56 protein-coding genes, 1 tRNA gene and 1 pseudogene (1 of these 58 only partly in view) are annotated in these 55707 nt (G+C 68.9%); 36 read left to right on the forward strand and 22 right to left on the reverse strand.

The annotated features are described in order from the left end of the window. Positions 1-466, reverse strand: a pseudogene (locus B9C99_RS20890) (glucose-6-phosphate isomerase); the annotation flags it as partial. Between the two features lie 148 nt (positions 467-614). On the opposite strand from B9C99_RS20890, the gene B9C99_RS20895 reads away from it, so the two are divergent. After that, positions 615-2066 (forward strand): NAD-dependent succinate-semialdehyde dehydrogenase, encoded by a 1452-nt coding sequence (locus B9C99_RS20895; protein ID WP_026061403.1) that lies wholly within the window; start codon positions 615-617, stop codon positions 2064-2066. A gap of 56 nt (positions 2067-2122) precedes the next feature. Here B9C99_RS20895 and B9C99_RS20900 read toward each other — a convergent pair whose 3' ends face one another. Further along, on the reverse strand, positions 2123-2458 hold the full coding sequence (locus B9C99_RS20900; protein ID WP_016693405.1) for a chorismate mutase: 336 nt from the start codon (positions 2456-2458) through the stop codon (positions 2123-2125). A 234-nt stretch (positions 2459-2692) separates the two neighbouring features. Between B9C99_RS20900 and pcrA the strand changes: the two genes are divergently transcribed. Continuing rightward, complete coding sequence (pcrA, locus tag B9C99_RS20905) at positions 2693-5071, forward strand: DNA helicase PcrA (RefSeq protein WP_088899213.1); 2379 nt, start codon at positions 2693-2695, stop codon at positions 5069-5071. 111 nt (positions 5072-5182) lie between these two features. Here the strand turns inward: pcrA and B9C99_RS20910 are convergent, their stop codons facing one another. Next, a complete protein-coding gene (locus B9C99_RS20910; protein ID WP_088899245.1) occupies positions 5183-6166 on the reverse strand; it encodes a M23 family metallopeptidase in 984 nt (327 codons plus the stop codon). A 448-nt stretch (positions 6167-6614) separates the two neighbouring features. Between B9C99_RS20910 and sucC the strand changes: the two genes are divergently transcribed. Then, positions 6615-7784 (forward strand): ADP-forming succinate--CoA ligase subunit beta, encoded by a 1170-nt coding sequence (sucC, locus tag B9C99_RS20915; protein WP_016693408.1) that lies wholly within the window; start codon positions 6615-6617, stop codon positions 7782-7784. Positions 7785-7800: 16 nt separating this feature from the next. Next, positions 7801-8703 (forward strand): succinate--CoA ligase subunit alpha, encoded by a 903-nt coding sequence (sucD, locus tag B9C99_RS20920; RefSeq protein WP_006553762.1) that lies wholly within the window; start codon positions 7801-7803, stop codon positions 8701-8703. Positions 8704-8786: 83 nt separating this feature from the next. Here the strand turns inward: sucD and B9C99_RS20925 are convergent, their stop codons facing one another. Continuing rightward, positions 8787-9410 (reverse strand): YigZ family protein, encoded by a 624-nt coding sequence (locus B9C99_RS20925; protein ID WP_088899214.1) that lies wholly within the window; start codon positions 9408-9410, stop codon positions 8787-8789. An 83-nt stretch (positions 9411-9493) separates the two neighbouring features. Here B9C99_RS20925 and B9C99_RS26295 point away from each other — a divergent pair, with 83 nt between their 5' ends. From B9C99_RS26295 to purH, 4 genes are read left to right on the forward strand one after another with little or no spacing between them, the layout of a single operon-like run. Then, entirely contained in the window at positions 9494-10585 is a 1092-nt protein-coding gene (locus tag B9C99_RS26295; protein WP_088899215.1) for a DUF5336 domain-containing protein, read from the forward strand. A gap of 49 nt (positions 10586-10634) precedes the next feature. Continuing rightward, positions 10635-12269, forward strand: a complete 1635-nt coding sequence (locus B9C99_RS20935) for a DUF6350 family protein (RefSeq protein ID WP_088899216.1) — start codon at positions 10635-10637, stop codon at positions 12267-12269. Between the two features lie 55 nt (positions 12270-12324). Beyond that, positions 12325-12972 (forward strand): phosphoribosylglycinamide formyltransferase, encoded by a 648-nt coding sequence (gene purN, locus B9C99_RS20940; RefSeq protein WP_225623810.1) that lies wholly within the window; start codon positions 12325-12327, stop codon positions 12970-12972. Further along, positions 12959-14521: a bifunctional phosphoribosylaminoimidazolecarboxamide formyltransferase/IMP cyclohydrolase gene (gene purH / locus B9C99_RS20945; RefSeq protein ID WP_088899217.1), complete on the forward strand. Its 1563-nt coding sequence runs from the start codon at positions 12959-12961 to the stop codon at positions 14519-14521. The genes purN and purH overlap by 14 nt, the downstream gene beginning before the upstream one ends. Positions 14522-14562: 41 nt before the next feature. Here purH and B9C99_RS20950 read toward each other — a convergent pair whose 3' ends face one another. From B9C99_RS20950 to B9C99_RS20960, 3 genes are all read right to left on the reverse strand, one after another. Further along, entirely contained in the window at positions 14563-14805 is a 243-nt protein-coding gene (locus B9C99_RS20950) for a hypothetical protein (RefSeq protein ID WP_016693414.1), read from the reverse strand. 308 nt (positions 14806-15113) lie between these two features. Continuing rightward, complete coding sequence (locus B9C99_RS20955; RefSeq protein WP_088899218.1) at positions 15114-16079, reverse strand: alpha/beta hydrolase; 966 nt, start codon at positions 16077-16079, stop codon at positions 15114-15116. A gap of 12 nt (positions 16080-16091) precedes the next feature. After that, positions 16092-16721: a DUF4126 domain-containing protein gene (locus tag B9C99_RS20960; protein WP_016693416.1), complete on the reverse strand. Its 630-nt coding sequence runs from the start codon at positions 16719-16721 to the stop codon at positions 16092-16094. 72 nt (positions 16722-16793) lie between these two features. Here B9C99_RS20960 and B9C99_RS20965 point away from each other — a divergent pair, with 72 nt between their 5' ends. Together B9C99_RS20965 and B9C99_RS20970 are read left to right on the forward strand one after the other, a co-directional pair. After that, a complete protein-coding gene (locus B9C99_RS20965) occupies positions 16794-18182 on the forward strand; it encodes an ATP-binding protein (protein ID WP_088899247.1) in 1389 nt (462 codons plus the stop codon). Next, entirely contained in the window at positions 18179-20116 is a 1938-nt protein-coding gene (locus tag B9C99_RS20970; RefSeq protein ID WP_016694304.1) for a VWA domain-containing protein, read from the forward strand. The genes B9C99_RS20965 and B9C99_RS20970 overlap by 4 nt, the downstream gene beginning before the upstream one ends. Positions 20117-20122: 6 nt before the next feature. Here the strand turns inward: B9C99_RS20970 and B9C99_RS20975 are convergent, their stop codons facing one another. The 7 genes from B9C99_RS20975 to rpmB form a co-directional block, all read right to left on the reverse strand. Beyond that, the gene (locus B9C99_RS20975) at positions 20123-21295 is read right to left on the reverse strand and encodes an MFS transporter (RefSeq protein WP_088899219.1); all 1173 of its coding nucleotides are present in this window, start codon (positions 21293-21295) and stop codon (positions 20123-20125) included. 3 nt (positions 21296-21298) lie between these two features. Then, positions 21299-21721 (reverse strand): hypothetical protein, encoded by a 423-nt coding sequence (locus tag B9C99_RS20980; protein ID WP_026061587.1) that lies wholly within the window; start codon positions 21719-21721, stop codon positions 21299-21301. 32 nt (positions 21722-21753) lie between these two features. After that, positions 21754-22680, reverse strand: a complete 927-nt coding sequence (locus B9C99_RS20985) for an AEC family transporter (protein WP_026061586.1) — start codon at positions 22678-22680, stop codon at positions 21754-21756. Between the two features lie 172 nt (positions 22681-22852). Next, positions 22853-23110 (reverse strand): 30S ribosomal protein S18, encoded by a 258-nt coding sequence (rpsR, locus tag B9C99_RS20990; protein WP_006553776.1) that lies wholly within the window; start codon positions 23108-23110, stop codon positions 22853-22855. Between the two features lie 10 nt (positions 23111-23120). Next, a complete protein-coding gene (gene rpsN / locus B9C99_RS20995) occupies positions 23121-23426 on the reverse strand; it encodes a 30S ribosomal protein S14 (protein ID WP_016694300.1) in 306 nt (101 codons plus the stop codon). Positions 23427-23428: 2 nt separating this feature from the next. Further along, positions 23429-23596, reverse strand: coding sequence for a 50S ribosomal protein L33 (gene rpmG / locus B9C99_RS21000; protein WP_016694299.1), 168 nt, complete (start codon positions 23594-23596; stop codon positions 23429-23431). Then, positions 23596-23832: a 50S ribosomal protein L28 gene (rpmB, locus tag B9C99_RS21005; protein WP_016694298.1), complete on the reverse strand. Its 237-nt coding sequence runs from the start codon at positions 23830-23832 to the stop codon at positions 23596-23598. Before rpmB ends, rpmG begins: the two co-directional genes overlap by 1 nt. Positions 23833-23933: 101 nt before the next feature. Between rpmB and B9C99_RS21010 the strand changes: the two genes are divergently transcribed. The 10 genes from B9C99_RS21010 (at position 23934) to B9C99_RS21055 (ending at position 32078) form a co-directional block, all read left to right on the forward strand. Further along, positions 23934-25151, forward strand: a complete 1218-nt coding sequence (locus B9C99_RS21010) for a GTP-binding protein (protein ID WP_088899220.1) — start codon at positions 23934-23936, stop codon at positions 25149-25151. Further along, a complete protein-coding gene (locus B9C99_RS21015; RefSeq protein WP_088899221.1) occupies positions 25148-25399 on the forward strand; it encodes a type B 50S ribosomal protein L31 in 252 nt (83 codons plus the stop codon). The genes B9C99_RS21010 and B9C99_RS21015 overlap by 4 nt, the downstream gene beginning before the upstream one ends. 33 nt (positions 25400-25432) lie before the next feature. Then, on the forward strand, positions 25433-25606 hold the full coding sequence (rpmF, locus tag B9C99_RS21020) for a 50S ribosomal protein L32 (RefSeq protein ID WP_088899222.1): 174 nt from the start codon (positions 25433-25435) through the stop codon (positions 25604-25606). A gap of 69 nt (positions 25607-25675) precedes the next feature. Continuing rightward, a complete protein-coding gene (locus tag B9C99_RS21025) occupies positions 25676-26365 on the forward strand; it encodes a response regulator transcription factor (RefSeq protein ID WP_088899223.1) in 690 nt (229 codons plus the stop codon). A gap of 8 nt (positions 26366-26373) precedes the next feature. Beyond that, positions 26374-27777 carry a HAMP domain-containing sensor histidine kinase gene (locus B9C99_RS21030; RefSeq protein ID WP_172415043.1) on the forward strand — a complete coding sequence of 468 codons (1404 nt, stop codon included), beginning with the start codon at positions 26374-26376 and terminating at the stop codon, positions 27775-27777. A 167-nt stretch (positions 27778-27944) separates the two neighbouring features. Continuing rightward, positions 27945-29189, forward strand: a complete 1245-nt coding sequence (locus B9C99_RS21035; RefSeq protein ID WP_229567371.1) for a trypsin-like peptidase domain-containing protein — start codon at positions 27945-27947, stop codon at positions 29187-29189. Positions 29190-29263: 74 nt separating this feature from the next. After that, complete coding sequence (locus B9C99_RS21040) at positions 29264-29761, forward strand: molybdenum cofactor biosynthesis protein B (protein ID WP_006553786.1); 498 nt, start codon at positions 29264-29266, stop codon at positions 29759-29761. 4 nt (positions 29762-29765) lie between these two features. Next, a complete protein-coding gene (locus B9C99_RS21045) occupies positions 29766-30002 on the forward strand; it encodes a hypothetical protein (protein ID WP_088899226.1) in 237 nt (78 codons plus the stop codon). A 574-nt stretch (positions 30003-30576) separates the two neighbouring features. Further along, the gene (locus tag B9C99_RS21050) at positions 30577-31392 is read left to right on the forward strand and encodes an MspA family porin (RefSeq protein ID WP_088899227.1); all 816 of its coding nucleotides are present in this window, start codon (positions 30577-30579) and stop codon (positions 31390-31392) included. A 53-nt stretch (positions 31393-31445) separates the two neighbouring features. After that, entirely contained in the window at positions 31446-32078 is a 633-nt protein-coding gene (locus B9C99_RS21055; RefSeq protein WP_088899228.1) for an MspA family porin, read from the forward strand. Between the two features lie 88 nt (positions 32079-32166). Here B9C99_RS21055 and mscL (B9C99_RS21060) read toward each other — a convergent pair whose 3' ends face one another. The 4 genes from mscL (B9C99_RS21060) to B9C99_RS21075 form a co-directional block, all read right to left on the reverse strand. Continuing rightward, positions 32167-32601: a large-conductance mechanosensitive channel protein MscL gene (gene mscL / locus B9C99_RS21060; protein ID WP_088899229.1), complete on the reverse strand. Its 435-nt coding sequence runs from the start codon at positions 32599-32601 to the stop codon at positions 32167-32169. A 145-nt stretch (positions 32602-32746) separates the two neighbouring features. After that, positions 32747-33472: an SAF domain-containing protein gene (locus B9C99_RS21065; RefSeq protein WP_088899230.1), complete on the reverse strand. Its 726-nt coding sequence runs from the start codon at positions 33470-33472 to the stop codon at positions 32747-32749. A gap of 105 nt (positions 33473-33577) precedes the next feature. After that, positions 33578-33865 (reverse strand): FmdB family zinc ribbon protein, encoded by a 288-nt coding sequence (locus B9C99_RS21070; RefSeq protein WP_016692918.1) that lies wholly within the window; start codon positions 33863-33865, stop codon positions 33578-33580. 84 nt (positions 33866-33949) lie between these two features. Next, the gene (locus B9C99_RS21075; protein ID WP_026061278.1) at positions 33950-34552 is read right to left on the reverse strand and encodes a 5-formyltetrahydrofolate cyclo-ligase; all 603 of its coding nucleotides are present in this window, start codon (positions 34550-34552) and stop codon (positions 33950-33952) included. A gap of 61 nt (positions 34553-34613) precedes the next feature. Between B9C99_RS21075 and B9C99_RS21080 the strand changes: the two genes are divergently transcribed. From B9C99_RS21080 to B9C99_RS21105, 7 genes are all read left to right on the forward strand, one after another. After that, positions 34614-35525, forward strand: coding sequence for a UTP--glucose-1-phosphate uridylyltransferase (locus tag B9C99_RS21080; RefSeq protein ID WP_016692916.1), 912 nt, complete (start codon positions 34614-34616; stop codon positions 35523-35525). A 31-nt stretch (positions 35526-35556) separates the two neighbouring features. Continuing rightward, entirely contained in the window at positions 35557-36810 is a 1254-nt protein-coding gene (gene glp, locus B9C99_RS21085) for a gephyrin-like molybdotransferase Glp (RefSeq protein WP_026061277.1), read from the forward strand. After that, positions 36810-37445: a GNAT family protein gene (locus B9C99_RS21090; protein ID WP_059381672.1), complete on the forward strand. Its 636-nt coding sequence runs from the start codon at positions 36810-36812 to the stop codon at positions 37443-37445. The genes glp and B9C99_RS21090 overlap by 1 nt, the downstream gene beginning before the upstream one ends. Before the next feature lie 256 nt (positions 37446-37701). Continuing rightward, entirely contained in the window at positions 37702-38520 is an 819-nt protein-coding gene (gene glpR / locus B9C99_RS21095; RefSeq protein ID WP_016692913.1) for a gephyrin-like molybdotransferase receptor GlpR, read from the forward strand. Positions 38521-38683: 163 nt separating this feature from the next. Continuing rightward, positions 38684-38756 (forward strand) — tRNA-Ala (locus B9C99_RS21100). A 101-nt stretch (positions 38757-38857) separates the two neighbouring features. Then, positions 38858-39001, forward strand: a complete 144-nt coding sequence (locus B9C99_RS25960) for a hypothetical protein (RefSeq protein WP_157788873.1) — start codon at positions 38858-38860, stop codon at positions 38999-39001. Positions 39002-39176: 175 nt separating this feature from the next. Beyond that, complete coding sequence (locus B9C99_RS21105; protein ID WP_088899231.1) at positions 39177-40025, forward strand: SDR family oxidoreductase; 849 nt, start codon at positions 39177-39179, stop codon at positions 40023-40025. 46 nt (positions 40026-40071) lie between these two features. Here B9C99_RS21105 and B9C99_RS21110 read toward each other — a convergent pair whose 3' ends face one another. Next, positions 40072-40539, reverse strand: a complete 468-nt coding sequence (locus B9C99_RS21110; RefSeq protein WP_016692911.1) for an FABP family protein — start codon at positions 40537-40539, stop codon at positions 40072-40074. Between the two features lie 100 nt (positions 40540-40639). On the opposite strand from B9C99_RS21110, the gene arcA reads away from it, so the two are divergent. Beyond that, on the forward strand, positions 40640-41851 hold the full coding sequence (arcA, locus tag B9C99_RS21115) for an arginine deiminase (RefSeq protein WP_088899232.1): 1212 nt from the start codon (positions 40640-40642) through the stop codon (positions 41849-41851). Positions 41852-41857: 6 nt separating this feature from the next. On the opposite strand, the gene arsC is transcribed toward arcA, so the two are convergent. Next, positions 41858-42205: an arsenate reductase (glutaredoxin) gene (gene arsC, locus B9C99_RS21120; protein ID WP_085468971.1), complete on the reverse strand. Its 348-nt coding sequence runs from the start codon at positions 42203-42205 to the stop codon at positions 41858-41860. Positions 42206-42355: 150 nt separating this feature from the next. Here arsC and mscL (B9C99_RS21125) point away from each other — a divergent pair, with 150 nt between their 5' ends. The 5 genes from mscL (B9C99_RS21125) (at position 42356) to B9C99_RS21145 (ending at position 46237) form a co-directional block, all read left to right on the forward strand. Beyond that, complete coding sequence (gene mscL, locus B9C99_RS21125) at positions 42356-42805, forward strand: large conductance mechanosensitive channel protein MscL (protein WP_016692908.1); 450 nt, start codon at positions 42356-42358, stop codon at positions 42803-42805. A 12-nt stretch (positions 42806-42817) separates the two neighbouring features. Next, a complete protein-coding gene (locus B9C99_RS21130; RefSeq protein WP_088899233.1) occupies positions 42818-43180 on the forward strand; it encodes a GntR family transcriptional regulator in 363 nt (120 codons plus the stop codon). 114 nt (positions 43181-43294) lie between these two features. Next, positions 43295-44905: a BCCT family transporter gene (locus tag B9C99_RS21135; RefSeq protein ID WP_088899234.1), complete on the forward strand. Its 1611-nt coding sequence runs from the start codon at positions 43295-43297 to the stop codon at positions 44903-44905. Continuing rightward, a complete protein-coding gene (locus B9C99_RS21140) occupies positions 44902-45348 on the forward strand; it encodes a hypothetical protein (protein WP_088899235.1) in 447 nt (148 codons plus the stop codon). Before B9C99_RS21135 ends, B9C99_RS21140 begins: the two co-directional genes overlap by 4 nt. An 88-nt stretch (positions 45349-45436) precedes the next feature. Beyond that, positions 45437-46237, forward strand: coding sequence for a hypothetical protein (locus tag B9C99_RS21145; protein ID WP_088899248.1), 801 nt, complete (start codon positions 45437-45439; stop codon positions 46235-46237). A 13-nt stretch (positions 46238-46250) separates the two neighbouring features. Here B9C99_RS21145 and B9C99_RS21150 read toward each other — a convergent pair whose 3' ends face one another. Continuing rightward, positions 46251-47738, reverse strand: coding sequence for a phospholipid carrier-dependent glycosyltransferase (locus B9C99_RS21150; RefSeq protein WP_253250155.1), 1488 nt, complete (start codon positions 47736-47738; stop codon positions 46251-46253). A gap of 113 nt (positions 47739-47851) precedes the next feature. Between B9C99_RS21150 and rsmI the strand changes: the two genes are divergently transcribed. The 3 genes from rsmI (at position 47852) to B9C99_RS21165 (ending at position 54594) form a co-directional block, all read left to right on the forward strand. Beyond that, positions 47852-48739, forward strand: a complete 888-nt coding sequence (gene rsmI, locus B9C99_RS21155) for a 16S rRNA (cytidine(1402)-2'-O)-methyltransferase (protein ID WP_088899237.1) — start codon at positions 47852-47854, stop codon at positions 48737-48739. A gap of 189 nt (positions 48740-48928) precedes the next feature. Beyond that, positions 48929-50332 carry a sodium:alanine symporter family protein gene (locus tag B9C99_RS21160; protein ID WP_088899238.1) on the forward strand — a complete coding sequence of 468 codons (1404 nt, stop codon included), beginning with the start codon at positions 48929-48931 and terminating at the stop codon, positions 50330-50332. Positions 50333-50619: 287 nt separating this feature from the next. Further along, positions 50620-54594: a hypothetical protein gene (locus tag B9C99_RS21165; protein WP_088899239.1), complete on the forward strand. Its 3975-nt coding sequence runs from the start codon at positions 50620-50622 to the stop codon at positions 54592-54594. On the opposite strand, the gene B9C99_RS21170 is transcribed toward B9C99_RS21165, so the two are convergent. Then, positions 54558-55707, reverse strand: the 3' portion of a protein-coding gene (locus tag B9C99_RS21170; protein WP_088899240.1) for an aminodeoxychorismate synthase component I. Its footprint extends 158 nt past the window's final position; only the last 1150 of its 1308 coding nucleotides appear in the window; the start codon falls outside the window, past its right edge; its stop codon occupies positions 54558-54560. The genes B9C99_RS21165 and B9C99_RS21170 overlap by 37 nt on opposite strands.

Genomic DNA, 55707 nt, shown 5'->3' on the forward strand with positions numbered 1-55707 from the left:
CGGAGCCGCCGATGCCGATGTTGACCACCGTGGCGATCTTCTGCCCGGTGGCGCCGCGCCAAGCCCCGGTGCGGAGGCGGTCGGTGAACTCGCCCATCCGGTCGAGCACGGCGTGGACGTCGGCGACGACATCGACCCCGTCGACGATCAGTGTCGCGTCCCGGGGCAGGCGCAGGGCGGTGTGCAGCACCGCGCGGTCCTCGGTGACGTTGATGTGCGCACCCGAGAACATCGCCTCCCGAGCGGTGGCGATCCCGGCGGTGTCGGCGAGCTCGAGCAGAGCCTGCAGGACGGGGGTGTCGAGGCGCTGCTTGCTGAAATCGATCACCAGATCCCCGGCACGGACCGTCAACGCCGAGACCCTGTCGGGTTCGGTGGTGAACAACTTCCGCAGCGACACCGATTCGAGCCGGTCGCGATGGTCTTCCAGAGCTTTCCACGGTGCCGTTGCGGTTACGTCGCTCATGTCGTCGACAGTAGTGCGCCCCGACACGGTGCGCCCGGTATGCGACCGTGCCCCCGATGTGACCGTGCCCGGTGTGACTGTGCCCGGTGTGACGAAGGGATCCCTCGGTTTCCCACAGCGAGCGACCGCGGCGCGCATGATGGGGCATATGGATGCTGCAGAACTGATTCGGTCCGTCCCCACCGACCTGTTCCTCGGCGGTGAATGGGTGGCGGCCGAGAACGGAGCCACCTTCGGAGTCCACGATCCCGCGACCGGCGACGAACTCACCCGAGTCGCCGATGCCGCGCCCGGCGATGCCCTACGGGCCCTCGATGCGGCCGTCGCGGCCGGTCCGGAATGGGCAGCGACCCCGCCGCGCGAACGCGCCGAACTGCTGCGAGCGGTCTGGCAGAAGATCACCGAGCGCGCCGACGACTTCGCGCTGCTCATGACACTCGAGATGGGCAAGGCACTACCGGAGAGCCGATCGGAGGTGACCTACGGCGCCGAATTCCTGCGATGGTTCTCCGAGGAGGCGGTCCGCATCGCCGGTCGCTACACGCCCGCCCCGGCCGGCACCGGACGCGTTCTCGTGACGAAACAACCCGTCGGTCCCTGCCTGGCCATCACGCCGTGGAACTTCCCGCTCGCGATGGGAACCCGCAAGATCGGTCCCGCCCTCGCGGCCGGGTGCACGATCATCGTCAAGCCCGCGTCCGAGACACCCCTCACGATCCAGCTGCTCGCGCAGCTCTTCGACGAGGCAGGGCTGCCCAAGGGTGTCCTGTCGGTGCTGCCGTCCTCGCATGCCGGTGAGGTCACCGGTCCGCTCCTCGAGGATCCCCGGCTGCGCAAGCTCACCTTCACCGGCTCCACCGAGGTCGGGCGCATGCTCGCCGAGAAGGCCGGTCGTTCGCTGCTGCGCACCTCGCTCGAACTCGGCGGCAACGCGCCGTTCGTCGTCTTCGAGGACGCCGATCTCGACGCGGCGGTCGAGGGTGCGGTGGCAGCCAAGCTGCGCAACGGGGGAGAGGCCTGCACGGCCGCGAACCGCTTCCACGTCCACAACTCGGTGCGCGACGCCTTCGTCGCCAAGCTCACCGAGCGCATGGCCTCGTACAAGCTCGGACCGGGAACGGACCCCGACGCGACGCTGGGCCCCCTGGTCAACGAGAACCAGAAGAAGACCGTGATCGAACTCGTGCAGGACGCGGTGTCGGCGGGTGCCTCGGTGCGCCTGGGTGGTGAACCCGCCGACGGTCCGGGATGGTTCTACCCGGCCACCGTCCTCGACGACGTGCCCAAGCAGGCCCGCATCCTGCAGGAAGAGGTGTTCGGGCCGGTCGCGGCCGTCACCGGCTTCGACACCGAGGAGGAAGCGCTCGCGGCGGCGAACGACACCCGCTACGGGCTCGCCGCCTACATCTTCACGCGCGACCTCGACCGGGCCCTGCGCGTGTCGCACGCGCTCGAAACGGGCATCGTCGGTGTGAACCGCGGTGTCGTCTCGGATGTCGCGGCCCCGTTCGGCGGAATCAAGGATTCCGGGCTGGGACGCGAAGGCGGTACCGAGGGCATCGAGGAATTCCTCGAGACCAAGTACATCGCCCTGCAGTAGGGAACTCAGCGATGGGCCGGACGGCCCCGCCGTCAGTGACTCGTACGGCCCCGCCGTCAGTGACCCAGGCGGCCACGCCCGAGGCGGAGCAGCAGCATCGCCAGGGTGTGGCCTTCCTGGCCCAGCTCGCTGAACCGCTCGAGGACCTTCATCTCGCGGCTGTGCACGAGACGGGTGCCGCCGGACGCCATCCGGGTACGCCCGATCATGCGGGAGACCTCGGTGCGCCGCTTGACCGCGGCCAGGATCTCGGCGTCGAGACGATCGATCTCCTTGCGGAGCTCCTCGATCTCGGCCTCGGTGGGCACTCCGGTGTCGTCGGCCTCGGCCGGTGTTCCGGCGTTCGCCTGGCCCGGCTCGCCGGAAAGGGAAGAATCGATGTGCGTGCTCATGTCGTCTCCTCGCATCTGCTCTGATGGATCGCCCGTATGGGAGCGGCTGTTACCGGTATCGGGTCGGGCCGGCAGTCGGGAATCGACAGCGACAACCGGAACTCGATCCGAGCCTGCAAAGGACAGAAGACATGGCCTCCAGTTTGCCACTCACCCTGTAGGCCCTGCCACTCGGCTTGATCGACTTCGTGGTCCGGATCCGTTGTCCGAGCGGTCCGGTAGTTTGGTGAAACGATGAACACTCCCGTCGCGCTCGCACACTCCCGTCCCGGATCCGATGCTCTTCTCGAAGGGCTCAATCCGCAGCAGCGGGAAGCGGTCACGCACGAAGGGGCCCCGCTGCTGATCGTCGCGGGCGCGGGCTCCGGCAAGACTGCGGTGCTCACGCGCCGCATCGCCTATCTACTGGCCGAGCGCGGCGTCGCCCCTGGTCAAGTGCTCGCCATCACGTTCACCAACAAGGCCGCGGCCGAGATGCGCGAGCGGGTGGCGGCCCTGGTGGGGCCGCGCGCGAATGCGATGTGGGTCTCGACCTTCCACTCGAGCTGCGTCCGGATCCTGCGCGCGCAGGCGGGTCTGCTCCAGGGCATGAATTCGAATTTCACGATCTACGACGCCGACGATTCCCGTCGTCTGCTCACGATGATCGCGAAGGATCTCGAACTCGACAGCAAGAAGTACTCCGCCCGGCTGCTGTCCACGCAGATCTCGAACCTGAAGAACGAACTGATCGGGCCCGAGGAAGCCGCCCACGAGGCGGAGACCGATTCGGCGGCCACCGAACTCACCCGCGTCGTCGCCCGGGTCTACGCGCACTACCAGCAGCGCCTGCGCACGGCGAACGCCTTCGACTTCGACGACCTCATCGGCGAGACGGTGGCGCTGCTGCAGGCGCATCCGCAGGTCGCCGAGTACTACCGGCGCCGGTTCCGTCACGTGCTGGTCGACGAGTACCAGGACACCAACCACGCGCAGTACGTGCTGGTGCGCACCCTCGTGGGCGATCCGGAGGAGGAATCCGCCGTTCCCCCGAGCGAACTGTGCGTGGTGGGCGACGCCGACCAGTCGATCTACGCCTTCCGCGGCGCCACGATCCGCAACATCGAGGAGTTCGAGCGCGACTATCCGCAGGCGCGCACGATCCTGCTCGAGCAGAACTACCGCTCCACCCAGAACATCCTGTCGGCGGCCAATTCCGTCATCTCCAAGAACACGGGTCGCCGCGAGAAGCGGTTGTGGACCGATTCGGGCGAGGGCGAACTCATCACCGGCTACGTCGCCGACAACGAGCACGACGAGGCGCGGTTCGTCGCCGCCGAGATCGACCGGCTCGTCGACGGCGGCGACACCACCTACTCCGACATCGCGGTGTTCTACCGCACCAACAACGCCTCCCGCGCGTTCGAGGACGTCTTCATCCGGCACGGTGTGCCCTACAAGGTCGTCGGCGGTGTGCGGTTCTACGAGCGCAAGGAGGTGCGCGACGTCGTCGCGTACCTGAAGGTGCTCGACAACCCCGACGACACGGTGAGCCTGCGCCGCATCCTCAATACCCCACGCCGCGGTATCGGCGATCGCGCCGAGGCGTGCGTGGCGGTGCACGCCGAGCGGCTCGGTGTGAGCTTCGGGCAGGCCCTCACCGACGCCGCAGCCGGCAAGGTCGCGTTGCTGAACACGCGGGCGCAGAAGGCGATCGCCGGTTTCGTCGAGATGATGGACGGCCTGCGGGCGATGCTCGTCGCGAGTGACGCCGACGGCAACGACATGGTCGACATCGGCGACGTCGTCGAGGCGATCCTCGAACGTACCGGGTACAGTGCCGAGTTGTCGGCGAGCGACGATCCGCAGGACGGCGCCCGTCTCGACAATCTCCACGAACTCGTCAGCGTGGCAAGGGAATTCAGTGCCGACGTCCGAAATGCGGCCGGGATCGTCGACGACGAGCGCGAAGAGGGGGATCCCGAACCGGGCTCGCTCGCGGCGTTCCTCGAGAAGGTCTCGCTCGTCGCCGACGCCGACCAGATCCCGGAGAACGAGGCCGGCGTGGTCACGCTGATGACGCTGCACACCGCGAAGGGCCTCGAGTTCCCGGTCGTCTTCGTCACCGGTTGGGAGGACGGCCAGTTCCCGCACATGCGCGCCCTGGGCGATCCGGCCGAACTGTCCGAGGAGCGGCGACTCGCGTATGTCGGCATCACGCGCGCGCGGCGGCGTCTCTACCTCACACGTGCCGTGCTGCGGTCGTCCTGGGGTCAGCCGCTCACCAATCCGGAATCTCGCTTCCTGCAAGAGATTCCGCAGCATCTCATCGACTGGCGGCGCCTCGAGCCCACACCCGCGCGTGGTCAGGCGATCGGCTCGGGCACCGGTTCGCGCTTCGGTGCGGGCGAGCGGCGCGGTTCGTCGGGCACACCGAGTTTCGGTGCGGCGCGCGGACGCAACAACCAGTTGGTGCTCGACGTCGGCGACCGCGTCAGCCACGACAAGTACGGTCTGGGAACGGTTCTCGAAACCCGGGGTTCGGGCCCCACGGCCACCGTCGTGATCGACTTCGGCAGTGCCGGCAAGGTGCGGTTGATGCTCGTCGGCGGTGTGCCGATGATCAAGCTGTGATGCCCTGAAAGCCTGTGGCAGGCGCGGATTCGCACGCAGGAGCGGGTCCGCGCCGAAACGGGCAAGAGGGTGGAACGGGACGCAGTGCCGAACGTACGGCGGCGAGGTCGGTCAGTCGCGCTGGACGCCGAGGGCGATACCGCGGGTGGCGAGCCACGGAACGGGGTCGATCTTGTCGACGCCGTTGAGGTGCACCTCGAAGTGCAGGTGCGGGCCGGTGGAGAAGCCGCGGTTGCCCATGGTGGCGATCTGGTCGCCGGCCATGACGTGCTGACCCACGGTCACCAGCGACTGGTCGATGTGCCCGTACACGGTGACGGTGCCGTCGGCGTGGAGGAGGCGGACCCACATGCCGAAGCCGGAGGCCGGACCGGAATCGATGACCTCACCGTCGGCGACCGCCAGGATCGGGGTGCCGATGGGGCCTGCGATGTCGACGCCGGCGTGAAGGGTGCCCCAGCGGGCGCCGAAGTTCGAGGTGAACGACCCCACGGCGGGGAGGACGAACAGCGGGCGACGGGCCGCGGCCTCGCGCGCAGCGCGTTCCTCGCTGAACCGCTGGCCCTTGGCCAGGAGATTCGAGAACTGCGACAGGTCGTTCGGGTCGGCGATGTTGAGCACCTGCGGGGCCTGCGACGGCTCGGCGTCGGCGCTCGGCGCGAACTGCGCGGCCTGGGGCACTGCAGTGGCGGTGATGATCGAGGAATCGGCTTCGCCGGCGGCGAGAGCGACCTCGGAGTGCTCGGTGTTCTGTCCCGGACCACCGTTGGCTGCGGCCTGGCCCGCGGCGACCACGGCGCCTGCGGCAACCGCGAAGACCGCGGCGCGGCCCTTGAGGGCGGTGGGGGGAGTGGGAAGTCGATGGGCTCCACCGCGGGACGCGGGAGCGGTGACGTCGGTGCTCTCGTCGGGACGATCCTGCGCGAAGCGGTCGTCGCGGACGGCGTGGCCGAAGGAGTCGGAGTAGTAGGTGGGCTCGGGACCGGGGCCGGTGTTGCGGAAGTCCATCGTGGCGGCTTCCCAGGCGTTCCAGTCTTCGGGTGCCGATTCGGGACGGCGGGTTCGGCTCTCGGCACTCGGGTTACCAGAGCGCATCGCCATCCTCCGTTCGTGACCTCATCGTTACTTCGACCAGGCGACGGTAACGAAGCGATCGCGGGGGTGGCAAGCCGTAGTTCGTCCGGCGGACGTTATGTGAGTGGCATCACAGTGCAAACCGGGGCAAATTGGGACATGCCCCAGCGGTCGGCGTCCCAAACACTGTTTTCCGACATGTCACGAGTCCGTTGCGTCGCGGCAGCGTGGGATCCGGTGTCGGAGGGCGAGTGGTTACCTGTCATTCTGAACCGAGTGCTCCGCTCGAACGTGGCGTCCGCCACGTTCCGGGAGGGGAACTGCGAAGTCGTTCCCGGACCTACGCGCGCGTGACCTGTGCCACATGGGACTGCCGCGCGTGATCCGCGGCCCGGCCGAGAAACTAGAGTCCGAAACGACCCGCTCGATACCCCGGAGCGGGCGTGAACGCAGACGAGACGGTGAGCAGATGGATCTCTTCGAATATCAGGCGAAGGAACTCTTCGCCAAGCATGACGTGCCGACGTCGGCCGGCCGTGTTACCGACACTGTCGCCGGTGCCCGCGAGATCGCGGAGGAAATCGGCAAGCCGGTCATGGTCAAGGCCCAGGTCAAGGTCGGCGGCCGCGGCAAGGCCGGTGGCGTGAAGTACGCCGCCACCGCAGACGACGCGCAGACCCACGCCGAGAACATCCTCGGCCTCGACATCAAGGGTCACATCGTCAAGAAGCTCCTGGTCGCCGAGGCCAGCGACATCGCGGAGGAGTACTACATCTCCTTCCTGCTCGACCGCACCAACCGCACCTACCTGGCCATGTGCTCGGTCGAGGGCGGCATGGAGATCGAAGAGGTTGCCGCCACCAAGCCGGAGCGCCTCGCCAAGGTCCCCGTCGACGCCGTCAAGGGCGTCGACCTCGCGTTCGCGCGCGAGATCGCCGAGAAGGGCCACCTGCCCGCCGAGGTCCTCGACGCCGCAGCCGTGACCATCCAGAAGCTGTGGGAGGTCTTCGTCAAGGAAGACGCTCTCCTCGTGGAGGTCAACCCCCTCGTCCGTACCCCGGACGACCAGATCCTCGCCCTCGACGGCAAGGTCACCCTGGATGCCAACGCCGACTTCCGTCAGCCCGGCCACGCCGAGTTCGAGGACAAGGACGCCACGGATCCCCTCGAGCTCAAGGCCAAGGAGAACGACCTCAACTACGTCAAGCTCGACGGCGAGGTCGGCATCATCGGTAACGGCGCCGGCCTGGTCATGTCGACCCTCGACGTCGTCGCCTACGCAGGCGAGAAGCACGGCGGCGTCAAGCCCGCCAACTTCCTCGACATCGGTGGCGGCGCCTCGGCAGCCGTCATGGCCGCCGGTCTCGACGTCATCCTGAACGACGCTCAGGTCAAGAGCGTGTTCGTCAACGTCTTCGGTGGCATCACCGCGTGCGACGCGGTCGCGAACGGCATCGTCAAGGCCCTCGAGATCCTCGGCGACGAGGCCAACAAGCCGCTGGTCGTCCGCCTCGACGGCAACAACGTCGACGAGGGTCGCCGCATCCTCGCCGAGGCCGACCACCCGCTGGTCACGGTCGTCGCCACCATGGACGAGGCTGCCGACAAGGCGGCCGAACTCGCCTTCGCAGCGAAGTAAAGGGACACACAGAACAATGGCAATCTTCCTTACCAAGGATTCCAAGGTCATCGTCCAGGGCATCACCGGCGGCGAGGGCACCAAGCACACCGCGCTCATGCTCAAGGCCGGCACCCAGGTCGTCGGCGGCGTGAACGCCCGCAAGGCCGGCACGACGGTCTCGCACACCGACAAGGACGGCAACCCCGTCGAGCTCCCCGTCTTCGGCTCCGTCGCCGAGGCCATGAAGGAGACCGGCGCCGACGTCTCGATCGCGTTCGTTCCCCCGGCCTTCTCGAAGGACGCCATCGTCGAGGCCATCGACGCGGAGATCCCGCTGCTCGTGGTCATCACCGAGGGCATCCCCGTGCAGGACTCCGCCTACGCCTGGGCCTACAACGTCCAGAAGGGCAACAAGACCCGCATCATCGGCCCCAACTGCCCCGGCATCATCACCCCGGGTGAGGCGCTCGTCGGCATCACCCCGGCGAACATCGCCGGCAAGGGCCCGGTCGGCCTCGTCTCCAAGTCGGGCACCCTGACCTACCAGATGATGTTCGAGTTGCGCGAGTACGGCTTCTCGACCGCCATCGGCATCGGCGGCGACCCGGTCATCGGCACCACCCACATCGACGCCATCGAGGCGTTCGAGAAGGACCCGGAGACCAAGGTCATCGTCATGATCGGCGAGATCGGCGGCGACGCCGAGGAGCGTGCGGCCGACTACATCAAGGCCAACGTGACCAAGCCGGTCGTCGGCTACGTCGCGGGCTTCACCGCTCCCGAGGGCAAGACCATGGGCCACGCCGGCGCCATCGTCTCGGGCTCCTCGGGCACCGCTCAGGCCAAGAAGGACGCTCTCGAGGCGGCCGGCGTGAAGGTCGGCAAGACGCCGTCCGAGACCGCTGCGCTCGCTCGCGAGATCCTGCAGTCGCTCTGACAGCAGCGTCGCCTTCCGTGCGCGCCTTCCGGTGGCTCCGGCCATCGGGAGGCGCGCACGCGCTTTTTCCGGCGTGAATCCGGTCAGATGTCGATCCAGTCGACTCCCGCGGGTTCGAGTTCGCCCGCCCCGGACGTCAACGACGCCACCCAGCCCTCCAGTTCGCTCCGCTCACGCCCCGCGACGGTGAGGACGACCCGGTCCGCATAGGCCACGTCGAGCACCGCGACCCCGCGCCCGCGCAGTTCCGCCTCCACGCGACCCGCCTCGCCGTGATCGATCGCGAGGGTGAACTTCTCCTGCTGCCTGCGCTCGACGAGAGGCGCCTCGTCCAAGGCCGTCGCGACCGCACCCGAGTACGCGCGCACCAGCCCGCCCGCGCCGAGCTTGATCCCTCCGAACCACCGGGTCACCACCACCGCGACGTTCACGAGCTCCCGGTGGTGCAGGACCTGCAGCATCGGGATACCGGCCGTGCCGCCCGGCTCCCCGTCGTCGCTCGACCGCTCGGCGCGTGCCGACGGGGCGTCACCCACCACGAATGCCCAGCAATGGTGTCGGGCATCGGGATACAGTCGGCGTTGTTCGTCGACGAAGGCGAGCGCGGCGTCGGCCGTGTCGACACGACGAACCGCCGCGAGGAAACGCGAGTGCTTCACCTCCGTCTCGACCACGACGTCGGGGCCCGGGGCGAGAGTGTGCGGCATGGACCCCATTCTCTCGGGTAGTCCCTAGGCTGTTGACTGCAGGACGAGTGACCGACACACACCGATCGACGGCAGGAGAATCGATGACATTCCCCGCAGGCGCATCCGCCCAGAGCAAGGTGGTGCCGTTGCTGCTGCCACTCGCGGTGGCCGTGCTCGGTGCCGTGAACTTCCTGCTCGGCCTCACACCCTTCGTGAACATCACCTTCGGCTCCCAGGTGGCGCTCACGTCCTTCGATTTCGGCTTCGCCGTCGTGCCGCTGGCCTTCCTGCTCTTCGGCGGTGTGAGCGCGGCACTGTCGCTGCTCCCCGGCCAGGATCTGCGTGCCGTGGCCGTCGCGGCGTCGGGCGTCGGTTTCGTGACGTCCCTGTTCCAGCTGTTCCATCTGCCCGAGGACACCGGGATCGCGTGGGGCGGCGTGACGATCCTCGTCCTCGGTTTCCTGCAGTTCGCGCTGGCGCTCGTCGCGTTGCTGTTCGGCCTCGGCATCCTCGTGTCCGGCCGGTCGGGTGAGCGGAGCTCCTTCGGTTCGCCGCAGGGCGCCGGGCAGTACCAGGGATTCGGGACCGGACCGGGAACCGGTCAGCCCCAGGGCTCCGGGGCGCCGCAGGGTTATGGTTCGCCGCAGGGTTACGGCCCGCAGGGATACGGCCAGCCCTACGGCGCGCAGCAGGGAGTCACCGGCGGGCAGTCCCAGTTCGGTGCGCCCCATCCCGGCCACCAGGCGTATCCCGGACAGCAGACGTCGGGTGAGTACTCCGGCGCGCAGCAGTACTCGGGGTCGCAGCAGTACGGCGGGTCCCAGCAGTATCCGGGCGCCCAGCAGTACGGCGGGCAGCAGTACAGCGGAGCCCAGCAGTTCCCCGGTTCACAGCAGTTCCCGGGCGCCCAGCAGTACGGCGGGGGAGCACAGTATCCCGGTGCGCAGCAGTACGGCGGACAGCAGTACACCGGTGCGCAGCCGACCCAGCAGTATCCGGTTCAGGAACCGCACGGCGCTCAGGACTCGACGGACCACACCGACACCCGGGCGGACGGCACAGTCACCCGGGCGGACGGCACAGTGTCCGATGACGACACGGCGGGCACGGAACGTCGCGAGGAGACCGGGACCACTGCGACCGGCGACCAGGAGGCCACGCAGGCCTTCCGCGCACCGGACGACCAGCGGTGATCGGCGCGCCTGACACCACGACCGCCGTGTCGGTGACACTCTCGAACCGATGACTTCGACGCTCGGCCGGTCCACCCGGCACGTTCCCACCGACGACGACAGCCTGGACCCGGAGCGGTTCCGCATCCTGCTCGGCACTGCGGCCCGCGTACCGGCGGTGACGCTCGCCGTCGTGGCCACCATCGTGGTGACGACGATGGTCGTCGCCAACAGCGACCTCACCGGCATCTACGCCGCGATCGCCGGCACGTGGCTCGCTCTGCACCAGGTGACGCTCACGATCGACGGCACGTCGCTCGGTGTGCTGCCGCTGCTGCCCACCGCGGTCCTGGTGTGGCAGGCGGCGCGCGGATGCGCGTCCGCGGCCGACGCGCTCGTCGAGAGCAGCGGTTACGCCCTCGATCGTCAGGACGTCTCGCGCATCACCGTCGCCGTCCTCGCCGGCCCGCTGCTCGTGACCGCGGCGTCGCTGATCGTGCTGCAGGATGCGGCGAGCGTGCTGCCGGTAACGCCCCCGAACGCCGGCGCCGCGCTCGCGTGGGTCACCGGCATCTACCTCCTCGCGGCCCTCATCGGCATCGGGTCCCGCGTGTGGAGGCCGCTGGTGCGCTATTACGCAGCGCCCGACTGGCTCGTGCTCGCCTTCCGTCCGGCACTGCGGGTGCTGCTGGGAATGTTCGCCCTCGGTGGGGTGGTGGTCGTCGCCGGACTGCTGTGGTCGTGGAACGTCGTCGGTGAACTGCTCGCGCGCGGGGATCACTGGACCGGCGTGCTGGGGCTGACGGTGATGTCGATCCTGTACCTGCCCAACGTCATCATCGGTGCCGCTGCCGTCCTGGCCGGCAGCACCGTGCACTTCGGCGACATCCATCTGAGCCTGTTCGAGGCGACGGGCGGCGACCTCCCGGCGCTGCCGGTGCTTGCGGCGGTCCCCTCGGGCCCGGCCGCAGCGTTCTGGCCGGTGCTGCTGGCCGTTCCGGCGACGATCGGTGCGCTGCTCGGCCGTTTCGCCGCGCAGCGAACCCTGCAGGCGAAGGCCGACGGTGCCCCGGTGGGCAGCGCCGACGCTTCATGGACGGTGCTCGCTGCCGCAGCGGGCGCCGGACTCGTCACGGCGCTGGCGACCTGGGTCGCGGGCGGCCCGCTCGGCGTCTTCGGCACGGTCGGCGCCAACTGGTGGCTCGCCGGAATCCTCGTCTTCGCCTGGTCGGGCCTGCTCGGCATCATCACGGCCCAGCTGCTCGTGTGGCGCGAAGGTCGCCTGGCCGCGGCGGCACTGCGCGCCGACACCGAGGTGGCCGAGGAGACCTCGGAGGACGCGGCGGACGACACCGCTGATGCAGGAGCCGACCCAGAACTCGAGGCGCCCGAGGGCGAGACCCCGGCACTCGAGGCTCCTGTGGCAGAGGACGCCGATGACGCGGATGCCGACGACGAGGAGGAATCCTCGGTCGAGGACACCACCGCCGCCGAGCGCGAGGTCGCAGAAGTCGACGGGGACGAAGCCGCCGCAGTCGAGGAGGACGAGGCTGCCGAGGACGACGCGGAGAGCCTCGAGGACGATGCGGACGCCGACGACGTCATCGACGCCGAGGTGGTCGAGGTGGTCGACGAGGATGACGCCGAGGACGAGGACGAGCCCGACGAGGAGGTCGCGAACAAGGCCGAAAAGGGCGCCGACTAGGCTCTCCTACGGCCGGTCGATCGGCCGACCCACCTCGACTTCACAGGAGTGGACCCTGACTGCCTCGCGTGACCAGCTGCCGCCCACCGCGCCGGCGCGGCTCGTCGTCCTCGCCTCGGGCACGGGCAGCCTCTTGCGTTCGCTGCTCGACGCCACCCGGACCGACGGATATCCCGCGACGGTCGTCGCTGTCGGTGTCGATCGCCAATGTCCCGCCGAAGGGCACGCCGCCGACGAAGGCATCCCGTCGTTCCGCGTCGCGTTGCGCGACTTCGAGGACCGCACTTCGTGGGACCGCGCGCTGACCGACGCGGTCGCCGCCCACGAACCCGACCTCGTGGTGTCCGCGGGCTTCATGAAGATCCTGGGTTCGGCCTTCCTCGAGCGGTTCGCCGGCCGCATCATCAACACTCATCCCGCGCTACTGCCGTCGTTCCCCGGCGCGCACGCCGTTGCCGACGCCCTTGCCTACGGCGTCAAGATCACCGGTTCGACGGTGCATCTCGTCGACGGGGGCGTCGACACCGGCCCGATCCTCGCGCAGGAAGCCGTGCAGGTGCTCGACGACGACGACGAGGACACCCTGCACGAGCGCATCAAGGTTGTGGAGCGACGGCTGCTGGCCGAGATGGTCGCCGCCGTCGCCACCCGTGGAGTTGTTTCCGATGGACGAAAGGCCGTGATCCCCGGTGACCGAACGTAAGACTGTGCGCCGCGCGCTGGTCAGCGTGTACGACAAGAGCGGGCTGGTGGAGCTGGCGACAGGGCTCCACGCGGCAGGTGTCGAGCTGGTCTCGACCGGCTCCACGGCCAAGACCATCGCCGACGCAGGCGTGCCGGTGACGAAGGTCGAGGAACTGACCGGCTTCCCCGAGTGCCTCGAAGGCCGGGTGAAGACCCTGCACCCGCGCGTGCACGCCGGCATCCTCGCCGACACCCGCAAGCAGGACCACCTCGACCAGATCGCCGATCTGGGCATCGAGGCGTTCGAGCTCGTCGTCGTGAACCTCTACCCGTTCACGCAGACGGTCGCCTCGGGTGCGAGCCCCGACGAGTGCGTCGAGCAGATCGACATCGGTGGCCCGTCGATGGTGCGCGCCGCGGCGAAGAACCACCCGTCGGTTGCGGTCGTCGTCGACCCGGCTGCCTACGGTGACGTGCTCGCCGCCGTCGAGGGTGGCGGTTTCACCCTCGAGCAGCGCAAGCGTCTTGCCGCGCAGGCGTTCCAGCACACCGCCGCCTACGACGTCGCGGTGGCGAGCTGGATGAACAGCGGCTACGCGGCGCCCGAGGGCGACGAGTCGCAGTTCCCGGCGTGGACCGGCGCGACCTGGGCCCGCTCGAACGTCCTTCGCTACGGCGAGAACCCGCACCAGGCCGCGGCCCTGTACGTGAACGAGGCGGGCGAGCCGGGGCTCGCGCAGGCCGAGCAGTTCCACGGCAAGGAGATGTCCTACAACAACTACCAGGACGCCGACGCCGCCTGGCGCGCCGCGCACGACCACAGCGAGCCGTGCGTCGCGATCATCAAGCACGCCAACCCGTGCGGTATCGCGATCGCCGACGACATCGCCACGGCACACCACAACGCGCACGAGTGCGATCCCGTCTCGGCCTTCGGTGGCGTCATCGCCGCCAACCGTGAGGTGAGCGTCGAGATGGCCGAGCAGGTCGCCGAGATCTTCACCGAGGTGATCATCGCCCCGTCGTACGCCGACGGTGCCGTCGACGTGCTCTCCCGCAAGAAGAACATCCGCATCCTGCGCGCCGATTCACCGAAGTCGGCTCCGGTCGAGATCCGTCAGATCTCCGGTGGTCTGCTGCTGCAGGAGCGCGACGTGCTCACCGCGGACGGCGACTCCACCGCCAACTGGCAGCTCGCGTGCGGCGAGGCCGCCGACGAGGCCACGCTGCGCGATCTCGAATTCGCCTGGCGCGCCTGCCGTGCCGTGAAGTCCAACGCGATCCTGTTGGCTTCGGGCGGCGCGACCGTCGGTGTCGGCATGGGTCAGGTCAACCGCGTCGACTCGGCGCGACTCGCCGTGACCCGTGCGGGTGATCGTGTCGCCGGGTCGGTGGCCGCGTCCGACGCCTTCTTCCCGTTCGCCGACGGTCTGCAGGTGCTGACCGAGGCCGGCGTGAAGGCGATCGTGCAGCCGGGTGGCTCGGTGCGCGACAACGAGGTCATCGAGGCCGCTCGCGAGGCCGGCGTGACGCTGTACCTCACCGGCGCACGGCACTTCGCGCACTAGGGAACGAACCACACACGCGCGGCACCCGCGCGCACCGCCGCTCAGGCGGCGTGCGCGTGGGTGCCGTTGTCGTGTGCGGTGTGTTCGACGGTGCGCTTGCCGCGGCCCTCGGAGATGACCAGCTTGGCAGCGCCACGGTCGAGCAGCTCGCGGATGAGATCCGCGGAGGCGGCGCCACTCTCGGTACCGCCGACCCGGCTCAGGTCGATGGTGATGGCGTGACCGGTGAGGTCGTCGGGCAGTTCGGTCGACACGGTGCCGCCGGATTCGATGCGCAGTTTCATGGTGTTTCTCCTGTCGAGGTGATCTTGTACGGGTCGCGGTCGGGGATAGAGAAAGGGCACCCGGGGCGTATGTGCCCCGAGTGCCCGAGAACGAGTCGTCGTGTGACTTCTATTCTCGGGATCGCTCCGCCGCGAAGTGGAAGAAGAAGTGAGAAAACGGTACGGAACAACCGGCTACGTACATGTGCTTGTATCGCATCGGACCGTACCTTTCTCGTGTGAACCAGTTGGTTAACGGATGACCATACACGAACAACGCGGAATGGACATTTGTTATTTCTGCGTCGTCCGTGCGTGGGGTCGGGTGCTCAGCCCCTCAGCTTGTCGAGCCACGCCTCGAAACCGGACGTGAACTCGTCGGAGAAGGGCAGGTCGGCGACGTAATCGGCGCCCGTCGACTGCTGGTCGCCGATGTCCTTGAGCACGTGGTTGGTGCGCGCCATGCGCAGCGACGTCAGGCGGGTGTGCACGAGCGCCGCGTCGAGCGCGTCGACGTCCTCGACCCGCACCTGGATGTCCTTGGACGAGACCGCGGTGAGCACCGGCAGGTCGCCGGCGACCTGTGCGGCGAGCATCCGCGGATCGAGCGCGTCCTCCTCGGCGAGTGCCTTGGCGTTGGCGGGGACGAGCCCGGCATTGCGCAACGGCTCGGGCAGGGTGTCGCTGAGGGTGCCGTCGGCGCGGAGCGACTCGACCGCGCCCGTGAGCGCGACCCGCAGTTCGTCGGCGATCTGGACGGGGAGCTGTCCCGCGGCGACGACGGCGTCGAGCTGCGCGTCGATCTGGGCGGTCAGCAGGTCGAGCAGGCGCACGGCGAGCGGTTCGAGCAGACCGAGTCCGGCGACCGCGTCGTTGTCCTGGGCGAGCGACAGCGCGATCAGCGCGCCCTCGCTGTGCCCGACGACGTAGAGCCGCTCCGGGTCGACCCCGCGCTGCGAACCGAGGAAGGCGAGTGCGTCAGCGGCGCCGTCGATGAACGTCGAGAAGCCGAGATCGGCGACGTCCTCGACGCTGTACGGGCCGAGGCCGGTGACACCGCTGCCGAACTTGTCGTAGCGCAGGCTCGCGAAGCCCTTGCGTTCGAGCACGTCGGCGAGGTGCTGCAGGGTGCCGATCGAGCCGGGGAGCAGTGCGCTGTCGCCGTTGCGGTCGGTGGGGCCGCTGCCGGCGAGCAGCAGGACGGCGGGCACCGGACCCCTCATGGAGACGGGTACCCGCAGGCTGCCGTGCAGGGTGACGTCGCCGCTGGAAAAGGTGATCTCGGTGTCCGACATGTCATGTGTCTATCAGAAGTCGCCGGGCCGGCCCGTATCGAGGGCGCCGCGGTGTGGCGTCGGTTTCGTCCGTGACGAACGGGCACGGCGCACCCGGCGGTAACCCCGCACTCCGAGCCACCCGAACAGCGCCAGCAGGGGGATGACGAGCAGGGGAGCGAGCAGCGCGATCAGCGACGTGACGAACGAGGTGACGCTCTCGACGATCGACAGCACCGGATTGCCGAAACCGGCGGTGGTCGCCGTGCTCGCGACCCGCGTACCCGTCTGCGCAGTGCTCACCGCCAGGGCGGTCGGGGCGCCGATGACGATGCCCGCGAGCGCCGCCATCGCGGGATCGAGGCTCGCGAAGGCCGCCCACGCCGCGAGCGCACCCGCGACCGGCCGGGTGACCGTGCCGACGGCGGACAGCGCGTTGTCCACGAGCGGCACGAGGTCGGCGACGACCTCCACGGCGGTGGCGATCGTCAGGGCGACGAGCGCCGAGGTGGACCCGAGCCACTGCATCGATTCGTTGAGGACCACGCCGAAGAGTTCGAAGTGGACCGCGGCCGACAGGAGCAGCAGCGGCAGGAAGGTGCGCAGCCCGGTGGCGGCCGCGAGCCCCAGCCCGAGCAGGGCCGCCAGGATCCAGGTGTCCATGCGGCGAGTGTAGGCGGACCGGTCGCGGGATCACGGATGCCGAAACGGCGGTTCGGTCGTACCTTGGGTGAGGTGACGTCACCCACACCGCGCCCCTCCACGGTCGGCGAGCTCCGCGCCTCCGGCCACGTGCAACGGTCCGTCAAGGACGAGATCCGGCACAACCTGCTCGCTGCGCTGCGCGACGGTACCGATCCGTGGCCCGGAATCCTCGGTTTCGAGGACACCGTCGTCCCGCAGCTCGAACGCGCCCTCATCGCCGGCCACGACGTGGTCCTGCTCGGCGAACGCGGCCAGGGCAAGACGCGCCTGCTGCGCACCCTGCCGCTGCTGCTCGACGAATGGACCCCGGTCATCGCCGGCTCCGAACTCGGCGAGCACCCCTACGAACCCATCACCCCGGCGTCGATCCGCCGTGCCGCCGAACTCGGCGACGACCTGCCCGTCGCGTGGCGGCACCGCAGCGAGCGGTACGCCGAGAAGCTCGCGACGCCCGACACCTCGGTCGCCGACCTCGTCGGCGACGTCGACCCCGTGAAGGTCGCGGAGGGTCGCAGCCTCGGCGACCCGGAGACGATCCACTTCGGTCTCGTGCCCCGCGCGCACCGCGGCATCGTCGCCGTCAACGAACTGCCCGACCTCGCCGAACGCATCCAGGTGTCGCTGCTCAACGTCATGGAGGAACGCGACATCCAGGTCCGCGGCTACACGCTGCGCCTGCCCCTCGACGTGCTGCTCGTCGCGAGCGCGAACCCCGAGGACTACACGAACCGCGGTCGCATCATCACCCCGCTCAAGGACCGTTTCGGCGCGGAGATCCGCACGCACTACCCGACCCGGCTCGAGGACGAGATCGCCGTCATCGAGCAGGAGGCGCACCTGCAGTCCCGCGTGCCCGACTATCTCTTCGAGATCCTCGCCCGGTTCACCAGGCTGCTGCGCGAATCGACCTCCGTCGACCAGCGTTCGGGTGTCTCGGCGCGGTTCGCCGTCGCCGGCGCCGAGACCGTCTCGGCCGCGGCGCTGCACCGCGGTGCGGTCCTCGGTGAGGACGATCCGGTCGCGCGTCCCGTCGACCTCGGCACGGTCGTCGAGGTGCTCCGCGGCAAGGTGGAGTTCGAATCCGGCGAGGAGGGAAGGGAATTCGAGATCCTCGATCACCTCCTCCGGCGCGCCACGGCCGAGACCGCCCGCTCGCGGCTCGCGGGCGTCGACCTCGGGCCGCTGGTCGCCGCCGTCGAACAGGGTGATCCGGTGGTCACCGGTGAGCGGATCACCGCGAAGGTGCTGCTCGACGAACTGCCCGAACTGCCCGTCCTCGACGCCGTCGCCGAACGGCTCGGCGCCACCGACACCGGAACCCGCGCCGCGGCAGTGGAACTCGCCCTCGAGGGTCTGTACCTGGCGCGGCGCATCGCCAAGGACACCGGCGACGACGGCTCGGCGGTGTACTCCCGATGAGCAGGTCGGCCCGCTACGGTCCGTATGCCGGGGGCGATCCGCTCGCCCCGCCGGTGGACCTGCGCGACGCGCTCGCCGCGATCGGCGACGACGTCATGGCCGGCGCGTCACCCAAGCGCGCCCTGCGGGAGTTGCTGCGTCGCGGGCAGGACGGCATGCGCGGCCTCGACAAGCTTGCCGCGCAGGCGAACCGGCGCCGACGTCAGCTGCTCGACCGCACCAATCTCGACGGCACCCTGCGCGAGGTGCGCGAACTGCTCGACCGCGCCGTGCTCGAGGAACGCAAGGAGCTGGCCCGCGCCCTCGACGACGACGCGCGGTTCGCGGAGATGCGGATCGAGGAACTACCGCCGTCGACGGCGCAGGCCGTGCAGGAACTCGCCGACTACGACTGGCGCAGCGCGCAGGCCCGGCAGGACTACGAGAAGATCCGCGACCTGCTCGGCCGGGAGATGCTCGACCAGCGCTTCGCCGGGATGAAGCAGGCGCTCGAAGGGGCCACCGACGAGGACCGGCAACGCATCTCGGAGATGCTCGAGGACCTCAACGATCTGCTCGACAAGCACTCCCGCGGTGAGGACACCGAGGAGGACTTCGAGCAGTTCATGGCCGAGCACGGCGAGTTCTTCCCGGAGAACCCGCAGAACGTCGAGGAACTGCTCGACTCCCTCGCACAGCGGGCCGCGGCGGCGCAGCGGCTGCGCAACTCGCTCACCCCCGAGCAGCGCGACGAACTCGACGCTCTCGCACAGCAGGCCTTCGGATCTCCGGATCTGATGAGCCAGCTCGACCGTCTCGACGGCCACCTGCGTGCCGCGCGTCCCGGCGAGGACTGGACCGGTTCCGAGCAGGTGCGCGGCGAACAGGGCATGGGTCTCGGTGAGGCCACCTCGGCGCTGCAGGAGCTGTCCGAACTCGACCAGCTCGCCGAGCAGCTGTCGCAGCAGTACGCCGGGGCGTCCCTCGACGACATCGACCTCGACGCGCTCGCCCGTCATCTCGGGCCCGAGGCCGCAGCCGATGCGCGTACCCTCGCCGAACTCGAGAAGGAACTGCAGCGGCAGGGCTTCTTCGACCGGGGTGCCGACGGGCAGTGGCGACTGTCGCCCAAGGCCATGCGCCGGCTCGGCGAGGCGGCCCTGCGCGACGTCGTCAATCGCATCTCGTCGCGCACCGGGCAACGCGAGTCGCGGCGGGCGGGTGTGCTCGGCGAACCGACCGGCGCGTCGAAGGCATGGGAGTTCGGCGACACCGAACCATGGGACGTCGTGCGGACCCTCACCAACGCGACCCTGCGCAGTCCCGGTCTGCCGGTGCGGATGTCGGTGCAGGACGTCGAGGTGATCGAGACCGAACAGCGGACGCAGGCGGCGGTCGCGCTGCTCGTCGACACGTCGTTCTCGATGGTCATGGACGGTCGCTGGGTGCCGATGAAACGCACGGCCCTCGCGCTGAACCACCTCGTGTCCACGCGCTTCCGCGGGGATGCGCTGCAGCTCATCGCGTTCGGTCGGCACGCTCGTGTGGTGTCGGCGCCCGAACTCGCCGGGCTCGACGGCGTCTACGAGCAGGGCACCAATCTGCACCACGCCCTGATGCTCGCGGGTCGTCACCTGCGTCGTCATCCCAACGCGCAGCCGGTGGTCTTCGTCGTCACCGACGGTGAACCCACCGCCCACCTCGAACCGGACGGCTTCGCGGCCTTCGACTACCCGCCGAGCGCACGCACTCTCGGGCTGACGGTGCGCGAACTCGACCACATCGCGCGGCTCGGCGCCCAGGTCACGATCTTCCGGCTCGGCAGCGATCCGGGTCTCGCGCGGGTCGTCGACGTGCTGGCGCGTCGCGTCGGGGGACGGGTGGTCGCGCCCGACGTCGACGGTCTCGGGGCGGCGGTCGTCGCCGACTACGTGCGGGCCCGTCGGCGGTCGTAAGGAGTCTCAGCGTCGCACCGAACGCCACGTGGTCGTCGCGGCGGCGGACAGCAGGGCGGCGGTCACCCAGAAGATCGACGCGACACCGGCGACCCCGGCGATCGCGCCGGCCACCATGGGCACCGCGACCTGCCCGAGACGGTTGCCGGTCAACCGCACCGCCAGCGCCGACGCGCGGTCGGCCGGTGCGACGAGTTCGACCACCCACGTCATCGTCAGGGGTTGGCCGACGCCCCAGAACATTCCGCACACGGCCAGCAAGGCGCCGATGACCCACGGGTTCGGCACGAGCGGCAGCAGCGCGACCGGCACGATGGTCCCGGCGGTCGCGGAGACGAGCAGCCACCTGCGTGGAATCCGGCGCAACGCCCACGGCAGCAGGGCACGCGAGACGATGGACGCCACGGTGCGGGCGGTGAGCAGGATCGACACCAGCAGCACACCGAACCCGAACTGCTCACCGAGCAACGGCAGGTAGGCGACGACGAGGTCGACCGAGGCGAGGACCACCAGGCTCGACAGCATCGCGGGCTTCATGCCCTTCGTCCCGAGCATCGACAGGATCGACTGGGGCGCGCCGTCCTCCGCGGTGCGGCCGGAGCCGGGCGGTTCACGAAGTCCCAGCACGAGTGGAAGGGAGAGCAGCGAGACCACCGTCATGGCCAGCAGTGCGCCGGTGGTCTCGACGGAGCCGTTGCCGTCGCCGGTGGTCGCGGCGATCACGCCGGAGACCGGCACACCGACGGCCTGCCCGACCGACACACCCAGCGTGAGACCGGCGAACCCGCGATCCAGTTGACCCGGCGGCGACAGGATCGACACGAACGCCTGCCCCGACACCGTGACGAGCAACTGCCCGAGACCGAGCACGACGTTGCCGGCGGCGAGCACGGGCAATCCCGAACTGAGAGCGATCAACCCGGCGCCGGCCGTGGTGACGACGATGCCCGAACGGAGAATGGCGGTCGCGTGGCCGCGGTCCACGGCGCGTCCCATCCGCACCGCCGCGATCAGCGGGACGATGGCGTAGAGCGCGGTGACGGCACCGATGGTCGTCGCATCACCGCCCAGCGCGAGGATCCGGTAGGAGACCAGGACGCGGATCGACTGGAATGCCGCGTGCAGCAGGGCTGTGGACAAGCACAGGTACAGCAGCCAGTGACGCGGAGGATGCGACATATGTCAGACGCCGGCCGTCACGACCCGGTCGCCGAGCGGCGACTGCAAGGAGACCTCGAGGGTGCCGGCGACGGCGACCATGATGCACATGCGGTCCTGCATCTCCGGCAGCGTGCCGCCGAGGAGCGTCACCGTCACCGTGTCGTCCGTTTCGGTGACGGTCGCGTCGACGCCGAAGCACTCGGGGGTGCCCGTCTCGAAGTGCAGGGCGATCCGGTCGTCGCTCACCCGCGACCACGACAGGATCGTCAGCGGATGCGCGTCGACGATGTCGGGTCGCGGCGAGAACGCCGTCGCCCCTGCCGGAACCGGTTCCTCGGGCAGCGCCGGGACGTCCGGTGTACTCGAACTCGACCCGCAGGCTGCGATGAGCAGGCACATCGCGAGGACGGTGATTCCCCGGCAGGCACGGACGACGGAACGCATGGTTCCCACGGTATTCCCGTGTCGCGTGTTCATCACGCCAGCAGGGCGGCGGTCACGCCGATCGCAGGGATGGAGGCGAGGGTGGTGACGAGTGCGGCGTCGCGGGCGAGCACCGTGCCGCGACCGTAGGCACTGGCGTAGACGAAGACGTTCTGCGCAGTCGGCAGCGCGGCGACCACCACGACGGCGAACAGTGCGTGGCCGTCGAGGCCGAACACGAATCGCCCCATCAGATACGCGAGCACGGGCTGGGCGAGGATCTTGAGCACCGAGGCGAGCGCGATGTCGCGGCGCGGGCTCGTTCCCTTCTCGAGCACCCGGACACCCTGCAGCGACAACCCGAACGCGAGCAGCGCACCGGGCACCGACGCGCCGCCGAGCAGATGGAACGGCTGCAGCAACGCCTCGGGAGGCGTCCATCCGCTGATCGCGATGGCGAGTCCGGCCGCGGCGGCCAGGACGATGGGGTTCTTGAACGGCGCGAGCAGGGTGTCGAGGCGCGAGACCCCGGCGCGCATCGTCGACAGGTCGAGCATCGTCAGTGCGATGGGGGAGAGCACGACGATCTGGAACAACAGCAGGGGCGCGACGAACGACGCGTCGCCGAGCACGAACACGGCGATGGGGATGCCGAGGTTCGCGGAGTTGACGTAACCGGCGCACAGCGCACCGATGGTCGCCTCGGGAACTGCACGTCGCAGCCAGAGCTTCGCGACGACGAAGTGCACGATCGCGACGGCGAACGCCGTGGCCGCCGCGATGTAGAGATTGGGCGAGAAGATCACCGACAGGTCGGACGTCGCGAGCACGTCGAACAGCAGCGCGGGGGTGGCGACGAAGAAGACGAGCCGGCTGAGCACCGTCTGCGCCTCGTGCCCGAGTGTGCCCAGGCGCCCCAGCGTGAAGCCGATGGCGATGATCACGAAGATGACACTGAACCCCGCGATCACACCCGACACGGTTGCCTAGTCTAAGGACCCCGGGGCGTCTCCCCACCATCGGACCGAAGCGAGCATCGAGACCGAGGTTGTTTGCGATTCTCGGCAGATTTTCGCGAACAACGTCGGTCTCGGGTGCACACACGACGACGCCGCCCCTCCCGATGGGAGAGGCGGCGTCGGAAGCTACGACCTACTTGCTGCTGACGTAGGGGAGCAGAGCCATCTCGCGGGCGTTCTTCACCGCGACGGCGACCTGACGCTGCTGCTGCGGGGTCAGGCCCGTGACGCGACGGCTGCGGATCTTGCCGCGGTCGGAGATGAAGGTGCGGAGCAGGTTGACGTCCTTGTAGTCGACGTACTCGATCTTCGCCGCGAAGAGGGGGTTCTTCTTGGGCTTGCGTCCCTCGACGGCACGCGACTTCTTCGACGGACCTCGCTTGACTGCCATATCTCGCTCCTCACCAGCTCGACTTGTGGACGCCGGGTAGTTCCCCGCGGTGGGCGAGTTCACGCACACGCACTCGTGAGAGCCCGAACTTTCGCAGGTAGCCGCGCGGGCGGCCGTCCGCAGCGTCTCGATTGCGCAATCGTACCGGACTGGCGTCGCGGGGTAGACGCTGCAGTGTCCGCTGGGCTTCGCTGCGCTCCTCGGGCGAGGACGACGGTCGGCGCACGACCTCCTTCAGTTCCGCGCGGCGCTCGGCGTACCGGGCCACGATCGCCTTCCGTTGCTCGTTGCGTGCGATCTTCGATTTCTTCGCCACGACTACTTCTCCTCTCGGAAGTCGACGTGTCTGCGCAGCACGGGGTCGTACTTGCGCAGGACGAGACGGTCGGGATCGTTTCGGCGGTTCTTCCGGGTGACGTAGGTGTAGCCGGTCCCGGCGGTGGAGCGAAGCTTGACGATAGGCCGGATCTCGCTGCGTGCTGCCATCAGAATATCTCCCCACGGGTACGCAGACGTGCGACGACGCTCTCGATGCCGTCGCGGTCGACGATCTTGATGCCCTTGGTGGACAGGTTCAGCGTGACCCGGCGTCCGAGCGAGGGTACGAAATAGGTTCTGCGCTGGATGTTCGGGTTCCACCGCCGGCTGGTGCGGACATGGGAGTGCGATACGGATCTCCCGAAACCGGGTCGCCGTCCGGTGAGTTGGCACGTGGCCGACACGTCGGCTCCTTTCGTAGGTAACGACAATCATTTTCGACAAAGTGCTTCGCCGACTGTACGCTCAGATGTCGTTAATGACAATCGTTATCGAAAGGAGTCCTGTGGACACCAGGACGCCGCTCGTCATCGTCTGCGGATGGCGCGGACGGACTGCGCAGGTCGCGCGGTCGCTCCTGCGTCCGGGCACCGCGGTCGTCCACCACGACCTGTCCAGTCTCGACCAAGGCATACTCCGCCGCTCCGTGCTCACCGTCGAGGGCGAACGCATCGAGATCCTCGAACTCGCGCACGGGTGCGTCTCCTGCACACTGCGTGAGGATCTGCTGCCGCTTCTGCGCCGTATGCGCGACTACAGCAGCGTCGACCGGATCGTGCTGCACCTCGACCCGCAACTCGAACCCGAGGCATTGTGCTGGGCAGTCGAACATGTCGTGGTGAGCGGGATCGTCGGTCGTGTCGACGGACCCGCGTCCCTCGATGTCCGGGTGGACGGCGTCGTGACCTGCCTCGACGCCGCAACCTGGCTCGAGGACGCGACGGGCGACGACGAACTGAACGAGCGTATCGACGACGACCGCACCCTGGCGCAGGTCGTCGTCGGCCAGGTCGAGTTCGCCGATGCGCTGGTGGTGCTCCCGGGAGCGGACGGCTGGCAGCAGGCGCGCCTGCACGCGGTGCTCACCCGACTCGCCCCGGACGCGCCGATCGCGTGGGCGGGGGAACCGGACGTCGAGCGGCTCCTTCGCGAGATACCCGCCACCGCCCGTCGCGGGGCGATCGACGGGGCACACTCGCCTCTCCTACGAGGTCAACCGCCCCTCGACGACGACTGCGGAATCCGCCTCGTCGAGTTCTCCGCAGACCGGCCGTTCCATCCGGAACGTCTCCACCACGCGATCGACGTGCTGCTCGACGGCGTCGTGCGCGCCCGAGGGCGACTGTGGGTCGCCACCCAACCCGACAATGCGCTGCTCGTCGAATCCGCCGGTGGAGGACTGCGGGTCGCTCATGCCGGGCCGTGGCTCGTGTCGATGACTCCCGAGCAACAGCGCGAGATCCCGCCGGAACGCCGCGCGATGGCGTCGCTGCGCTGGGACGAACGCTACGGCGACCGGGACACGAGCATCGTCGTCCTCGTCCACGACGCCGACCCGGATCTCATCGACCGCACCCTGCGCGCGGCGGTCGTGACCGACGACGAGTTCGACCGCCCCGACCTGTGGCCGACCTGGCACGACCCCTTCGGTCGATTCCACGAAGACCCATGTGACGACCTCCCGGCAGACCGCCGCGACAACGAGAGAGAGGAACACCGATGAAACCGGCCCTGCATCCCGACTACCACCCCGTGGTCTTCCGGGACGCCAACACCGGCGCCACCTTCCTGACCCGTTCCACCGCGACATCCGAACGCACGACCGTCTGGTCGGACGGCCGTACCTACCCGCTGATCGTCGTCGATGTCACGAGCGACTCGCACCCGTTCTGGACGGGCGCCGCCCGCCTGCTCGACACCGCCGGTCGCGTCGAGAAGTTCGAGCGCAAGTACGGCCGGCGCCGACCCTGATCCCCGAACCTCCCGACATCGAAGGAGAACGACATGGCAGTCCCCAAACGCAGGAAGTCCCGCTCGAACACCCGTCATCGCCGGTCGCAGTGGACGGCGAAGGTCCCCGATCTCGTGCCGGTCACGGTCGACGGAACGACAGTGAAGGTGCCCCGCAGGCTCGTCGAGGCCGTGCACAGGGGTGACGTCGATCCCCGGACCGACTGAGTCGTAGAGCCCGCCCGCCACCGCGGGTTCTCAGCGCGCTCTCAGTAGGGGCAGGCCACAATGGTGATCATGCGCATTCTGGTGGTCGACGACGACCGTGCGGTGCGGGAGTCGCTGCGCCGGTCACTGAGTTTCAACGGATACACGGTCGACCTCGCGACGGATGGGCAGGACGCCCTCGAGCAGGTCGCGGCGTCGCGTCCGGATGCGATGGTGCTCGACGTGATGATGCCGCGCGTCGACGGTCTCGAGGTGTGCCGCCGACTGCGCAGCACCGGCGACGACCTGCCGATCCTCGTCCTTACCGCGCGCGACTCCGTCTCGGAGCGGGTCGCGGGTCTCGACGCGGGCGCCGACGACTACCTGCCGAAACCGTTCGCGCTCGAGGAACTGCTCGCGCGGCTGCGGGCGCTGCTGCGTCGTGCCGCGCCCGACCCGGACTCGTCCGCCGACGAGGTGCTGCGGTTCGCCGACCTCAGCCTCGACCCCGCGACCCGCGAAGTCACCCGCGGTGACCGGCAGATCAGCCTCACCCGCACCGAGTTCTCCTTGATGGAGATGCTCATGGCGAACCCGCGGAGGGTGCTCACGCGCAGCCGCATCCTCGAGGAGGTGTGGGGTTACGACTTCCCGACCTCCGGCAACGCCCTCGAGGTCTACGTGGGGTACCTGCGACGCAAGACCGAGGCCGGTGGAGAACCGCGCCTGATCCACACGGTGCGCGGCGTCGGGTACGTGCTGCGCGAAACCCCGCCGTGAGCGACCCGATGCGACCACCTCTTCTTCTGACCCGCTCGGTGCCGCTGCGCACCCGCGTCACGCTCCTCGCGGCCGGCGCGGTGGCGCTCGCCGTCGCCGTCACCTCCATCGCGGCCTACGCGGTGGTCTCGCGGGCGTTGTACTCGGATGTCGACACGCAGTTGCGGGCGCGGGCCGCCGCGCTCGTCGAGTCGAGCACCCTCATCACCTATGACCCGCGCTATATCGGTGGGGCCCAGCTCTACAGCTCCGACATCAGCGTGGCCCTGATCTACCCGGATCTCGGCAGGTACGTGCCGCCGGGCTCGTCGGTCCCCATCGGCGAATCCGAACTGGCGGTGGCCGAGGGCGACCGTGAGTCGTCGCTTCGCACCGTCGCCCAGCAGCGCGTACTGGCCCAGCGCATGCCCGATGGCAGCACGGTCGTGATCGCGCAGCGCCTGCGTCCCACCGTCGAGATCCTCAACCGCCTGGCGAGTGTGCTGTTCATCGTGGGCGGGTGCGGGGTGGTGCTCGCCGCCGCCGTGGGTGCGACGGTCGGCCGTACGGGTCTGCGTCCCGTCGCCCGGCTCACCGCCGCCGCCGAGCGGGTCGCCCGCACCGACGACCTGCGGCCCATCCGGGTGACCGGCCACGACGAGCTCGCCCGTCTCACCGAGAGCTTCAACATGATGCTGCGCGCGCTCGCCGAGTCGCGGGAACGGCAGAGCCGGCTGGTCGCCGACGCCGGTCACGAACTGAAGACACCGCTGACCTCATTGCGGACCAACATGGAACTGCTCATCGCGGCGAGCCGTCCCGGTGCACCGAGCCTGCCCGACGAGGACATGGCCGAGTTGCGGGCCGACGTCATCGGCCAGATCGAGGAGTTGTCGACGCTCGTCGGTGATCTCGTCGACCTCGCCCGTGAGGATGCGCCGGAGACGGTCTTCGAGGTCGTCGACGTCGCCGAGGTGGTGGACCGCAGTCTCGAACGCGCGCGTCGACGGCGTACCGACATCGAGTTCCGGGCGACCACCGAGCAGTGGTTCGTCTTCGGCGACCAGGCCGGACTCACCCGCGCCGTGGTCAACGTCCTCGACAACGCGGCCAAGTGGAGCCCGGCGGGGGAGGACGTCGTCGTGAACATGCGGCAGATCGCCAGTGGCCTGATGGAACTGACCGTCGACGACGCCGGCCCGGGGATCCCGGAGGAGGAACGCGAGCTGGTGTTCGAGCGGTTCTACCGGGCGACGACCGCGCGGTCGATGCCGGGATCCGGTCTGGGACTGGCCATCGTGCGACAGATGGTCACGAAGCACGGCGGGACGATCGCCGTCGAACGGTCGGATCGTGGTGGCGCGCTGATCCGCATCGTGTTGCCCGGCACACCGACCCTCGATGGAGAGACGCACCCCACCGAGATCGGATGAATTCGACAGCGAAATCGCGGGTACTTCTGAGGCGACTCTCAGCTGCCCGGTCCATGCTGGACGAAGAAGGGCGGAGGTGCTCGACGCACCCCGCATGATCGGCCACCGCACGCCGACGTCGACCCGTATGCGTCCGGTGGCCCCGGCGGACGAAGGCGAAGTGACGAATGAGTGAGGACCCCACCCGCGGCGCGGGAGCACCGCAACCGCAACCCCATCCGTACGGCCCCGGTGGATACACCGACCCCTACGCGCAGGCCGCCCAGCAGCCGGCACCTCCGCCGCCGGCGCCGGGATCGAATCACCCAGCACCGAATCACACGGCATCGAATCGCATGCCGGGCCGTACCGCCCTCGTCGTCGGTGCCATCGCACTGGCACTGGTGAGCGGCGGAATCGGTGGCGCGGTCGGTGCCTGGTCGGTACGCGACTCGTCCGGACCGGTCGTCAACTCCCTCGACGCCCCGCGACCCGAGACACAGACGATCGCCGCCGCTCCCGAGGGCAGCGTGCAGGCCGTCGCCGACAGGGTCGTGCCGAGCGTCGTGCGGATCGAGGTCCTCGGTCGCACGGGTGCCGGTGAGGGTTCGGGTGTGGTCCTGTCCTCGGACGGATTGATTCTCACCAACAACCACGTCGTGGCGGGTGGCGGGCAGGGCGCGCGCCTGACGGTCTACTTCTCGGACGGTTCCACCGCACCGGCGACGGTCGTCGGCGCGGACGCGGTCTCGGACATCGCCGTCATCCGGACGGAAGGTCGCACCGACCTCACACCTATCGAACTCGGCAGCGCCGAGAACCTGGCGGTCGGCCAGGAGGTCGTGGCCGTCGGTTCGCCACTCGGACTCCAGAGCACCGTGACGGCGGGCATCGTCTCGGCCCTCAACCGTCCCGTCTCCACGAGCGGGGACACTGCCAACCAGGCGTCGGTCATCGACGCGATCCAGACCGACGCGGCGATCAACCCGGGCAACTCCGGTGGCGCGCTCGTCGACATGGAAGGTCGCCTCGTCGGCATCAACACCGCGATCGCCACGGCCGGCGGACAGTCGGGCTCGATCGGCCTCGGCTTCGCGATCCCCGTCGAGCAGGCCCGGCGCATCGCGCAGGAACTCGTCGACACCGGGCAGGCGACGCACTCGATCATCGGTGTCCAGGTCCCGTCCCGGGACAACGCCTACGGCGCGCGCGTCGTGGAAGTCGTACCCGACGGGCCGGCCGATCGTGCGGGCATCCCGAACAACGCGCTCATCGTCCGCGTCGACGAGCGGGTCATCACCGACGGCGACTCGCTCATCGCCGCGATCCGCTCCCGCGCCCCCGGCGAGACCGTGAAGATCACCTACCGCACGGCCGACGGTGAGGAGAACACCGTCGACGTCGTGACCACCGCAGATTCCGCCGGACGATGAGGGACGACATGGACATAGCTCACATTTCGGTACAAGAGCCGCATGCTCTCGACCCGCAAACTACCGTGGACCTCATGGAACTCGAAGCTCCCAGAAAAGGCCGCGCGCTCGTCGTCGTCGTCGACGACCGCGTCTCCCACGGCGACAGTCCGGACTCCGCGGGCCCGCTGGTCACGGAGCTTCTCGTCGAAGGTGGCTTCGCGGTCGACGGTGTCGTGACGGTCGCGGCCGACGAGGTCGAGATCCGAAATGCACTCAACACCGCGGTGATCGGCGGTGTCGACCTGGTGATCTCCGTCGGTGGCACCGGTGTCACCCCGCGCGACGTGACTCCCGACGCGACCGAGGACGTGCTCGATCACGAGATTCGCGGCATCGCCGAGGCGCTGCGTTCGTCGGGCCTGGCGTCGGGTGCCGTCGACGCCGGCCTCTCCCGCGGTCTCGTGGGCGTCTCCGGATCGACGCTGGTGGTGAACCTCGCGTCGTCGCGTCCCGCCATCCGCGACGGGATGGCGACCCTGCTTCCTCTCGCGGCGCACGTCATCGAAGAGCTGTCCTGGATGGAGGAGTGACGCCATGGCCGGCGACCCTGCGGACCCGCAGGAGCCCGACGAGCCCCCGGACGAGCCCGACGAGGTGACCGAAGAGAAGCACGAGAGCCGTGCCCGGATCGACCGGGCACGGCTGGCGCGCATCTTCGGCGACGTGCTTCCCGAGACCACTCGTGACGAACGGCGGGACGACGATCCGCGCGAAGGCGGATCGGACGAATGGCTGCGACGTCAGGTACCACCTCACCACTCGGGCCCGTGATGTGTGTCACATTTGCCGGGTTGCTCTCGAGGTGATTCGAACTCGTTGACGACCGTGAAGAAACGGCGATGCAACATTTCGTTCAACTCCGCATGATCCACCATGTGGGACGCGGAGGTGTCGAACGGTCACTGAGGGCACCCTTCGAGACATGGCGGGCGAAAGCCTCGAGTCGCCCTACCTGCACAAACCGAAAAATGCGCCATACAGCGCGCATGTTGCCCGGCGTGTCGGCGTGCAATGCCGACATGTCCGTTTCGTGAACATTTTGTGTGTTCCCACGCGTCTCACGAGCCGTCTCGAGCCCTCGGCGTTACATTTTCGAGCCGTTGCTCTGGGAAAGGTCACGGTCTAATCTCCCTCTCAGGTTCAAACCGGTCGAGCCCGGGCCCTACGGCCCGGGCTCGATCACGAATCGGTAACGCAAAACCGTGCGGACGATGGACGTAACCGACACACCGACGGCTGATCCGCCGGTGTGTTCGCTGTGGACAGCGACCCGCGGGCGACAGGGCGACCACTTGTTGTCGGACGCGGTGCGCAACCCGGCACGCAGAGAACGGATGAGGCATTCATGAAGATTCAGACGCGACGTGGCTTCCGGGCCGCCCGCAACGCCACGGTGGCAGCAGCTGCTGTGGCCGGTCTGGTTCTCGGATCGGCCGGCGCCGCAGGTGCCGAGGTCAACGACCAGAACCGGATCGTCTCCAACGGCCACGAGGTCATCGTCACGCAGGAGGACACCTTCATCAACGGTGTGCCCCCGATCGGCGGCAGCCCGCTGAGCCGCGAATGGTTCCACAACGGCCGCGGCATCGCGAACATCGTCGGCCCCGAGGCGGCGGACTTCGAGGGTTCGACCTTCCAGTTCGGCTACCAGGTCGCGTGGAGCGCCTCGCTCAACGGCGCACTCGGCTTCGGTTGGGCGAGCCCTCAGCTCGAGTTGGAGGCCACGCGCGGCATCGAGAACGTCGACCAGTTCGATCAGGTGTGGAACACCAACGATGAAGACGAGTACGTCGATTACGACGGAAACGTTGTGGAAGAGGAAGATCGCGTTCCTGCGACCGATGACGGGACGGCGGAGGGTAATCCGCTGTACATCCCCAATGGCAAGACGAGCCCCGCCCCTTATGCAGAGGACGCACTCGTCACTTCGGGTCTCCTTCCTCAGGTCACAGCTGCCATCGATCTGACTCCGGCGCCCGGCATTGAAGAAATCGTCGTCGCCGAAGGCGAGTTCGACGGTGACTTCAAGGAAGTCCAGATCGCCAACGTCCACGGTGCTGCCACGGGCGTCATCGGTCCGGTTTCTCTTCGCCCGTTCGTTCGTGTGATCACCGCTAACGGCGACAACGTCACCACCTACGGCCAGGTCTGGACCCTCTAGTCCTGCTCCGCGCCATCCCGCAAGAAGTCCCCACCACCACAAACGGAGTAATCATGGGAATCAAGTCGCGTGGCTTCAAGGCCGCTCGTAACGCCGCCGTCGCCGGTGCCGCCGTCTTCGGTCTGGTGCTCGGTGCCTCGGGTGCCGCTACGGCCGAGGTCAACGACCAGAACCGCATCGTGTCCGACGGCCTTGAGGTCGTCGTGACCCAGGAGGACACCTTCATTCAGGGTGTTCCGGCTCTCGGTGGCAGCCCGTTCAACCGCGAGTTCTTCCACAATGGCCGCGGCACCGCCAACCTCATCGGTGAGGGCGCTGCCGATGCGGAGGGCACCACCTTCCAGTTCGGTTACCAGTTCGCGTGGGCCGGCAGCATCGACGGCGCCATCGGCGTCACCTACTCGACCCCCGGTCTCGGTGTGGACTTCAAGACGGACACCACCGTGAAGGTCACCGACATCCTCCCGCAGGCCTACGCCGAGCTCGAGCTGACCCCGGCTCCGGGCATCGAGGAGCTCGTCGTCGCCGAGGGCGAGTTCGACGGTGACTTCAAGACCGTCCAGTTCTCGAACGTCCACGGCACCGCCTCCGGCGTCCTCGGCGCTGTCCAGGTCCGTCCGTTCGTTCGCGCCATCACGGCCAACGGCGACAACGTCACCACCTACGGCGCTCCCTGGACCGTCTAAGTAGACATCCGGCTCACGCCGAACACAGCACGGAAGACCGGGCCCGCTCGAATCTCGAGCGGGCCCGGTCTTCTTCGTCGTCGGCCACCTACTCGAGTCCGGGGCTGGGCTTGGCGTGCGCGCCGCCCTGACCCGACTGCGCCGCCTGGGCTTCGAGGATGTCGCGGATCTGGATGAGCAGGTCCTCGGCGCTGGCCTGCTTGTCCTCCGGTTCGGTGACGAACTTCTTCTTCGCCGCGTTGGCGGGGACGATGAGCACGAAGTACACGACCGCGGCGATGATGATGAAATTGATCGCCGCGGAGATCACCGCGCCGATGTTGACGAAGGTCTCCGGGTTGCCGCTGACGATCTGGAAACCCCAGCCCATCTCGTTGTCGCCGCCCACCGCGCTGATGAGCGGTTCGATGATGTACTCGGTGAAGGCCGTGACGATGGCGGTGAACGCCGCGCCGACCACGACCGCGACGGCGAGGTCGAGGACATTGCCTCTCAACAGGAAGTCCTTGAAGCCCTTCAGCATGGTGTGCTCCTTCTCGCGGCCTGTCCGCCGGAGCCGCGCACATGAGGTAGGTCACACGGACGTCCACACGATAAACCGCGAGGTCGGCTCCTCGTGGCGATTGTGCAGGGGAAACGACCCGGACACTCCGGTAACACGGCGACTTTCAGTGCAGCGTGACGGTCAGCGCGCTCACGAGCGACGCCGCGGCGACCGCCGTGGCGGGTTCGGGCTCCAGCGCGACCAGCACGACCCTCTCGTTCCGATCCCGCGCCGACCCGCCGGATTCGGCCAGCACCACCACTGCACCCCGGGCGAGGACGTGTGCGCCGGGCAGGGGCCCGTCGTCGGTCTCCGTCACGGTGAGGACGTCGACGCGGTCGCCTTCGCGGAGCAGTTCGCTCACGCCCGCATCGGCGAGCCGGATGGGCACCACGCGGGCGTCGGCGGAGCCGGTGGCGGCTGCGGCGAGACGGGGGCCGAGAAGACGGGCGTCGACGAGCGGTTCACCGGCCGGCACGGGGCCGGCGAGGGTGTGGCCGACGGCGTCGTCTACGGCGTGCAGGGTCCCGGCGACCACAGTGGACCGATCGCGCTCCACGTGAGCGACGTCGTCGGCCGTGAGGGTGTGCCCGGGCGCGAGATCGCGAGCCGCGACGACGACACCCATGCGATCGGTGTCGGGGTCGCCGCGCAGCGCGAGGATCACCGCGAGGGCGGCGAGGAGACCGGCGGCGATCCGGCGGGCCCGGACGAGGCGCGACCAGCCGGGGCGGAGGAGTTCGACGAACCGGTCGGGGAGAGTGGGCTGCAGCGAGGCACCCGCAGAGGAGCGCGAGCGGGGCGGACGCGCGCGCTCACGCTGGAGGAACGAGAAGGGGCCGACGGGCATGCCCCGAACCTAGAAGGTGGGTATGCCCTGTCGGCCCCGATGAGCCCTCGGAAACGGCGGTCTGTGGATGACTCGACCGCCTGTGGACAAAGGAGTCCGGGAAGGTCAGCTCGCGGCGGCAGCCGGAGCCGAGGAGGTGCTGCTCGACGACGAGCTGCTGTCGCTCGACGAGGAGCTGCTCGAGCTCGTCGACGCGGATTCGCTCGCGGTGCTGCCGCTGCGGGAGTCGGTGCGGTAGAAGCCGCTGCCCTTGAACACGATGCCGACCGAGTTGAAGAGCTTCCGCAGCTTGCCTTCGCACTGCGGGCATTCGGTCAGGGAGTCGTCGCTGAAGGACTGCACGATGTCGAACTTGTTGTCGCAGGCCGTGCAGGCATATGAGTAGGTGGGCACCGGTTGATCCTCCGCCAGTTCGTCGAACCGCAGTATTCGTCGTACTGCAGTTTTGGCACTCTACCGCCGACAGTGCCAACAGCGCTAGGGAGTGTGTTGTTCCGCACGGTCGTCGCTACCGAGCCGGACCAGCCCTTTCCCGGGTGTCAGCGCCCATCCCATACGGATGTCGTGGGGGTCCTCGGGGAGTTCGTCGACGAGCTCTTCGTCGCGGACCACCGCGATGATCACGGCCTCGGGCGAGGCGAGGTGCAGGGTGCGGTCGTAGAAGCCGGCGCCGCGGCCGAGCCGCACACCCCGCGCGTCCACCGCCAGGGCCGGGACGAGCACCGTGTGGGCCTTCGCCACCGCCTCGGGCGGGAAGATCTCACCACCCGGCTCGCGGAGCCCGAAATCGGCCGCCATCAGCGTCTTCTCGCCCATGTAGCGGGCCCACGACAGCGGTTCGCCGGTGCGGGTCACCGGGACGAGCACAGTCGTTCCGGCCTCGGTCAGAGCGTCGAGGAGCGCGATCGATCCGGGCTCCGAACCCACCGGCACATATGCGCACACCACCGACCCCGCCGGGGCGAGCGTCGAGGCCACCGTGGCGAGCGCGGTGTCCTCGATTCTGCGCCTCGCAGCACTCAGCTCGCGCCGAGCTGTAAGAATGCGGTCACGCCAGACCGCTTTCGGGGGTGGGGGCATGTCCGAGCCTTACGATCGCCGAACCACCGTCCTCGGTGGCCGAAGTTTAGGGTGGGAGTCTATGACGAACAGTACGACCGGAGGCACGCGGCATTTCAAGACCGCGGTTGTCCCCGCAGCAGGTATGGGGACGCGGTTCCTTCCCGCGACCAAGACGGTCCCGAAGGAACTCCTGCCGGTGGTCGACACGCCCGGCATCGAGCTCGTGGCGGGTGAAGCCGCCGAGTCGGGCGCCGAACGCCTTCTCATCGTGACGGCGCCGGGTAAGGACGGCGTGGTCGCGCACTTCGTCGAGGATCTCGTCCTCGAGTCCAAGCTCGAGGAGAAGGGCAAGTACGAGCTCCTCGCCAAGGTCCGCAAGGCCCAGGGGCTGCTCGAGGTCGAGTCCGTGGTCCAGGAGAAACCGCTCGGCCTCGGTCACGCCGTGGCGTGCGCCGAGGAAGCGCTCGATCCCGACGAGGACGCGATCGCCGTGCTGCTGCCCGACGACCTCGTGCTGCCGGTCGGCGTGCTCGAGACGATGCAGCGCGTCCGCGCCAAGCGTGGCGGTTCCGTGCTGTGCGCGATCGACGTGCCCAAGGATCAGGTCAGCGCGTACGGCGTCTTCGACGTCGAGGTCGTACCGGATGCCGCCAACCCCGACGTGCTCAAGGTGCTCGGCATGGTCGAGAAGCCGGCCGTGGAGGACGCACCGTCGACCTTCGCTGCCGCCGGCCGCTACCTGCTCGACCGGGCGATCTTCGACGCACTGCGTCGCATCGAGCCCGGAGCGGGGGGAGAACTGCAGCTCACCGACGCGATCGCCCTGCTCATCTCCGAGGGCCATCCCGTCCACGTGGTGGTGCACCGCGGCACCCGACACGACCTCGGAAATCCCGGGGGCTATCTGCGGGCTGCGGTTGACTCGGCGTTGAACACGGAAGAGTACGGGCCCTCGCTGCGCGAGTGGCTCCTCGAGCGCCTGAAGCGCTGACTGCAGGACGGGCTGGAGGACGAGAAGCGGTATGCGGTCGGTTGAGGATCAGCAGGCCAGGGTCACGGCGGCGGCAGTCGCACCCCGGCCGGTCCGGGTGGCCATTTCCGAGGCGCAGGGTCTGCTGTGCGCGGAGGAAGTGGTCACCGAGCGACCCCTACCCGGATTCGACCAGGCGGCGATCGACGGATACGCCGTGCGCAGCGTCGACCTCCAGGCCCCGGCCGAGACCGACGGCGACTCCGCGCCCGCCGAGGTGACGCTGCCGGTGGTGGGCGAGGTGCGTGCCGGTTCGCGTCAGCCGATCCGTCTCCAGCCCCGTCAGGCGGTCCGTGTCGACACCGGTGCGCCGCTGCCGACGCTCGCCGACGCGGTGCTGCCGCTCGACAACACAGACGGCGGTGCCGCGCGCATCAAGGTGCTCGAACCGGTGCGTTCGGGCGACTACGTGCGTCGCACCGGCGACGATGTCCAGCCCGGCGACATCGCGGTGCGGGCGGGGACGATCATCGGGGCCGCCCAGGTGGGTCTGCTCGCCGCGGTCGGCCGCGACAAGGTGCTCGTCCATCCGCGGCCGCGACTGTCGGTCATCTCCGTCGGCGGCGAACTCGTCGACGTCGACCGCACCCCCGGACCGGGGCAGGTCTACGACGTCAACTCCTACGCGCTGGCTGCGGCCGCGCGCGACGCCGGTGCCGACGTCAACCGGGTCGGCATCGCGAGTACCGACCCGAAGCGGCTGCGCGAGGTCGTCGAGGGTCAGCTGATCCGCGCCGAGATCGTCGTGATCGCCGGTGCCGTGGGCGGTGGCGCGCTCGAGGAGGTCCGCGAGGCGCTGTCCGATCTCGGTGAGCTGGGCGTCGAGCGGATCGCGATGCATCCCGGTTCGGTCCAGGGCTTCGGACGTCTCGGCCGCGACGAGGTGCCGACCTTCCTGCTGCCCGCCAACCCGGTGAGCGCGCTCGTCGTCTTCGAGGTGATGGTCCGGCCGCTGATCCGCATCGCGCTCGGCCGACGCCAGCCGATGCGCCGCGTCGTCTCCGCTCGCACGGTCGCCCCGATCACCTCGATCCCCGGTCGCAAGGGTTTCCTGCGCGGCCAGCTCATGCGCGACGAGACGACGGGCGACTATCTCGTGCAGGCGCTCGGTGGCGCCGCCGGCTCGTCGTCGCACCTGCTCGCAACCCTCGCCGAGGCGAACTGTCTCGTCATCGTCGACCCCGAGGTCTCCGAGATCCGCACGGGAGACCCGGTGGACGTGGCGTTCCTCGGGCAGCGTGGTTGATGTCCCGTCATCCCGGCTGGCCGGCCGAGCTCGGGCCGCTGCGGGTGGCCGGGGGCGTGGTGACCGTCCGATCGATCCGACTGCGCGACGCCGCGGCGTGGAGCCGTCTGCGTCTGCGTGATCGTGCGCATCTCGAGCCGTGGGAGCCGACGGGAGAGGCGCCGTGGGACATGCGGCACCACATCTCGGTGTGGCCGGGGCTGTATCGGAGCCTGCGGTCGGAGGCCCACAAGGGCCTGATGCTGCCGATGGCCATCGAACTGGACGGCCGGTTCTGCGGGCAGCTGACGGTGGGCAACATCGTGCGCGGGGCACTGCGCTCGGCCTGGATCGGCTACTGGGTCGAGAAGGAGGTCAACGGCCTCGGCGTCGCGACCGCTGCCGTCGCTCTCGGTCTCGACCATTGTTTCGGCCCGGTCGGGTTGCACCGCGTCGAGGCCACCGTGCGGCCCGAGAACGAGCCCAGCCGCGCGGTGCTGCGCAACGTCGGCTTCCGCGAGGAAGGTCTGCTGAAGCGCTATCTCGACGTCCAGGGCCGATTCCGCGACCATCTGTTGGTCGCGATGACGGTCGAGGAGGTTCCGGGCTCGGTCTCGGATCGCCTCGTCCGGGCCGGTCGCGCGACCTGGTCCTGATCACTTCCCGTCTCGAGTCGGGTTCGTCCGTTATGTAACGCAGGTTACTCGCAACTCGAGTAACAATCCCCAGCGCGTGTGGGATCTCTGTGATTAGAGTGAAGAAAGTGTCAGTTGGTTTCGCGTGACTCGAGTGACTTCTGTAGTCGATTGAGTCGGCGTTTCTGTACAGGTAAGCGCAGTGATGCCGTTAGCCTCATGTAGGTCGGTGGCGTCGACGGGCTGGTAGGGCGACGACTGGAGGGAGGACCACCGGATGCCGAACTCGCTTCTGTGGATCGGGCTCGTTGCCGTGTGGTTGTTCGTTCTGGTGCCCATGCTGGTCACGAAGCGTCCTCGAATCCGGCAGACGACCGACGCCGCTCTCGCAACTCGAGTTCTGCACCGCGGAGACGACGAGCCGATCACCCCTCGGGGGCCGGCCGCCGGACACCGCAGCGATCCTCATTGGCGTCCGAGTCGTGACCGCACGCACCGCACCCCCGCGGAGGACCGCATGAACACTGAACTCGACGACAGGCCGGAGATCGATTCCGACGAGGCCGACGTCCACGACGAAGCAGCACCCGACCGTGAGCCCGTGCGCGCACACGCACCGCAGCGCCGGGGCCGCGGCGGATTCGACCCGCACGCCGATGCGGTCGCGAGCGCCGCGCGATACGAATTCCGTCAGCGGGCCGTCCTCGGCCTGCTGATCGCCGCGATCATGACATCGGCGCTCGCCCTGATCGTCTCGTCGGTCATGTGGTGGCTCGCCGGTCTCGCGGCTGTGGCCCTCGTGGTCTACCTGTTCTACCTGCGGCGCCAGGTGCGTCTCGAGCAGGAGATCCGGCGGCGCCGGCTCGCGCGACTGCAGCGGTCCCGCGCAGGCGCCCGCGGCGGCCACGACGACGTTCCGCAGCGTCTGCGTCGCCCGGGGGCCGTGGTCCTCGAGGTCGACGACGAGGATCCGGAGTTCGAACATCTCGATCGCTACGAGGACGACTACGGCATCGACCACGGCTACGACGTCCGGGCGAGCGACGGCGACGGCGAGCCCGGCGACTACGTCGTTCCCCGCGCAGTGGGGGAATGATCGTACGACGATGCTTCCGGCGGGGTCCGCACCGAATCGGTGCGGGCCCCGACCCGTCTTCGGAGCGGGTCGCGAAATCGCCCGTCACCTGCGCCGACACTCCGATTTCGTGATGGACGGGGTGGTTTGCTAGAGTTTGCGAGTCGGTTCCCTCGGAACCTACGGGGCTGTGGCGCAGTTGGTAGCGCGCTTCGTTCGCATCGAAGAGGTCAGGGGTTCGATTCCCCTCAGCTCCACCCCCGAAAGCCCCGCCCTCGGCGGGGCTTTCGTCGTATGCGGGGCCATTCGCTGGCGGGTCCTCGCCGAACCCGGCAGACTGTGTGGCATGGACCACAGGATGAGTGACGACGAGTTGCGTCGGGCGATCCGGGTACTGCGCGAGCGCGCCGACCTCGCGCGCAGCGAGAATCGCCACGACGATGTCGAGATGATCGAGCGCACGATTCGGGAATACCAGGAGGAGATGGCACAGCGGCTCTGAGTTCGATTCTGCGAGTTCCATCCGCCGGAGCCGCACGTTCCGGCTCACAGGTCGGTTCGCTCGGCGACACAGGTCGCTTCGCTCCGGCCACACAACTTGCTTCGCTCCGGCGCATCCGGTCTTATCCGTGGCGCGCCGGAGCGTCGTGTCGTCGCGGCGACGTTAGGGTGTCGCCATGGCGATCACCGACCTGCGCGGCACCAAATTCCTTGTGACCGGCGCGGCCAGCGGAATCGGCCGCGCCCTGGCCCACGCGGCCTCCGATCGCGGGGCCCGGCTGGTGCTCACCGACCTGCAGGAGGAGGCCCTCGACGAGGTCGTCCGCAGCGTTCGTGAACGCGGCGGCACCGTGCTGCACTCGGCCGCCCTCGACATCTCCGACTACGAGGCCGTCACCGCCTTCGCCCGCGACGTGCACGAGGCGTGCGGGTCGCTCGACATCGTCGCCAACGTCGCGGGAGTGTCGGTGTGGGGCACGGTCGACCGGCTGAAGCACGAGCACTGGAAGCTCATGGTGGACGTCAACCTCATGGGACCGATCCACGTCATCGAGAACTTCGTGCCGGCCATGATCGAGGCCGGTCGCGGCGGGCACATCGTCAACGTCTCCTCGGCCGCCGGGCTGCTCGCCCTGCCGTGGCACGCCGCCTACAGCGCAAGCAAATTCGGTCTGCGCGGGGTGTCGGAGGTACTGCGGTTCGACCTCAAGCGCGACGGCATCGGCGTCTCGCTCGTCGTCCCGGGAGCCGTGCGCACACCGCTCGTCGACACCGTGCAGATCGTCGGCGTCGACCGCGACCGCCCCGAGGTCCGCAAGCTCACCCAACGGTTCGTCCGGCACGCCGCGACCCCCGAGAAGGTGGCCGAACGCATCGTCGCGGGCATCCTGAAGAACCGCTTCATGGTCTACACGTCGTTCGACACCCGGTTCGGGTACTGGTGGGCCCGCAAGTTCGCGCCTCCCTACAACCTCGTCATGCAGGCCGCCAACGACTACTTCCGTCGCGTCGTCGGCACGAAGTGAATTCCGGTGGATCCGACCCCGCTGAGCGGGGCCGGATCCACCTGGATCACTCCGACGCGCGGTGCAGTTCGGCGTGTAGGTGGTGCGTCAGAGGGGTGTCGGCGTGGGCCATCCAGAAGTCGTAGACCAGCACGTCGCCGTCGACCTCGAAACGCCGCCGGACCTCGTGCACGGGCTTGGCGTCGGGTGAGCGCTCCAGGGTGAGGGTGGTGAAGTCCAGCACGCCGCCCTCCGGCCTGGCCCGCTGGATCTCGACGAAGCCGGTGGGCTGCGAGACGAGCAGTTCGACGTCGTCGCCGCTGCGACGCAGGTAGCCGTTCTCGGTGTGCAACGGGCGTCCCTCCGTGCGGTGCCGCGTACGGCTGACGTACATCAGGAAGGGCTTGCCGGGAATGGTGGCGAACTCGATCGTCTCGTCGTACGCGAAGTCGTCGATGGTGGGGTAGTGGCCGTCGCCACCTCCGGTCCAGCGTCCGGCGAACGGTGCCAGGCACCCGAGCGGGTCGTCGGCCATGAAATCTCCCTCGTGTTCTCGGTGTGTTCTTCGCAATCGTTGTCGCCGTACTCGACGCGCCTGACCCGGATGCCGCCGTCCTGCGCGATACCGTGAGCATATGAGTCATCGCTGGGGTGTCGAGTCCGAAGTCGGTGAACTCCGCGCCGTGATGCTGCACCGGCCCGGTGCCGAACTCGAACGCCTCACGCCCCGCAACAACGACCAGCTGCTCTTCGACGCCCTGCCGTGGGTGGCGCGCGCCCAGGAGGAGCACGACGCCTTCGCCGAGCTGCTGCGCAGCCGCGGGGTCGAGGTGTTCCTGCTGGCAGACCTGCTCACCGAGACACTCGAGGCCAGTGGCGCCGCGCGGGTGCAGAGCGTGTCGTCGGCCGTCGACGCGCAACGTCTCGGTTATGCGCTCGCAGAGGAGCTGACGGGCCATCTGCGTGCCCTGCCCGCTGCCGAACTCGCCCGGATCCTCATCGCGGGCATGACCTTCGACGAACTGCCCGCGGTAGGCAGTGGCGCGGCCCCGTCCCTCGTGCGCCTGATGCACCACGGCTCCGATTTCGCGATCGCACCGCTTCCGAACCTGCTGTTCACGCGCGATTCGTCGTTCTGGATCGGAACGCGCGTGGCGATCCCCAATCTGGCGCTGCCCGCGCGCCGGCGCGAGACCAGCCTCACCGACCTCATCTACGCCTTCCATCCGCAGTTCCTCCACGTGCGACGCGCGTACGAATCGCACACCGCGCCCGTCGAGGGCGGCGACGTATTGCTGCTCGCGCCCGGCGTCGTGGCCGTCGGGGTGGGGGAGAGGACCAGCCCGGCCGGTGCGGAAGCGTTGGCGCGCAGCGCCTTCGACGACGGTCTCGCGCACACCGTGCTGGCGGTCCCGATCGAGCAGCGACGGGCGTCGATGCACCTCGACACGGTGTGCACGATGGTCGACGTCGACGCGGTGGTGATGTACCCGGCGATCCGGGACAGCCTGCAGGCGTTCGCCATCCACCGCGAGAACGGCGCGGTACAGATCTCGGGACCGCGCCCCTTCCTCGAGGCGGCCGCCGACGCGATGGGGATCGAGAAACTGCGCGTCATCGACACCGGTCTGGATTCCGTTGTCGCCGAGCGTGAGCAGTGGGACGACGGGAACAACACGCTGGCCGTGGCGCCCGGCGTCGTCGTCGCCTACGAACGCAACGTCGAGACGAACACCCGCCTCGAGGATTCTGGGGTCGAGGTGCTGCGGATCGCCGGGTCGGAACTCGGTTCCGGCCGCGGCGGTCCGCGATGCATGTCGTGCCCGCTCTCGCGGGCGGTCCTGTAACTGGCGTCAGAGGATCTCGCGCACCTTGTCGACCGGACGCGCGAGCACGGTGCCCTTGTCGGTGACGACCAGCGGGCGCTCGATGAGGATCGGGTTCGCGACCATCGCGTCGAGCAGTTCGTCCTCGGACGCCTCGGCCAGGTTCAGCTCCTTGTAGAGCGATTCCTTCTTCCGGATCGCCTGACTCGGTGTGAGACCTGCCGCATCGAGCAGCGACCGCAGCTCGTCGCGGGAGGGCGGAGTTTCGAGATATTTGATGACCGTGGGTTCGAGCCCGTTTTCCTTCAGCAACGCCAAAGTGTTGCGTGACGTGCTGCAACGCGGATTGTGATAGATCGTCGCCGTGGTTGCCATGGCCCGATTCTGCCCTGGCACAGCCCATACTCCGGTGTCACTCGCGCTCGTGTTGCCCGATTCGTCCCTGTTGAAGCTGTTGGGAAGCATTATTACGATTTCCGCGCCCTGAAGTTTTCGAATTCCCTCTCAGAAAAGGCACGGAGCACGATGCTCAAAGGTTTCAAGGATTTCCTGCTGCGCGGAAACGTCGTCGAACTCGCCGTCGCAGTGGTCGTCGGCGCGGCGTTCACGTCCATCGTCACGGCGTTCACCGATCACATCGTGAACCCGCTGGTCGCTGCTGTGGGTGGCGACAACGAGATGGGCTTCGGCTTCCGCCTGCTCTCGTCGAACGACGCGACCTTCGTCAACCTCGGTGCCGTCATCTCCGCGGCGATCAACTTCTTCATCATCGCCGCCGTCGTCTACTTCGTGCTCATCGTGCCGGTCAATGCCGCCAAGGCCCGCTTCGCGCCGGAGAAGGAGCCCGAGGACGAGCCGCTGAGCGAGACCGATCTGCTCATCCAGATCCGCGACCTGCTCGAGACCGGCAGCTACAACACCGCGCCCGCCGACGCGCCCTCGGCCGAAGCGCCCGTCAAGGTCACCGAGCGCTGATAACCTGCGAGAATGCTCGACCTCACCATCGATCCCGACTCACCCGTCCCGCCGTTCGAGCAACTGCGCCGACGCATCGTCGACCTGGTACACGATGGTGAGCTGATCGCAGGTTCCAAGCTGCCCACGGTCCGGGGTCTCGCCGACACACTCGGCATCGCCCCGAACACGGTCGCGAAGACCTACCGGGAACTCGAGAAGCTGGGTGTGCTCGAGGCCCGCGGGCGGGCGGGGACGTTCGTCGCCGACACGGGCGATCCCACCCGGACGCGGGCCCAGCGATCCACCAACGAGTACGTTGCGGAGGTGAGGGCGCTCGGGATGTCCGACGAGGAGATCCTCGAATTCGTCTCGGCCGCCCTGCGCGCGGGCTGACCTGCCCGTCTTCCGGTTCGCGCAGAGTATGCAGGGTGCGTCCGAAATGTGACGATTTTCTCGGGTTCGGTGATTCCGCTCCGCAGGCGGCCGAAACTTGGAAGGTTTGTTCGCATGAACGTCCCTGGTGATCGGCCCGGGTCCGAGGAGATCGACGAGGTCTCGGGCGCCGGTGCTCCTGCAGTAGCCGAGTCTGCGGCGCATCCGCCGCAGACCGACAAGGTGGTCTTCGGAGTCGCTGCCGCGCTGGTCGCGGCGATCGTGGTGTGGGGTCTGGCCGCCACGGAGAACTTCGGGGCCGTTACCGGGAACATCCTCGACTGGATCGTCGTCGAGTTCGGCTGGTTGTTCGTGCTCACGGCGAGCGGATTCGTGTTCTTCGCGCTCTGGCTGGCGGTGAGTCGCTACGGCCGGATCCCGCTCGGCAAGGACGACGAGAAACCGGAGTTCCGCACCGTCAGCTGGATCTCGATGATGTTCGCCGCCGGCATGGGCATCGGTCTGATGTTCTTCGGTGTCGCCGAGCCGCTCTCGCACTTCGTCGAGCCGCCACCGGGCAGCAACGGCGGCACCGGCGTCGCGATGGCGACCTCGATGTTCCACTGGAGCCTGCATCCCTGGGCGATCTACGCCGTCGTGGGCCTGGCCATCGCGTACGGCACATTCCGCAAGGGCCGCAAGCAGCTCATCAGCTCGGCGTTCATCCCTCTGCTGGGACGCCGGGCCGAAGGGCCGCTCGGCAAGGTCATCGACATCCTCGCCCTGTTCGCGACCCTGTTCGGCACGGCGGCGTCGCTCGGCCTGGGCGCGCTGCAGATCGGATCGGGCTTCGAAGTCACCGGCTGGCTCGAGACGGCCGGCGTGATGCTGCTCGTCGCGATCGTCGCACTGCTCACGCTCGCGTTCATCGCGTCCGCGGTCACGGGTGTCGCCAAGGGCATCCAGTACCTGTCGAACATCAACATGGTGCTCGCCGCGATCCTGGCTGTCTTCGTGTTCGTGCTCGGACCCACCGTCTTCATCCTCAACCTCGTGCCCACCACCCTCGGTGCCTACGCCGCGGAGTTCGCCCGCATGTCGGCGCGCACGGCCGCCTCCAACGAGGCCGCAGGTGAGTGGCTGTCGAGCTGGACGATCTTCTACTGGGCGTGGTGGGTCTCGTGGGCGCCCTTCGTCGGCATGTTCCTCGCCCGCATCAGCCGTGGACGCACCATCCGCGAGTTCATCGTCGGTGTCATCCTCGTCCCGAGCCTCGTGAGCCTCATCTGGTTCTCGATCTTCGGCGGCGCCGGTATCGGACAGCAACTGGACGGGTACGACATCGCGGGCGCCGACAGCGTCGAAGGACAGCTGTTCGGGGTGCTCGGAAACCTTCCGCTCACCGGTATCGCCACGGTCGTCGCGATGCTCCTCATCGCCATCTTCTTCATCTCCGGAGCCGACTCCGCGTCGATGGTGATGGGCAGCCTCAGTCAGCGCGGCACCCTCGCGCCGAATCGTGGCGTCGTGATCTTCTGGGGCGGACTCACCGGCGGCGTCGCGGCCCTGCTGCTGTGGAGCGGCGGCGAGGAAGCGCTCAACGCCCTGCAGACGATGACAATCATCGCCGCGGCCCCCTTCCTCCTCGTGATGATCGGCCTGTGCGTGTCGCTCTACCGGGATCTGCAGCGCGACCCCCTGATCACGGGCGGGCGCAGGAAACGGACACTGCGCAAGGTCGAATGACCGAACGGTCCCGCATCGAGGGCGTCGAGTTCCTGCTCGACGTCCTCGATCCGCGTCCGGGCACGTCCGTCCTCGCGATCGACACCGGGCCCGCCTCCGCCGTGGTCGCCGAGCAGGTCGGCCCCCGCGGCCGCGTGCGCGTGGTCCCCTCGGCGACCCGTGCCCACGAGTTCGCGCAGCAGGAGCAGTTCGACCGCATCTACACGTTCGACCTTCCCGAACTCCGCACGGACACCATTGCGGTGGCCGCCCTCGCGCCGCTGCTGACCGGCGACGGACAACTGTGGGTGATCGACGAGGCGGGGCCGGGGGAGGACACCGGAACCGTCTCGATGACGGTGAGCACCGTTCTCGCACAGGCAGGATTCGCGATCGTCGACATCCTCGAACGCGGGTCGCGGGTCGCGGTGTGGGCAGCGGTCGCACAGCGGCATCACGGGTGACACACGACGCCGCGTGCCTGCGGTGAGTTGTCGTCCACCCCGAGTACGGTGTCGCCTGCCCGGCAGTTGCTCTTCGAGAGGAGTGCGCGTGACCGACACCGAACGATTCGACGAGGCCCTCGACCGCGACTGGGTCCGTTACGCCTCGCAGCTGGCCCGGCGCATCTCCGAACTCGCCGGCTCCGACGCGTTCGAGCTGCACGCCGAGACCGCCTCCGGGCCCGCGGCCTGCGTGCACGTGCACGCGAGCGCCGGCGGACACGCCACCGTCGAGGTCACCGGATCCGAGCCGGTCACCCGGCCGGTGTCCGAGGCCGACATGCTCGCCCGGCACATCGTGTCGGTGCTGCGCGGTCGCGGGAAGGTCCCGCATCCGGCCTTCCTGCAGGCACATCCGCCGTCCGCCCTCGGCGACCTCCGCGAGCGCGTGAGCGACGCACTCGCGCACGCCCTCGGGCGCCCGGTGCCGGTCGACGCCGACGGCGACTTCGTCGTGGTCCTCGACTCCCAGGTGGTCTTCGTCGTGATCGACGACGACGGCAGCATCCGGCTGTGGGCGCCGCTGCTGCACGCGATCCCCGAGAACGACACCCCGGGAGCTACGCCCGCCGCCGGTCGCACCCACGCGCTGGCCGAGCTCACCGAGCTGAACCGGACGTGGCCGCACATCAAGGTGGTGCTCGTCGAGGACCGCCTCGTCGCCACCGTCGACCTGCTCGGCGATCCGTTCGTACCCCGCCACCTGTCCGAGCTGCTCCAGCGACTCAAGGGCTTCCTCACGGTCGTCGACGAGCGATTCGCGCGCCGCTTCGACGGCGTCCGCTACGGCTCCGACAGGGACCGCGACGTCGACCTGCCAGAGGGCAGCGTGCTCGACGAACCGAACTGAACCCGGACCCTCCTCAGCGCCAGCTGGGGAGCCACAACTGGTCGTTCCAGTGCTCCGGCGTGATCGGCAGTGCCGTGAGGATCGGCCACAACCACACGAAGTTCGCGATGACGAGCCCCACATACAGGCACACCACGAGCAGCCCGGTCGTCCGCCGCTCCGTCGAGGTGTGCGGTGAACCGAGGATGTCGCCGAGCACCAGCGCGACACCCATCACCAGGAAGGGCGCCATCGGCACCGCGTAGAAGTAGTACATCTGCCGGTCGAGGCTCGCGAACCACGGCAGGATCCCCGCGCCGTAGCCGGTGAGCACCGCGGCCCACCGCCAGTCGCGGCGGACGAGCAGCTGCCACAGTCCCCACCCGAGCACCGGCAGCGACACCCACCACAGCGCCGGCGTTCCGACCAGCATCACGGCCTTGACGCACTGCTCGGCGTCGCATCCGCTGATCCGCTCGCCGTCGGCGAAGTAGTACAGCATCGGCCGCAGACCCATCGGCCACGTCCACGGCTTCGACTCCCAGGGATGCTGGTTGCCGGCCGAGTTCGTCAGACCGGAGTGGAACTCGAGGACGCTCGCGCTGTAGTACCAGAGCGAGCGCAGCGCGTCGGGCACGAACGAGAACATCCCGTCGTGGCCGATCCGCGAGCCGACCGCGTGACGGTAGACGCCGGTCTCGCTCGCGAACCACGCCCAGTAGGTCGACAGGTAGACCCCGAGCGGGACGAGCACGAGGGCGTACAACGCCGGACCGATGTCGCGCAGGGCCGTCCCGATCCACGGTCGCTGCACCCGGTAGGCGCGTCGAGTCGCGAGGTCGAAGGCGACGGACATCAGCCCGAAGAACGCGATGAAGTACAGGCCCGACCACTTGGTGCCCACCGCGAGACCCAGCAGGATGCCCGCACCGAAGCGCCACCAGCGCACCCCGAAACGCGGACCCCACACACTGTCGAGGACACGGCCCTCGGCGTGCACCTTCGCCATGCGGGCACGCACGTCGTCGCGGTCGACGATCAGGCACCCGAAGGCCGCGACGACGAAGACCGCCTGGAAGATGTCGAGCATGCCCAGGCGGGACGACACGAAGGTCACCCCGTCGACGACGAGCAGCAGCCCGGCGACCGCGCCGAGCATCGTCGAACGGGTCAGCCGCCGCACGATCCGCACGACCAGCAGGACGAGCACGACACCGGCCGCCGCGGCCGAGAAACGCCAACCCCACGCCGTGTATCCGAACAGTGCCTCGCCGATCGCGATCATCTGCTTGCCGACGGGCGGATGCACGACGAGCCCGTAACCGGGGTTGTCCTCGATCCAGCCGCCGGTGAGCACCTGCCAGCCCTGCGGGGCGTAGTGCTTCTCGTCGAACACCGGCGTCTTCGCGTCGGTGGGGTAGTTGAGCATCGTGAACCGCGTGATCGCGGCGAGGGCCGTGACGAAGGCGGTGACGATCCAGCCGCGCGCCCGATCTCCGGGGAGAGGCTCGGGTCCGGGCACCAACGGGCCGGGACCGAGAAGGCGACGATCCTGCGTTGCCGACGGACCACGGCCGGGGGCCTGTGAAGGGCTGCGGTCCGTCACGGTCACGTTCCGATCGTAGGCTGAGCCGTATGCAGGCAGCCAAACCGGTCCAGGGCGCGAATCCGGGAGAGGGCCGGCTCGTGCTGGCCGCCACTCCGATGGGAGACATCGGTGACGCCTCGGCGCGTCTCCGCGACGCCCTCGGCACCGCCGACGTGATCGCCGCCGAGGACACCCGCCGCACCAAGGCACTCGCCGCGGCGCTCGGCGTCACCATCACCGGCCGGGTCGTGAGCTTCTACGACCAGGTCGAGGTGTCGCGGCTTCCGGGCCTGGTCACCGATATCGAGGAGGGCCGCACCGTCCTGCTCGTCACCGACGCGGGCATGCCGTCGGTGAGCGATCCCGGCTACAGGCTCGTCGCGGCGTGCGTCGAGGCCGGTCTGCCGGTGACCTGTCTGCCCGGTCCGTCGGCCGTGACCACCGCACTCGCGCTGTCGGGCCTGCCCGTCGAACGGTTCTGTTTCGACGGGTTCCCGCCCCGCAAGCCGGGCCAGCGACGCGCGTATTTCGGAACGCTCGTGCAGGAGCCTCGCGCCGTGGTGTTCTTCGAGGCACCGCACCGGCTCGCGGCGTGCCTGGCCGACGCCGTCGACGTGCTCGGCGGCGACCGACGCGCCGCCGTCTGCCGCGAACTCACCAAGACCTACGAGGAAGTGCGCCGCGGCACGCTCGCCGAACTCGCCGAGTGGGCCGTCGAGGGCGCGCGCGGTGAGATCACCGTGGTGCTCGAAGGGGCGGTCGCCGTGGCCACCGACCCCGTCGACCTCGTCGACGAGGTGGAACGGAAGGTCGAGGACGGGATGCGGCTGAAGAACGCCTGCGCCGTCGTCGCCGAGGCCGCGTCGAAGTCGTCCGGAGCGACGGTCTCGAAGCGCGAACTGTACGACGCGGTGCTGGAAGCGCGTCGCGACTGACGCGGTGTTGGAAACGCGTCGCGACTGACGCGGTCTCCCGATCGAGAAGAACGCATATCGGACGCGCCGTGGGGTCCGAGGACACTGCGTGCCACCGGAGCCTAGACTCTGCCGGGTCCCGAGCGCAGACGTCACCGGCACCGGCCGGTCGGACGCTGACGGGGGCTTCGGACGATCAGGAGGACGCGGATGGATTCGGTGAACGATTTCCTCGTCGAGGTGGCAGGGGTGGTGTGGGGCCCGTACCTGCTCATCCCGCTGCTGTTGGGTACGGGCCTCGTGCTCACGATTCGGCTGAGGGGCGTCCAGTTCCGCAAGCTGTGGCCCGCACTGCGGCTGGGTCTGATCACCCGCCACGATCCCGGAGCCACCGAAGGTGACATCTCCCAGTACCAGGCACTGACCACCGCGCTCGCCGCGACGGTGGGCGTGGGCAACATCGCCGGTGTCGGCACCGCGATCTACTTCGGCGGGCCCGGCGCGCTGTTCTGGATGTGGGTCACCGGCCTGGTCGGCATGGCCAGCAAGTACTCCGAGGCGTTCCTCGGCGTGAAGTACCGCACGACCGACGCCAAGGGTGAGCAGAGCGGTGGTCCGCAGTACTACCTCGCCCGCGCCATCCCCAACAAGGCCGGTCTCGTCCTGAGCCTGCTGTTCGCGGTGTTCGCCGTGCTCGCCAGCTTCGGCATCGGCAACATGACCCAGGCCAACACCGTCGCCACCCAGCTCGACGGCACCTTCGGTGTGCCCACCTGGCTCAGCGGCATCGTGATGACCGTGCTCGCCGCGGCGGTCCTGCTCGGCGGCATCAAGTCCATCGGCAGGGTCACCGCCGGCTTCGTGCCCGCCATGATCCTCCTGTACGTCGGCGCCGGCATCATCGTCCTCGCGGTCAACTTCACCCAGATCCCCGAGGCCTTCGCGCTCATCTTCACCGACGCCTTCACCGGCACCGCGGCCACCGGCGGCTTCATCGGATCGGTCTTCATGATCGCTCTGCGCTACGGCGTCGCCCGCGGCATCTTCTCGAACGAGTCGGGCATGGGCAGCGCGGCGATCGCCGCCGCAGCCGCCCAGACCACCCACCCGGTCCGTCAGGGCCTGGTGTCGATGACCCAGACGTTCATCGACACGATCATCGTCGTCACCTTCACCGGCCTGGTCATCGTCACCACCGGAGCCTGGGAGTCCGGCGAGCAGGGTGCCGCCATGACGTCGGCCGGCTTCGCCGACGGCCTCGGCGGGGACTGGGGTCACTGGATCGTCGCCATCTCGGTCGTCTTCTTCGCCTTCTCGACGATCCTCGGCTGGTCGTACTACGGCGAGCGGTGCGTCGAGCGACTCTTCGGTCGCCGCGGCGTGGTGCCCTACCGCGCAATCTTCGTGGTCGTGGTGTTCATCGGTGCCACCACCCAGCTCGAGGTGGTCTGGAACTTCTCCGACGTGATGAACGGCCTCATGGCCCTGCCGAACCTCATCGGTCTGCTGGTGCTGTCGGGTCTGATCGCGCGGGAGACGAAGGCCTATCTCGATCGCGACCCGTACCTGTTGGGCAACCCCGTCGCGACGGACGATCCCGACACCGTCAGGTAACCGGAGGAAACGGGAAAGGGCCCCGCGATGCGGGGCCCTGAACGTATGTGGAGCATGCCTCCACGCCGACCCGGAACTACCCCTCGTCAGTCCCTATCGGCGTGGAGGCCCCCGCCCCACGCTGCAAGGTCGAACCTTGCGTGGTCACCACTCTTCCGTGTCTTCGACGGGGACCAAAAATACCGACCGGCGCGGAACCGGTATCATCCCTGCTCAGACGTGGTGAGGAATTTTTCCGCAGCGGATGTTTGCAGGCGGGGAACGGGAGTACGAGGGGCGCGGAACGGATGGCAGACACCGGCGGAAAGCCTGGTTCGGCGCAGCGTCAGTTCTTCGCCGACCAGTTGCGGATGCTCTTCGCCGCGGCCGGTCGTCCCGCCCTCAAGAAGGTCGTCTCGGATGCCGCGATCGTCGCCCGGGCAGTGGGCAGCGACCGGACCGTCTCCGTCCAGCGGGTCAGCGACTGGCGCAGCGGCAACCGGATGCCGGCCAACTTCGAGTCGGTGCATCCAGTGCTCGTGGTCCTCATCCGCGCGGCGCGGGAACTCAACGCCGAACCGCCGGCCCCCGGTCTGTACTCCCTGAAGCAGTGGGAGAACTGGTGGAAGGCCGCGCGCGGGCAGGCGAACGCTCCGCGCACCAAGGAATCGGCACCGGCCTCGGTGCCGCCCGGGGTCCGCCCGTACAAGGGACTCGCGTCCTACCGTCAGAACGACGCCCGGTTGTTCTTCGGGCGCACCCAGAGCGTGCGCAGCCTCGCCGACGTGGTGACCGCCTCCCACGGGCAGGGCCCGGTCGTGGTGACCGGCGCCTCCGGCGTCGGCAAGTCCTCGCTCGTACAGGCCGGTCTTATTCCGCAGCTGTGTTCCGCGCCGGACTGCCACCCGGTGGTCCTCACCCCCGGCACCGACCCGGTCGCACGACTGGTCGACGCGTTCCCCGAACTGGCCGACGTCGGCGACCCCGCCGACCACACCGCCGTACATGCGGCCCTGCGCGCCGCGACCTCGCGCACGTCGTCGTCCTTGCTGTTGATCGTCGTCGACCAGATCGAGGAACTGTTCACCCAGTGCAGCGACGTCGCTCTGCGCACCGCATTCCTCACTCTGCTCGAGACGGCGTCGACCTGTTCCGACGGCGACGCGCCCGCCCTCGTCGTCGCGACGATGCGGTCGGACTTCTACGACCAGGCGGTGGCAACCCCGGTGCTCGCCCGGGCACTCGAGCGGCGGACCAAGACCGTCCAGCCCCTCGACCGCGACGATCTCGTCGAGGTCATCACCGCTCCCGCCAAGCTCGTGGGGGTCCGCCTAGAGCCCGGCCTCGTCGACCTCATCCTCCACGACCTCACGGGTCTGGCCGACGGTGAGATCAGTGGCACCGAGCTTCCCCTGCTCTCCCACCTGCTCGACTCGCTGTGGGACAAGCGCAGCGGGGGCACGCTCACCGTCGCCGCCTACCGCGCGACCGGCGGGGTCCGCGGATCCGTCGCCGCCGGCGCCGAACGGGCGTGGGAGAGTCTCGCCGACGATGCCGACCGGGCCCGCGCCCGCTCGATGCTCGTCCACCTGGTGTACGTCACCACGACCGGCACGGACGTCAAGATCGCCCGGTCGTTGAACGAACTGCTCGCGGTGGGCGGCGAGGATCGCGACGCGTCGAAACGCGTCCTCGACCATTTCGTGTCGGCACGTGTGCTCGTCGTCGACGCCGACTACGTCGAACTCATCCACGACGCGGTGATCGACGCGTGGCCCCGCCTCAAGTCCTGGATCCAGCAGGACCGCGCCGGCGCCGCCCTGCGGCAGCAGATCGAGGCCGACGCATCGACCTGGCTCGCCTCCGGACGCAACCGGGAACTGCTCTATCAACGCGGACGCATGGACGTCGTGACCGAGCAGAACCCGCACCTCGCCACGGCGGGCACCCCCGAGGACCGGCGCGGACCGGTCGCGCTCAGCCCCACGGCCGTGGCCTTCCTCGACGCCTCCCGCCGGCAGATCGCCCGCGAGACACGGACCCGGCGCGTCGGCATCGCCGCGATGGCGCTGTCCACGATCATCGCGTTCGTCATGACCGGACTGGCCTGGGACGCGAAGGGACGAGCCGAGACGGCACGGAGCACCGCGCAGTTCCAGCAGATCGTCGCGCTGTCCGACTCCCTGCGCGACGAGGACCTCACCGTCTCGGCGAATCTGGCGCTCGTCGCGGCCGAACTCCAGCCCGACAGCCCGGTCGCGTACTCGAGACTCATCGCCAGCCAGGCCGTGCCCCTCGCCTACACGCTGAGCGGACACACCGGGCCGGTCTACGGCGTCGTCGTCTCACCCGACGGGTCCACCCTCGCCTCGGCGAGCGACGACGGCACCGTCCGCCTGTGGGCACTCGACGGCGACGAACCGGTCGCGGTGGGCGAGCCGTTGCAGTTGTCGTCGAAGTACATGGCGTCCGTCTCGTTCAGCCCCGACGGCCGTTTCCTCGCGATCGGTGCAGGTGACGGCGGTGTGTGGATCTACGACGCATCCGATCGTGCTGCGCCGCGCGTGGTGCTCGACCGGCAGGTCTACGCCGGCGGCGCCGTGCACAACGTGCGGTACTCGCCCAACGGCCGGGTGCTCGCCGTGCCCTACGACGACGGGCACGTCGCGCTCGTCGACACCTCGGATCCCGGATCGGGCCGGTTCCCCGTCACCCTGGTCGACGGACACGACGGTGGTGTGCGGACGGTGGCCTTCCGTCCCGGTGGGCAGATCCTCGCCACGTCCAGCGACGACCGCACCGTCCGGCTGTGGGACGTGAGCACGCCGTCGCGGCCGGTGCCGCTCGGTGAGCCGCTCACCGGTTTCGGCGACGTCGCGCATTCGGTGAGCTTCAACGGCGACGGCACGATCCTCGCGGCGAGCAGCGACGACGGTGTGCTGCACCTGTTCGACACCACCGATCCGCGTGCGGCCCGCCCGCTGGGGGTGCCGACGAACGCCCACACCGGCGGTGTCTGGAACATCGCGTTCCTCCCCGACGGCCGCACACTGGCGAGCGCGTCCTGGGACGGCACCGCGAAACTGTGGGACGTCGATCCCTCCACGCGGAGCCTCGACGAGATCGGCCCGCCGCTGACCGGGCACGGAGGCGGTGTCCCGACGCTCGCGGTGAGCCCGACCGGCACCACCATCGTCACCGGCGGACAGGATTCCAACGTCCGGGTGTGGACGATGCCGCAGACCCGGGTGGCGGTGGCCGACGGTGCGCTGACCAGACCGGCGATCGATCGTGCCGGAGCCCTCGTCGCGACCGGCAGCTACGGACCGGATGTCACGCTCTGGCGGGTCGGTCAGGGTGGCGACTGGAACCGCGCCGGTGGGATCGCCTTGTCGCGCCCGCTCGGCGGTGCGTACGTGTGCGCGCTCTCGCCCTCGGGCACGATCCTGGCCACGGCACCGACGTCCGGCGGCAGCGTGCAACTGTGGGACGTGCGCGATCCGGCGACACCGAAGCCGTTCGGCGAGCCGGTGCCGCTCGACACGAGATTCACCTCCGCGCTGGCGTTCGGACCCGACGGGACGACCCTCGTGACCGGCGCCGACGACTTCTCGGTGCAATTGTGGGACATCGCGGATCCCGCCGAACCGGTGCCGTGGGGCGAACCGCTGACGGGACCGAAGAATCTCGTGCGCAGCGCCGCCATCAGCCCCGACGGTCGCAGTCTCGTGGTCACGAGTGCCGACAGTGAGATCTACGCCTGGAACGTGACCGATCCGCGCTCCCCGCAGCGGGTGAACGTCTCGGACGGGCACGTCACCGGGGTGAACACCGTGGCCTTCGGAGGGTCGAGCGACGTGCTGGTGACCGGCGGGGACGACCACGACGTCGTGGTCTGGGACCGCACCGGGTCCGGTGACCTCGTCGCCCGTGAGACCCGGTTGAGCGGCCATACCGGCACGGTCTACTCCGTCTCGATCACGCCCGACGGAACGCGCGCGGTCAGCGGCAGCGACGATGGCACCGTCCGCCTGTGGGACGTCGCCGACCCGGGGGACATGCACGAGATCGGTGGCCCGGTCACCGACATGGGAACGGGCCGATGGCAGGTGACCTTCGCGCCCGACGGCACCATCGTCGCCGCCGGCGGCGACGGTCTGCTCCGCACGTGGGGACTCGACGCCGACGCCGTCGTCGCCCGCATCTGCCGTTCCACCTCGGTGCACCTCGAGGAGGTACTCGACCGCTACGAGTTGCCGTCGCCTCCCGACGAGGTGTGCTGAGCTGCTGCCCGCGCGTCGCCGAGCGCGAGGATGCTGGCGGCCTTGTCCAGGCATTCCTGCCATTCTGCATCGGGATCGGAGTCGACGGTGATGCCACCTCCCACACCGAGAGCGCACACGCCGTTGCCGGCATCGTCATGGCCGAACTCGACGGTGCGGATCGCGACGTTCAGTTCGGTGCCGGCGATCGGACTCGACATGCCGACGGTGCCGCAGTAGACCCCTCGCGCCGAACCCTCCCACCGGGTGAGCAGCGTTCGGGCACGGAGCTTCGGACAGCCCGTGACCGATGCGGGCGGGAACGCCGCGTCGAGCACGTCGGCGACAGTCACGCCCGGTCGCCGCTCCGCCGCGACGGTGGACACCAGATGCCACACGCCCGGGGCGGGCCGCACGGTCAGCAGATCCTCGACCCGCACCGAACCCGTCTCGGCGACACGGCCGAGATCGTTGCGGACGAGATCGACGATCATCACGTTCTCGGCGACGTCCTTGACCGACGCTCGTAGCACGGCGGGGTCGGCGGAGCGGGGGAGAGTGCCCTTGATCGGACTCGACCGCAGCGTGTCGCCATGGAGGGAGACGAACAGTTCGGGCGACAACGACGCGATCGCACCCCACGATCCCTGCAGGTAGGCGGCGCGCGCCGGGGCGGTCCGGGAGATCCCGTCGGCGAAGAACGCCAGCGGATCGCCGCCCCACCGGCCGGTGAACCGCGTGCACACGCACGCCTGGTACACCTCGCCGGCGCGGATCGCGTCGAGACAGCGTTCGACGCCGCGGCGGTGCTCGTCGCGAGGCGGTGGTGTCCAGTCGATGTGCCAGTCGGATGCGGTCGGAGATGCGGCGCTCGACGGTGGTGCGAGCACCGCCGCGGCGAGATCGTCGGGGCAGGGTGCGGTGCCGAGCGTCTCGTACCACCAGCACCCGTCGGCGTCGAGACGCAGGACGGTGTCGGTCCACCCGCTCGCGGCGAGGGGCAATGCGGGTCGGTCCGGGATGCGATCCGGGTACGCGAGATAACCGATGCGCCCGCCCCCGATGAGCGGCCGATCGTCACCCACGGCGTCGGGAGCGTCCGCCGGGAGGGAGAAGACTCCCTCCGGTGGGACG

Source organism: Rhodococcus sp. BUPNP1 (assembly GCF_002215235.1).
Taxonomy (GTDB): Bacteria; Actinomycetota; Actinomycetes; order Mycobacteriales; family Mycobacteriaceae; genus Rhodococcus.

What these genes read in the sequence shown, in the direction of transcription:
- B9C99_RS20910 (WP_088899245.1), bottom strand. Translation starts at nt 6,166, where the DNA reads ATGCGCTCTGGTAACCCGAGTGCCGAGAGCCGAACCCGCCGTCCCGAA.
- B9C99_RS26295 (WP_088899215.1), top strand. Translation starts at nt 9,494, where the DNA reads ATGACATTCCCCGCAGGCGCATCCGCCCAGAGCAAGGTGGTGCCGTTG.
- B9C99_RS21160 (WP_088899238.1), top strand. Translation starts at nt 48,929, where the DNA reads ATGGATTCGGTGAACGATTTCCTCGTCGAGGTGGCAGGGGTGGTGTGG.
- B9C99_RS21130 (WP_088899233.1), top strand. Translation starts at nt 42,818, where the DNA reads ATGCTCGACCTCACCATCGATCCCGACTCACCCGTCCCGCCGTTCGAG.
- B9C99_RS21040 (WP_006553786.1), top strand. Translation starts at nt 29,264, where the DNA reads ATGGAACTCGAAGCTCCCAGAAAAGGCCGCGCGCTCGTCGTCGTCGTC.
- B9C99_RS20970 (WP_016694304.1), top strand. Translation starts at nt 18,179, where the DNA reads ATGAGCAGGTCGGCCCGCTACGGTCCGTATGCCGGGGGCGATCCGCTC.
- B9C99_RS21140 (WP_088899235.1), top strand. Translation starts at nt 44,902, where the DNA reads ATGACCGAACGGTCCCGCATCGAGGGCGTCGAGTTCCTGCTCGACGTC.
- B9C99_RS21065 (WP_088899230.1), bottom strand. Translation starts at nt 33,472, where the DNA reads ATGCCCGTCGGCCCCTTCTCGTTCCTCCAGCGTGAGCGCGCGCGTCCG.
- sucC (WP_016693408.1), top strand. Translation starts at nt 6,615, where the DNA reads ATGGATCTCTTCGAATATCAGGCGAAGGAACTCTTCGCCAAGCATGAC.
- B9C99_RS21165 (WP_088899239.1), top strand. Translation starts at nt 50,620, where the DNA reads ATGGCAGACACCGGCGGAAAGCCTGGTTCGGCGCAGCGTCAGTTCTTC.
- B9C99_RS21080 (WP_016692916.1), top strand. Translation starts at nt 34,614, where the DNA reads ATGACGAACAGTACGACCGGAGGCACGCGGCATTTCAAGACCGCGGTT.
- B9C99_RS20895 (WP_026061403.1), top strand. Translation starts at nt 615, where the DNA reads ATGGATGCTGCAGAACTGATTCGGTCCGTCCCCACCGACCTGTTCCTC.
- B9C99_RS20925 (WP_088899214.1), bottom strand. Translation starts at nt 9,410, where the DNA reads ATGCCGCACACTCTCGCCCCGGGCCCCGACGTCGTGGTCGAGACGGAG.
- glp (WP_026061277.1), top strand. Translation starts at nt 35,557, where the DNA reads ATGCGGTCGGTTGAGGATCAGCAGGCCAGGGTCACGGCGGCGGCAGTC.
- B9C99_RS21105 (WP_088899231.1), top strand. Translation starts at nt 39,177, where the DNA reads ATGGCGATCACCGACCTGCGCGGCACCAAATTCCTTGTGACCGGCGCG.
- B9C99_RS20955 (WP_088899218.1), bottom strand. Translation starts at nt 16,079, where the DNA reads ATGTCGGACACCGAGATCACCTTTTCCAGCGGCGACGTCACCCTGCAC.
- B9C99_RS25960 (WP_157788873.1), top strand. Translation starts at nt 38,858, where the DNA reads ATGAGTGACGACGAGTTGCGTCGGGCGATCCGGGTACTGCGCGAGCGC.
- B9C99_RS20960 (WP_016693416.1), bottom strand. Translation starts at nt 16,721, where the DNA reads ATGGACACCTGGATCCTGGCGGCCCTGCTCGGGCTGGGGCTCGCGGCC.
- B9C99_RS21025 (WP_088899223.1), top strand. Translation starts at nt 25,676, where the DNA reads ATGCGCATTCTGGTGGTCGACGACGACCGTGCGGTGCGGGAGTCGCTG.
- mscL (WP_016692908.1), top strand. Translation starts at nt 42,356, where the DNA reads ATGCTCAAAGGTTTCAAGGATTTCCTGCTGCGCGGAAACGTCGTCGAA.
- B9C99_RS21135 (WP_088899234.1), top strand. Translation starts at nt 43,295, where the DNA reads ATGAACGTCCCTGGTGATCGGCCCGGGTCCGAGGAGATCGACGAGGTC.
- rpmF (WP_088899222.1), top strand. Translation starts at nt 25,433, where the DNA reads ATGGCAGTCCCCAAACGCAGGAAGTCCCGCTCGAACACCCGTCATCGC.
- B9C99_RS21050 (WP_088899227.1), top strand. Translation starts at nt 30,577, where the DNA reads ATGAAGATTCAGACGCGACGTGGCTTCCGGGCCGCCCGCAACGCCACG.
- rsmI (WP_088899237.1), top strand. Translation starts at nt 47,852, where the DNA reads ATGCAGGCAGCCAAACCGGTCCAGGGCGCGAATCCGGGAGAGGGCCGG.
- rpmG (WP_016694299.1), bottom strand. Translation starts at nt 23,596, where the DNA reads ATGGCAGCACGCAGCGAGATCCGGCCTATCGTCAAGCTTCGCTCCACC.
- B9C99_RS20950 (WP_016693414.1), bottom strand. Translation starts at nt 14,805, where the DNA reads ATGAAACTGCGCATCGAATCCGGCGGCACCGTGTCGACCGAACTGCCC.
- B9C99_RS20935 (WP_088899216.1), top strand. Translation starts at nt 10,635, where the DNA reads ATGACTTCGACGCTCGGCCGGTCCACCCGGCACGTTCCCACCGACGAC.
- mscL (WP_088899229.1), bottom strand. Translation starts at nt 32,601, where the DNA reads ATGCTGAAGGGCTTCAAGGACTTCCTGTTGAGAGGCAATGTCCTCGAC.
- glpR (WP_016692913.1), top strand. Translation starts at nt 37,702, where the DNA reads ATGCCGAACTCGCTTCTGTGGATCGGGCTCGTTGCCGTGTGGTTGTTC.
- pcrA (WP_088899213.1), top strand. Translation starts at nt 2,693, where the DNA reads ATGAACACTCCCGTCGCGCTCGCACACTCCCGTCCCGGATCCGATGCT.
- B9C99_RS21075 (WP_026061278.1), bottom strand. Translation starts at nt 34,552, where the DNA reads ATGCCCCCACCCCCGAAAGCGGTCTGGCGTGACCGCATTCTTACAGCT.
- sucD (WP_006553762.1), top strand. Translation starts at nt 7,801, where the DNA reads ATGGCAATCTTCCTTACCAAGGATTCCAAGGTCATCGTCCAGGGCATC.
- B9C99_RS21055 (WP_088899228.1), top strand. Translation starts at nt 31,446, where the DNA reads ATGGGAATCAAGTCGCGTGGCTTCAAGGCCGCTCGTAACGCCGCCGTC.
- arcA (WP_088899232.1), top strand. Translation starts at nt 40,640, where the DNA reads ATGAGTCATCGCTGGGGTGTCGAGTCCGAAGTCGGTGAACTCCGCGCC.
- rpsR (WP_006553776.1), bottom strand. Translation starts at nt 23,110, where the DNA reads ATGGCAGTCAAGCGAGGTCCGTCGAAGAAGTCGCGTGCCGTCGAGGGA.
- B9C99_RS21045 (WP_088899226.1), top strand. Translation starts at nt 29,766, where the DNA reads ATGGCCGGCGACCCTGCGGACCCGCAGGAGCCCGACGAGCCCCCGGAC.
- arsC (WP_085468971.1), bottom strand. Translation starts at nt 42,205, where the DNA reads ATGGCAACCACGGCGACGATCTATCACAATCCGCGTTGCAGCACGTCA.
- B9C99_RS20900 (WP_016693405.1), bottom strand. Translation starts at nt 2,458, where the DNA reads ATGAGCACGCACATCGATTCTTCCCTTTCCGGCGAGCCGGGCCAGGCG.
- B9C99_RS21035 (WP_229567371.1), top strand. Translation starts at nt 27,945, where the DNA reads ATGAGTGAGGACCCCACCCGCGGCGCGGGAGCACCGCAACCGCAACCC.
- B9C99_RS20980 (WP_026061587.1), bottom strand. Translation starts at nt 21,721, where the DNA reads ATGCGTTCCGTCGTCCGTGCCTGCCGGGGAATCACCGTCCTCGCGATG.
- B9C99_RS21110 (WP_016692911.1), bottom strand. Translation starts at nt 40,539, where the DNA reads ATGGCCGACGACCCGCTCGGGTGCCTGGCACCGTTCGCCGGACGCTGG.
- B9C99_RS20975 (WP_088899219.1), bottom strand. Translation starts at nt 21,295, where the DNA reads ATGTCGCATCCTCCGCGTCACTGGCTGCTGTACCTGTGCTTGTCCACA.
- B9C99_RS21030 (WP_172415043.1), top strand. Translation starts at nt 26,374, where the DNA reads ATGCGACCACCTCTTCTTCTGACCCGCTCGGTGCCGCTGCGCACCCGC.
- B9C99_RS21090 (WP_059381672.1), top strand. Translation starts at nt 36,810, where the DNA reads ATGTCCCGTCATCCCGGCTGGCCGGCCGAGCTCGGGCCGCTGCGGGTG.
- B9C99_RS21015 (WP_088899221.1), top strand. Translation starts at nt 25,148, where the DNA reads ATGAAACCGGCCCTGCATCCCGACTACCACCCCGTGGTCTTCCGGGAC.